Here is a 55819-nt window from a genome sequence, read left to right as displayed (position 1 = left end):
ACCACCACCAGCGAGTGGACGCCCGGAACGATCAGCGCCAGCCAGGTGGGCAGGATGGCGACCAGGTCGATGACGCCGTAGAAGCTCTTGAGGTACTGCCAGGGTCGCTCCAGGCAGTACAGGCGCACCGCCAGCTCGGCGGTGAACAGCAGCGTGAAGCCCCATTCCAGGCGAAGGAACCAGATCCCATGGGTCTCGCGCAGCGGGTCGATGCTCTCCAGCATCACCACCAGCACGCTCGTCAGGATGACCCCGATCAGCGCGATGTCGAAGCCCTTGGCCAGCGGCGTGTCCGACTCGAAGATGATCTGGAAGACGCGTGTCCGGAAGCCTTCCGCGGCGGGCTTGAGATCGTGGTGGTTCACGGGCGTCATCCTTGTGGTGGCCAGGCTCAGTCGAGCGATACCTCGGCGGGGAGTCGCCGCGCCAGGGCCAGGGCGCGCTGGCCGAAGGCCGGGGTCAACCAGGTCGGCGTCGCCAGGGCCTCGGCGAGGCGGCGGGCATCGTCGCTCACCGCATCATCGCCCAGCTCGGCCAGGCGTTGAAAGGCCTGGCGGGCCTGGTGGCGCCAGGCCTCGTCGCCGGTGTCGGCCAGGGCATCCAGGGCCACCACGGCGCGATGCAGCCAGGCGGGCGCCGAGTCGGCCTCGGCCAGCGTCCAGCGACCGGCGAGCAGGGCACCGCCGCGGGCGGCCTTGCTGGTGTCGGAGGGACGCAGCGGCACGTCCTCGGCCAGCGCCTCGGCGAGCGCCACCAGGGCGGCCGGGTCGCCGGCCTTCAGCTCCAGTTCCAGCTCGCGGATCGGCGCCTCGCTCCCGTCGCTGCGGATCTCGCCGAGATCCAGCGCCACCTCGATGGTGGCGGTGTCGTCTTCCAGCCACCAGGTCTCGCGCACGAAGTCGGTGGTGAAGCGAGGAACCAGCTGCCCCAGCACGCCTTCGCCCAGCGCCTGGATGGGCGGCAGGGCGGCCAGCCCCGCGAGGTCGAGGCTCGGCCCCATCACCTCCCATTCCCACTCGCCGCGGCTCGACAGGCCACCGCTGCCGTGGCCGCGGGTCTTCAGTGTCTGCAGCAGTCGGCCGTCGACGTGCCGCAGGCGCAGCGCGGCTCGGGCGGCCTCGAGGTCGCCCGCGGGGGTGTCGAAGTAGGTGTTGCCGAGGCGGGTGGTCCGCGGGACGAGACCGGCCAGGCGGGGGTGGTGGCGCAGGGCCTCGGGCGCGGTGGCGCCCAGGGCCAGCTTGAGTTCGATCTCGTTAGCCATGCAGGTCCGCCTTATAGCATTGTGATGAACAGTTGATGATTTTTTCATGACGGCGCTCGTTCCAGTCACTATACTGGCGCCGCCATTTCCAAGTGTTCAGATGCCCCCATGGTGACATCCAATCCCTTCTCCGCGATGTTCGGCCGCTCGCCATTCCAGCCGCTGCTGGCCCACATCGTCAAGGTCAATGATTGTGCCGAGGCGCTGTTGCCGTTCTTCGAGGCCTCCCTCGAGGGCGACTGGCAGGCCGCCGGCCAGCACCGCGAGACCATCACCCGTCTCGAACACGAGGCCGACGAGCTCAAGACCGAGCTGCGTCTCAACCTTCCCAACACCATGTTCCTGCCGGTCTCGCGCTCCGACCTGCTGGACCTGATCAGCGTCCAGGACAAGATCGCCAACAAGGCCCGCGACATCACCGGCATCATGCTCGGCCGCAAGATGCAGGTGCCCGACGAGCTGGCCCAGCCGATGCGCGACTACATGCGCACCTCGGTGGCCTGCGTGGCTCAGGCCCGCGAGGCCCTGGAGGAGCTCAAGGACCTGCTCGAATCCGGCTTCGGGCGCAACGTCTCCGACGTGATGCAGAAGATGATCCGCGAGCTGCACACCCTGGAGCACCAGGCCGACGATCAGCAGGTGGCGATCCGCCGCCAGCTGTTCGAGCTGGAGGACCGTCTGCCGCCGGTGGAAGTGATGTTCCTCTACAAGATCATCGACTGGGTCGGTGAACTGTCCGACCGCGCCGAACGCGTGGGTAGCCGCCTTCAGATCATGACGGCCAACTGATCGGGCCCGGCTCGATCCACATCCGCCACTTCTGACCGCTAGCAAGGGACACCGTCCTATGTCGATCATCGCGCAATACGGCGACGTCTTCATCTTCCTCGCCTGTGCCTTCGGCCTCTTCATGGCCTGGGGCGTGGGGGCCAATGATGTGGCCAATGCCATGGGCACCTCGGTGGGGTCCAAGGCCATCACCATCAAGCAGGCGATCCTCATCGCCGTGGTCTTCGAGTTCCTCGGCGCCTGGCTGGCCGGCGGCGAGGTCACCGACACCATCCGCAAGGGCATCATCGACCCCGCCCTGCTGAAGGGCGACCCGCAACTGCTGGTCTACGGCATGCTGGCGTCGCTGCTGGCCGCCGCGACCTGGCTGCTGATCGCCTCGATGCGCGGCTGGCCGGTCTCCACCACCCACTCCATCGTCGGGGCCATCGTCGGTTTCGCCATGGCGGGGCTGGGGCTCGAGGCCATCGGCTGGTCCAAGGTCGGCCAGATCGCCGCCAGCTGGGTGGTGTCGCCGCTGATGTCCGGCACCATCGCCTTCATGCTGTTCAAGTCGGTCCAGCACCTGATCTTCGAGAACCGCGATCCCTTCGTCGCGGCCAAGCGCTACGTGCCGATGTACGTCTTCCTGGTCGGCTTCATCGTCGCCATGGTCACCCTGACCAAGGGCCTCAAGCATGTCGGCCTGCAGCTGGGCCTCGGCGAGAGCCTGCTCTACGCCGTGCTGATCGGCCTGGGCGTGATGCTGCTCGGTGGCTTCCTGGAGCGTCGGGTCAGCCGTAACCGCAGCGAGGACGACACCTTCGGCTTCGCCGGCGTCGAGCGCGTCTTCGGCGTGCTGATGCTGTTCACCGCCTGCGCCATGGCCTTCGCCCACGGCTCCAACGACGTGGCCAACGCCGTCGGCCCGCTGGCCGCGGTGATCACCGTGGTGCAGAGCGGTGGCCAGGTGGGTGGCCAGGCCCTGGTGCCCTGGTGGGTGCTGGTGCTGGGTGGCGGCGGCATCGTCATCGGCCTGGTCACCTACGGCCACAAGGTCATCGCCACCGTGGGCACCGGCATCACCGAGCTGACGCCGAGTCGCGGCTTCGCCGCCACCCTGGCCGCCGCCACCACCGTGGTGCTGGCCTCGGGCACCGGCCTGCCGATCTCCACCACCCACACCCTGGTCGGCGCCGTGCTTGGCGTGGGTCTGGCCCGGGGCATGGCGGCGCTCAACCTGCGCGTGATCGGCACCATCGTGATGTCCTGGCTGATCACCCTGCCGGCCGGCGCCGGCCTGGCGATCATGTTCTTCTTCATGTTCAAGGGCATGTTCGGCTAAAGGGCCACGGGCCACGGGCACGGGCCAGATGACGCGGGAGCACGAGGGCTTATCATCCCGCTCGAAGCTCGAAGCTCGAAGCTCGAAGCTCGAAGCTCGAAGCTCGAAGCTCGAAGCTCGAAGCTCGAAGCTCGAAGCTCGAAGCTCGAAGCTCGAAGCTCGAAGCTCGAAATCGCGGCGGCACCCCAGTGGTGCCGCCGTTTTCGTCCGTCTGATATAGTCAACGCTCATCTTTCCCTTTCACCTGCTGCCGGAGCGCGGCCTTGGACACTCGTTTCCCCTTCGTCGACTGGTTCCGTAATTCCTCGCCGTATATCAATGCGCATCGAGGACGAACCTTCGTGATCCTGATCGAGGGCGAAGCCGTGGCACAGGGACGCGGCGAGCAGCTGATCCAGGACCTGGCGCTGTTGCACACCCTGGGCGTGCGTCTGGTGGTGGTGCAGGGGATTCGTCCCCAGGTACACCAGGCCCTCGAGGCGGCGGGCATCACGCCGCGGCGCCACCAGGGCCGCTGGGTGGCCGACGAGGCGGTCATGGCCCGGGTCGAGCGGGTGGCCGCCGAGCAGCGGCTGTGGCTCGAGGCCCGGCTGTCACTCGGGCTGCCCAATACCCCGCTGCACGGGGTCGAGATGACCGTGGTCTCCGGCAACCTGGTCATGGCCAAGCCCCTCGGGGTGCGTGACGGCATCGACTTCGACCGCAGTGGCGAGGTCCGCCGGGTGCGCGACGCGGCGATTCGCGGCCTGCTGGGCCAGGGCTCGCTGGTGCTGCTGCCGCCGCTGGGCTTCTCGAGCACCGGCGAGGTCTTCGACCTGGATGCCGCCGACGTGGCGCGACACACGGCCACGGCCCTCGGTGCCGACAAGCTGATCCTGCTGGGGGAGGCCAGCGGCCTGTTCGACGATGCCGGCCAGCTGCAGCGCCAGCTGACGCCGGCCGAGGCCGCCCCGCTGCTGGCCCGGACCGCCCCGGGCGACGAGCTGTCCCGCCACCTCGGTGCCGCCTGCGCCGCGGCCCGCCATGGCGTGGCTCGCACCCACCTGCTTTCCTGGCAGGACCATGATGCCCTGCTCGGCGAGCTCTTCACCCGGGATGGGGTGGGCACCATGATCACCCAGCATCGCTACGAGCAGCTGCGCCCCGCCGAGATCGCCGACATCGGCGGGCTGCTGGAGCTGCTCGAGCCACTGGAGCGTCGCGGCATGCTGGTACCGCGTTCCCGGGAGCGCCTCGAGTACGAGATCGAGGACTATGTGGTCATCGAGCGGGACGGCATGGTCATCGGCTGTGCCGCCCTGCACAGCTTCGGGGATGCCCGCATGGGCGAGCTCGCCTGCGTGGCCGTGCATGGCGACTACCGGGGCGGGGCTCGCGGCGACCGGCTGCTCGCCGAGGTGGAGCGCCGTGCCCGCCAGCAGGGGTTGGTGGCGCTGTTCGCCCTCACCACGCATACCGCCCACTGGTTCTTCGAGCATGGCTTCCGCCAGGCCGATATCGCCGACCTGCCGCCGCTGCGCCGGGACACCTACAATCACGCCCGCCAGTCCAAGGTGCTCGTCAAGGCCCTCGCCTGACCCCCGCTGTCGCCGCCTGGCGGCACCGCCAATAGCGGTGTCGCCGCATGGAGACGTTTCAGGTTGTTGTTGAAAAAGGCTTTTATCGGCTGCCAGCAATCAATGTCGCCAATCGGCGACGTAAAATCCCGTCGATCGGGCGATTCGGCCGTGCCGGATCGCTTCTTGCCCTTTGCCGCCCCGTTTTGGTCATTTTATCTAATTGATTTTAAAGGTGTGTGTCGGATTTTGGCACGCGATTGGCAATAGGTAGGATGAGCAAGCGGAAACGGTTCAAACGGCTCGAACCGCATTCCGGTCGCCGAGGGGTCGAGATAACACTGCCCTGTGCCTTTTGGCCTCGCGGCGATCAACGTCTGCTCCAGCGATGTGTGACTTTAGGTTGCGATGAGACGGTACCGACAGCGTCAAGGAAGTGTACCGATAGGGCAAGGATGCCCCGGCAAGGATGCCGCCCCCGACGGGGGCCGAATAGCGCGACATCGCCCGGCAGAAGCCCGGGCGGTGACGCCAGACACGAAGCGGGGTGTTCTGCCACCCGCACGAGGATGACTAGCCCCTGGTGGCAAAGGGAGTCCCCGTGGCTTCGCGGGCCTCACGGCCCTGGGAAAGTCGGCCGATGGATGGGCCAGGCCAGCGATCGAGCGGCTTTCTCGACCCTTCAGTTCCCTGCGTATTGGGCCGGCTCTGCCGGCCCTTTTTTTTCATCGATGCGCCTCACGCTTTGCCTGAAGAGTCGGCGAGCGATGGCCAGTCAAGGCAACAATCGGCGAGAAGGCGGAGTTTAGGCGGTGTAACGGAGTCCTTTGAGCCGATTCTTGACGCCGGATCGGCGAGCGCAGGCAGTTTTCAGACACAGCGTAGGCCTCGACGCATGCAAGGTGGGCGGCCGATCTCTGGTATTCTCGGGCTTGAACGATGGACACTTCCTTCACTCTTCTCGGTAGAACGCTGGCCATGACCTCAGCCTTATCCCGTCGTTGGCGGCCGCGCTCGCTATTGCAGCTGGTGTTGCTCGCCTTCCTCATGGTGATGCTGCCGCTTGCCGTGCTGATGCTCCAGGCCGGCCAGGCCCTGTCCGAGCTCTCGCGTCTGGCCGACCAGAGTGCCCGCCAGGCGGTGGAGGAGACGCGGCGTGCCCGCACCCTCGGGGCCCTGGCCCTGGAACTCGAGCGTAGTGCCCGCCAGTATGCCGTGGTCGAGCAGGCGAGCCTGCTGAATATCTACGACGAGCGCCTGGCGGAGTTTCGCCGCCTGCTCGCCCGGCAGCGCGAGCTGCTGCCCGACGATCCGAACGTGAAGGCGCTCTCCGTCGAGCTGGACAGGCTCGCCGAGCTGCCCGGGCTGCCGCTGGAGGAGTTCGAGGACCGGCTCACCGACTTCCTGCCCTTCGCGGAACATACCGAGGCCATGCGCCATGCCACCAACCGACGCATCGACAACCGCCTCGACGTTATCCGAGCCCGGGCCGAGGGCGTGCAGACGCGGCTGTGGTGGCAGACCGCCGCGCTGGTCTCGGCCAGCCTGATACTGATGCTGCTGTTCACCCGGCTGATCATTCGCCCGGTGCACCAGCTCGAACGGCGTATCCTCGGCATCGGCAGCGGCGGCCAGGCGGCCAAGCGGGCCCCGGTCCAGGGCCCCGCCGAGCTGGTCAGCCTCGACGAGCGGCTCGACTGGCTGTCGTCGCGGCTCGAGGAACTGGAGGAACAGAAGCAACAGTTCCTGCGCCACATGTCGCATGAGCTCAAGACCCCGCTGGCCAGCGTGCGCGAGGGGTCGTCGCTGCTCGCCGACGGCGTGGCCGGCGAACTCTCCGACCACCAGCGCGAGATCCTCGAGCTGATCGACGCCAGCGGCAGCGAGCTCCAGCAACTCATCGAGCAACTGCTCGACTACAACCTGCTGCAGCACAACCGTCGCCTGGAGGTCGAGCGGCTGGACCTGGCCACCGTGGTCAAGGAAGTGCTGGCCAAGCATCGCCTGGCCCTGCAGCAGAAGGAGATGCGCGTGGACTGCTTCGATGGCCCCCTGGCCTGGCGGGCCGATCGGACCGCCACGGCGCGCATTCTCGACAACCTGATCTCCAACGCCATCGCCTACGGCGAGGACGCCGGCCAACTGGAGATCCGTGCCCGGGTGGAGCATGAGCGACTGATCGTGGAGGTCGCCAACAGCGGCGAGCCGATTCCCGAGGAGGATCGGCCGCGGCTGTTCGAGGCCTTCTACCAGGGACGGATACGGCGCAAGGGCGCCCTGAAGGGCTCCGGCATCGGTCTCTCGGTGGCCGCCGACTGCGCCCGCCTGCAGGAAGGCACCCTCGAACTGGTGGACGATCCCCGCCTGGCGGTCTGTTTCCGGCTGACCCTGCCGCGCCCGGCGCCGGCCATCGCGCACGATACAACGACACCCGTCCTGTCGGGTGTCCAGGAAAGGAACGATTGAAATGAACCTACGCCCGCTGATCCTCGGCCTGGCCTCGACCTGGCTGGTGGGCTGCCAGGGGTTCCCGGAGAACCTCCAGGGGCCCCGCGACAACCCCGGCTCCCAGACGCAGCTGAGCGCCGGCGCCTGCTTCTCGGAGCAGCCGAGCTTCGCCGATGACGCCTGTCTGCTGCATGACTGGGTGTCGCTGGGCCTGGCCTCCCAGCGGGGAAGTCGCGCCTGGCGCGAGGGCATGCTGCTGACCCTCGAGGGCGAAGGCGCCGAGCAGCGCCTGGGTCGTGCCGTGCTGCTGGCCTGGGGCGACGAGGCCCAGTGGGACGAGGCCTCCGAGCTGCTCAAGGCCGACCTGCATGCGGCGCCCGCCCGGCTGCAGCCGCTGCTGCGCTACTGGCTCAACGAGGTGGAGGGCCGGCGCAACCTGAGCCGCCGACTGGTCGAGGAACGCATGGAACGGGAGGCCCTGGCGGCGGAGAACGAGGCCCTAAGCGAGAAGCTGGATGCCCTCACCGCCATCGAGCGGAACATCAATTCGCGACAGCAGACCGAGTAACTCGGGAGAGACGACATGACCCCAACCGGACGCCCCAATGCCAATGGTGATCAAGGCGCTCACATCCTGCTGGTGGACGACGACCCCAGTCTGCTCAAGCTGCTGGGCATGCGGCTGCAGAGCCGTGGTTTTCGCGTGACCACCGCGGAGAACGGGCGCGAGGCCCTCAAGCGCCTCGAGGCCGCCCGGCCGGACCTGGTGCTTTCCGACATGCGCATGGACGAGATGGACGGCCTGGCGCTGTTCCAGGAGATCCAGCGCCGCTCGCCGGGCCTGCCGGTGATCATCCTCACCGCCCATGGCTCGATTCCCGATGCCGTCAGCGCCACCCGGCAGGGCGTGTTCGGCTTCTTGACCAAGCCGGTCGACCGTGACGAGCTGTTCGTCACCATCGACGAGGCCCTGGCCCAGACCACCACCGCCAACGGCGAGGGCGATGATGCCTGGCGCTCGGCCATCATCACCCGCAGCCCCGAGATGGAACGTATCCTCGAGCAGGCCCGCATGGTGGCGAGCTCGGACGTCAGCGTGCTGGTCACCGGCCCCTCGGGGTCCGGCAAGGAGTTGCTGGCCGGCGCCATCCACAAGGCCAGCAGCCGCGCCGACAAGCCGTTCGTCGCCATCAACTGCGGCGCGCTGCCGGAGCAGCTGCTCGAGAGCGAGCTGTTCGGCCACTCCAGGGGGGCCTTCACCGGCGCGGTGAGCGAACACCGAGGGCTCTTCCAGGCCGCCGACGGCGGCACCCTGTTCCTCGACGAGATCGGCGACATGCCGCTGCCGCTGCAGGTCAAGCTGCTGCGGGCGCTGCAGGAGCGCCAGATCCGCCCGCTGGGCTCGACCGTCTCGGTGCCCATCGACGTGCGGCTGATCTCGGCCACCCATCGCGACCTGGGCCAGGCCATGCACGATGGCGATTTCCGCGAGGACCTCTTCTACCGGCTCAACGTGGTCAACCTGAAGCTGCCGCCGCTCAAGGAGCGCGCCGAGGACGTGCCGCTGCTGGCCAAGTACCTGGTGGTACAGGCGGCGGCCCGCCACAAGCCCTTCGTCAAGGGCTTCTCCCGGGAGGCCCTGAACCTGCTGGCCTCCAGCTCCTGGCCGGGCAACGTGCGCCAGCTGGTCAACGTGGTGGAGCAGTGCGTGGCGCTGACCAGCTCGGCGATGATTCCCGAGGCGCTGGTGGCCCAGGCCCTGGTGGCCGAGGAGAACGCCCTGCCGACCTTCAACGACGCCCGGGCCGGCTTCGAGCGCAGCTACCTGGTCAAGGTGCTCAAGATCACCGAGGGCAACGTGACCCAGGCGGCGCGCATCGCCGGGCGCAACCGCACCGACTTCTACAAGCTGCTGGCCCGCCACGAGCTCGAGCCCTCGTCCTTCAAGCCCGGAGCGGCCCACAGCGAGGCGTCATGAGGTGAGCGGGCGCCGTCAGTCGGCGGCGTCCTCCCCGGGCAACACCTCCAGGGCCAGCCGGCCCTCGCCGAGGCGCGCCTCCAGGCGCTCCCCGGGCGCGGTGTCCGCCGCCCGGCGGATCACCCGTCCCGCATCGTTCTCGAGGATCGCATAGCCCCGGCCGAGCACCGCCAGGGGGCTGACCGCCTGCAGCTCCCGGGCCAGGGCGGTCAGCCGCTCGCGGTGGCGGGAAAGCTCCCGGGGCATGGCCTGGTGCAGTCGCTGGTGGGCCAGCGCCAGGCGCCGCTCGGCCTGGGCCACCAGGGCCGTCGGCGAGCGCAGCGCCAGTCGCTGGCGCAGCTGGTGCTCGCGCTGCCGGGCCGTCTCGAGCCGGGCGCCCATGGCCCGCGCCAGGCGGCCCTCCAGCTGCTCCAGCTGGCGTCGCCGATAGCCCAGCACCTCGCCGGGATGGCGCAGCCGTGCCCGCAGGTGATCCAGCCGCTGGGCCTCGGTGTCGAGCCGCGCCCGCGCGGCGCGCACCAGGCGCGCCTCCAGCATGCGCAGCCGGGCGAGCAACTCGGCGCGGTCCGGCACCAGCTGCTCCGCCGCCGCCGAGGGCGTGGGGGCCCGCCGGTCGGCGGCGAAGTCGGCCAGGGTGACATCCACCTCGTGACCCACCGCCGACATCACCGGCAGCCGCGAGTGGAAGAGCGCCCGCGCCAGGTGCTCGTCGTTGAAGGCCCACAGGTCCTCCAGGCTCCCCCCGCCGCGCGTGATCAGGATGGCATCGCGCTCCGGATCCAGCGCCGCCTGGCGATTGAGCAGGCCCAGCGCCGCGATCATCGCCGGCGCCGCCTCGCGGCCCTGCACCGGCACCGGGATCAGCGTAACCTGGGCCAGCGGCCAGCGCGCCGCCAGCACCGCCAGCACGTCGCGGATCGCCGCCCCGCTGGGCGAGGTGAGCACCAGCAGGTGGCGCGGGGGGTAGGGCAGCGGCCGGGCGTTGGCGAACACCCCCTCGGCGTCGAGCTTGGCCTTGAGCCGCTCGAAGGCTGCCAGCAGCTCGCCTTCGCCCACCGCCTGCACCGCCTCGGCGATCAGCTGGTAGTCGCCGCGCGGCTCGAACAGCGACACCCGGCCGCGCACCTTGACGTGATCGCCGTCGCGCATCGGCGCGGCGATGAAGCGCGCGCGATTGCGGAACAGCGCGCAGCGCAGCTGGGCCCGCTCGTCCTTGAGGGTGAAGTAGACATGGCCCGACGCCGGCCGCGAGACCCCGGACAGCTCGCCCTCCACCCAGACGTCGCCGACGTCCTGCTCCAGCGCCTGGCGGGCGCGGCGGTTGAGCTCGCTGACGGAAAGGGCGGGGCTGTCGTCGGTCAGCATGGGGAGTCCTAGTCTGGGCTGTGCGGCGCCTCGTACTGTAGCGGACCCTCGTGCGTGAGACTACGCCGGTCGAGGTGCGGCATCATCAGGTAGTTCTATCAGGGCCCATGGCAACTACGGTTGGCTGTCTCCCGAATCATCGCCTTCAACGCCGAGGTGGCCGCCGACAGCGGGTCGCGTCGGCGCATCACTATGCCCAGCTCGCGCCGTATGGTCGGTGCGACCAGTGGCCGCTGTTCGATTCCATCGGTGGCGATCTGGCGGAAACTCAGCGAGGGCAGCACGCCGATGCCCAGCCCCGCCGCCACCATCCGACCCACCGTGGCGATCTGATTGACGTCGCAGAGGATGTCCAGCGGCTGGCCGACCTCCTCCATGATCCGATCTATGTCCTGGCGTACGCTGGACAGCCGGTTGAGCCCGATAAAGGGAAAGCCGGCCAACTGCTCCCACCTCACGCTGGGCTGCCCGAGCATGGGATGCTCCAGCGGGCAGATCATCACGTAGCGGTCGACCACCAGGGGCTCGAACACCAGGTCTTCCGATGCTAGCGGCGGCACCGAGAATCCCAGGTCGGCCCGCCCCTCACGGACCTGCTGGTTGACTTCGTCGGCTAGAACATCATGCAGGCTCAGGTTGATCCGTGGGTAGCGTTCGCGAAAGTCGGCGATGATGCCGGGCAGTAGTCCCGCCGCCAAGGTAGGCAGGGCGGCCAGGGTGATCTTGCCGCGCTGCTTGGAGAACAGCTCGTTGAGGTCCGCGAACGCTTCCTCCCAGTCGTTCAGCAAGCGCAGCGCCACCGGCAGGAAGGCCTCACCTTCCGGCGTCAGCGATAGCTGGCGAGTAGTTCGTGCGAACAGCGGCCCGCCTACCGTCTCCTCAAGCTTGCGAATAGCGATGGACAGCGCTGGCTGCGACAGGTGCACACGCTCGCTGGCTTCGGCCAGGCTTCGTGACCGTGCCACGGCGACGAAGGCCTTGAGTTGCTTGATGCTGGGATTCATTTAAAAAGTTTAAGAGAGATTAAAAACATTTCAATATACAAAATAAAAGAGCGGAGTGAAGCTGCCAAGTGAGGGGGCATCCTCGGGTACCCACCCACAATTCACAACAACAATGGCCCGCCATGCGGGCCATGGAGCCGCTACCATGCACAAGTCGTTCATCTCTGCCCTGGCCGCGGGTATCACCCTGCTCGGCACCGTCGCGACCAGCCATGCCGAAGAGCGTCTGTTGATCGGCTCGACCTCGAGCTCCTCGAGCCATTACAGCTATTTCGTTGCCGTCAACCAGATCATCAACAACCAGGTCGAGGATGTCAGCTCTTCGGTCGCCGAGACCGGAGCCACGGTGGACAACCTGCGCCGACTTAGACGCGATCAGATCGATCTGGGGCTGGTGACTACCAATACCGGCTATCACGCCTATCAGGGCCTCAACGATTTCGATGGTCGTCCCGTCGACAGTCGGTTGCTGTGGGTCTATACGGTGGCACCGCAGAACGTGGTGATGCGCGCCGACGCGGGTGTGACATCGCTGGACGCGCTCGAGGGCGTACGCCTCAATCCCGGCATCACCGGCTCGGCCACCGAGAGCACCACCGAAGCGGTCATGCAGACCCTGGGCATCGCGCCGGACTATGTACGTGGCTCCACCACCGATGTGGTCGATTCGATCAAGGACGGACGCATTGCCGGCTATGTCAAATCCGGCGTCGGCGAGCGTCTGGATGGCTCGACCATGGACATCGCCACCTTCACCCCGATCGAGATCCTGTCGCTCAGCGAGCAGCAGGCGGCAACGCTGCAGGAAAGAATGCCGGATGTCGCCGTCGTCGAGATTCCCGAAGGGGCCGCAGAGGGTGCTCCCGCCTACCGCACTTGGGCCTTTGGCGTCGCCGTGCACGCCAAGCCCGGCCTCGACGAGGAGACCGCCTACCAGATCGTCAAGGCCATCATGGAAACTCCCGAGCCTCAGGCCAATGCCTTCTCTGCGGTGAAAGGGGCTGACATGGCCAAGATGACCCTCGAGGTGGGCAGTGTCCCGCTGCATGCCGGGGCGGCGCGCTATTTCGGGGAGCAGGGTTACGAGATTCCCGAGGCCTTGCAGCCGGCCCAGTAACGCACGCCGAGAGGAGAAACGCATGCGTGAACATCTGACCAAGGGGCTGGCCCTGGCGTTGGGAGGCTTGATCCTCTATACGTCGGCCACCGGGCCCTTCGAGAGCTTAGTCCAGCGCGGGATCTTCCTCGCCCTGGTTCTGCTGCTGGGGCTGACGGTCTATCCCCTGGCGGCCGGCACTCGCTGGCGGCCGCTGGGCCTGGCCGTGGATCTGTGCCTGGCCGTGGGGGCGATCGCGGCTTGCGGCTATGTGGTGTTGAACCATCAGCGCATCCTCGTCGAGCTGCCCTGGGCCACACCTCGGGACATGCTGATGACCGGTGTCCTGCTGGTGGCGATCCTGGAACTGTCACGGCGTGCCATCGGCGCCATCTTTCCGCTGCTGGTCATTGCCGGCCTGGCCTATGCCTACTTCGGGGCTCTGATCCCCGGCAGCCTGGGGCACCGCGGCTTCGACCTGGCCTTCATCACCGAGACGATCTATCTCGGTGACCTGGGAGTGTGGGGCATGCTGGTCGGGGTGGCCGCCACCACCATTGCCGCCTTCGTGATGTTCGGCTGCCTGTTGCTGCACACCGGTGGGGGACAGACCTTCATGGACCTGGCGCTGCGCATCAGCGGGCGCTCGCCGGGCGGTGCCGCCAAGGTGGCCACCGTGGCCTCGGGCCTGTTCGGCATGGTCAGCGGCAGCGCCGTGGCCAATGTCGCCACCACCGGCAACTTCACCATTCCCATGATGAAGCGTCTGGACTATCCGCGCCCCTTCGCTGCCGGCGTCGAGGCAGTGGCGTCCACTGGTGGACAGGTCGCGCCGCCGATCCTCGGTGCGGCGGCCTTCATCATGGCCGAGATCCTCGGCGAGAGTTATGTACGCATCGCCCTGGCAGCCTTGTTGCCGGCCATCCTCTTCTATCTGGGCGTGTTCGTGACGATCCAGCTGGTGGCCCGGCGTCGCGGCCTGCGCGTTGTGCCGGACGACGAGCTGCCTGTATGGCGTGACATCCTGCGTGCCGAGCGCCTGGTGCCGATCCTGGCCGCCCTCGGCGGGCTCTTCTATGGCGTACTCAGCGGCCGGTCGATCCAGACCTCGGCCTTCTTCGGCATCCTGATGACCTTCCTCTCCTTCACCCTGTTCGCCGTGCTGGCCGGGAAAGCGTGGCGCGATATCCTCGCCAAGCTGCTCGCCGGCCTGATGGATGCCGGCAAGGGCATGGTCATCATCGGTGTGCTGCTGGCCGGCGCCCAGATCCTGGTGGCGATGATCGGCATGACCGGCATCGGCGTGACGCTTGCCAGCCTGATCGTCGATCTCGGCGGCCAGTCGTTGTTCCTGGTGGCGGCGATCGTCGGAGGCGTGTGTCTGATCCTGGGCATGGGCATTCCCACCACGGCGGCCTATGTCCTGGTGGCCTCGGTGTTGGCGCCAGCGTTGACCGACATCGGTGTCGAGCCGCTGATCGCCCACCTGTTCGTGTTCTATTTCGCCACCCTGTCGGTGATCACGCCACCGGTGTGCGTGGCGGTGTTCGTCGCCTCGGGGATCGCCCAGACCAACTGGTTGCCGGCGGCGGGTGAGGCCGTGCGGCTTGCTGCGGTGATCTATGTGATCCCCTTCCTGTTGCTGATCTATCCGTCGCTGGCGGGCTTCGGCAGCTGGCTCGACATCGCCCTGGCCGCCTGTCAGGGAGTGGCGTTCGTTCTGGCGTTCGCCGCCTTGATGTCACGGGCGTCCATCACCGGGAGGCGAATCCTGGACGCCGCCGGCTTGCTGTTGGTTGTCGGCCTGGCCTTGACACCGGGATGGCTGACGACCTTCTCCGCCCTGCTGTTCCTGGGAGGGCTGTATGGCCGGCGCCTGATGCTGTCCCGGCGAGACACCGCCGGCGATGGCCTCGTCTCGAATCACGTGTCAGCCGAGGAGAGTCGCTCATGACCTTTCTGATAGGCAGCGGGGCCGGTTTCTCCGGTGACCGCACCGATGCGGCGATCCCGGTGGTCGCCGAACTGATCCGTCGCGGACAGCCCTCCGCCCTGGTCTTCGAGACACTGGGTGAGCGAACCCTCGCCGCGGCGCATCGTGTCATGCGCGACGATCCGGATGCCGGCTATGAGCCGCTGTTGGGCGAGTTATTGTCGCCCGTGCTGCGGGATTGTCTCGACCACGGCATCGCCATCCTCGGCAACTTCGGCGCCGCCAATCCGGCGGGGGCCTGTGACGTGGTCGCGCGACTCGCCGAGCAGGCGGGATATCCTGCGGCGCGGGTCGGCCGGGTGCATGGTGATGATATCCGCGCTCGTCTCGATGGTCTCGATCTCTCCCCCTGGGAGGCCGAGACGCGCGCGTTGCCCCGTGACCAGGCGCTGATTTCGGCCAACGTCTATCTGGGGGCCTCTCCCATGGTACAGGCCCTGGAGCTCGGTGCAGAGGTGGTGGTGACGGGACGGGTCGCCGATCCCGCCCTGTTCCTGGCGCCGTTGATGCATCACTTCGGCTGGGCCTGGAATGACTGGGACCGCCTGGCCGCCGGCATGATGGCAGGCCACCTTGGGGAGTGCGGTGCCCAGGTCTGTGGCGGCTATTTCGCCGATCCCGGCGTCAAGGCGGTGCCCGGTCTGGCGACGCTGGGCTATCCGATCATCGAAGTGGAAGCCGATGGTCGCCTGGTGGTGACCAAGCCACCGGGGACCGGCGGTTGCGTGACCGAACAGACAGTCAAGGAGCAGTTGCTCTATGAGGTACATGATCCGGCCAATTACCTGACACCCGACGTGGTGGTGGACCTCAGCCACGTCAGCGTGCGGCTCCTCGGGACCGATCGTGTCGAGATCAGCGGCATTCGGGGCAAGCCAGCGCCTGAGCGACTCAAGACCACTGTGTGCTACGAAGGGGGCTGGCAGGGCGAGGCCGAGATCTCGTACGCCGGGCCCAACGCCCTGGCGCGGGCTCACCTGGCGGCGGATGTTCTGCGTGAACGCCTGGCGTTTCGTGCCCCACCCGAGCTGCGCAAGCGCCTGGACATCGTGGGCCATGCCAGCGTGTTCGATGATGACGATGGCGAGATGCAACGCCGGCTGCCGGCGGCTGCCGACGGCGACTACCGTCTGAGGCTCGCCGTCGAGCACGCCGAGCGCGCGTGGGTCGAGCGGGCTGCCCAGGAGTTGCTTGCCCTCTATTGTGCCGGCCCTGCCGGCGGTGGCGGGGTACGCCGCCAGTTCCAGCGCCGCGTGTGTACGGCGTCCTATCTGGTCAAGCGCACCGACGTCGAGGCCTTCGCCACCCTGCTTGAGGAAAGCCACCATGCACCACTCGCCAGTTGATCATCCCGTCGATTCCCAAGTCGTCCCGCTGCACCGCCTGGCCCACGCCCGGGCCGGCGACAAGGGGGACCGGCTCAACCTGGCGTTGTTCGCCTATGAGCCACATCACTACGAGACGCTCCTGGCGCAAGTGACCGAAGAGCGGGTGCTGGCCCTGTTCGCCCATCGTGGTGCCAGTCGTGTGCGCCGTTATCCTATGCCTCGCTTGGGGGGCATGAACCTGGTGATCGATGATGTGCTGCAGGGGGGCGTCAACGGCGCCCTGAACCTGGACGGTCATGGCAAGACGCTGTCCTTTCTGCTGTTGGGCATGGAGGTGGCGGTCGGCATTAACGACAGTGAAGTGTCGTAGGATGTGAGGACTCGGTCTGGAGACTGTACAGAAAGGGCGTCTGTTCCTGCTCGAGCTGAGCAAGCCCTTACAGGGAATCCCTATGCCCTCAGGCGCCGGCAGGCGCCCAGCAGCACCGGCATCAGCAGGATCAGCACCGTGATGCGCAGCAGGTGGTGCGAGGTGACGAAGGCCGGGTCGATGCCCAGCGACAGCGCGACCAGGCTCAGCTCGGGCGCCCCGCCCGGCATGTAGGCGAGCAGCGCCGCCGGCAGCGACACCCCCGTCGCGGCGTGGATGGCCCAGGCGGCGAGGATGGCGATCGCCAGCAGGCCCAGCGCCTGGAGCCCGGCCATCACCAGGGTATGGCCGACCCGGGCCAGCGAGGTCCCCGTGAAGCGCACCCCCACCGAGACGCCGATGATCACCTGGGCCAGGGCGATCAGCGTCGGCGGGATGGCGGCGTGGGTCAGCCCGGTCAGGTGCAGCCCCGCCGAGACCAGCGCCGGGCCGAACAGCAGGGCGTTGGGCAGGCGCAGCCGGCGCCCCAGCCAGGCGCCCAGCACGCCGGCGCCGGCCAGCCAGGCCGCATCCCCCGGCGCGGGCAGCCACAGCCACTGGGCCAGGTCCATGCCGCTGGGCTGCAGGCTGACGTGGCCGATGCCGTCGAGCACCGGCGGGATGGCCACCAGCAGCACCAGGATGCGCACCGCATGGGTCATGCCGACCACCCGCAGGTCCGCTCCCGAGTCCAGCGCCATGCCGGTGACCGCCGACACGCCGCCGGGCACCCCGGCATAGAGGGCGGTATCCAGCGAGTGGCCGGCGACCCGCCGCGAGAACCATACCGAGAAGGCCATCATCAGTGCCGTGGTCAGCAGCATCGCGCTCAGGCTGGCGGCCCACAGCGGCAGGTCGCCGGACATCTCCGGGGTGAAGGCCGCGCCGAGCATCACGCCGATCACCACCAGCACGCCCTTGCGGCCCCGACCCGGCGAACGCAGCCGGGCGCCGGCGAGGCTCGCCAGGGTGGTGGCGAACATGGCCCCGAGCAGCCAGGGCAGCGGCACGTCGAGCCAGTAGGCGAGGCCCCCGCCGGCCAGCCCCAGGGTCAGGGTCGGCAGGAAGTGGCCCAGGGCGGCGAGGCGGGCGGTCAGGGTGGCGTGCACGCGGTCGTGACCTCCTGTCGGGTGACCGGGCCGGCGCAGAGGCGGCAGGCCCGGGGAAGGGGCTCAGTGGTGCCCGGTATTCTCGCGCGGCGTGCGGCGCGATAACAGTCTCGGCAGCAGCCAGGGCAGCACCAGCAGCGCGGCGGCGGCAATCCACAGCCCCAGCGAGATGCCGGACTGCCAGAGGATGCCGACGTCGCCGCCGCTGATCGACAGCGCCCGGCGCAGATTCTGCTCCATCAGCCCGCCCAGCACGTAGCCGAGGATCACCGGGGCCAGCGAGAAGCCCAGCTTGCGCAGCAGGTAGCCGAATACGCCGATGATCAGCATCAGGTAGATGGCGGTCAGGTCGGAGTGCAGCTGGTAGACGCCGACGAAGGCCAGGATGGCGATGGCCGGCACCAGCACCCAGCGCGGAATCGTCAGCACCCGGGCGAACACGCCGGCCAGCGGCAGGTTCAAGGCCAGCAGCACGATATTACCGATATACAGCGAGGCGATCAGCCCGCCGGCCACCTCGGGGCGCTCGGTGAACATCATCGGACCCGGGGTGATGTTGTAGAGCATCAGCGCGCCGAGCAGCACGGCGGTGGTGCCGGAGCCGGGAATGCCCAGCGTCAGCATCGGCACGAAGGAGCCCGCCGCCGAGGCATTGTTGGCCGCCTCCGGGGCCGCCAGGCCGCGCATGTCGCCCTTGCCGAAGGTGCCTTCCTTGTCGGAGAGGCGCTTCTCGGTGGTGTAGGACACCGCGCCGGCCACCGAGGCGCCGGTGCCCGGCAGCACGCCGATGATGAAGCCGAGCAGCCCCGAGCGGCCCATGGCGCCCTTGCAGTACATCACTTCCTTGAGGCTGACGAATACGCGACCCAGGGGCGGCATCTCGTCGTTGGCGTCGCGACGGTGGGCGTGCTCGAGCATCAGCAGGATCTCGCTGATCGCGAACAGGCCGATGATCATCACCACGAAGTCGACGCCGTCATAGAGCTCCGGCATGCCGAAGGTGAAGCGCATCACGCCGGTGCCGGAGTCGACGCCCACGGTGGCGATCAGCACGCCCAGCACCGCGCCGATGGCGGTCTTGATCGGGTCCTTGCCCATCATCACCGACATCGACGAGAAGGCGAACACCATCAGCGCGAAGAACTCGGCGGGGCCGAACATCACCGCCACCTCGGCGAGCAGCGGCGCGAACAGCGTCAGGCCGAGGATGGCGATGGTGGCGCCGACGAACGAGCTCACCGCGGAGAGGCCCAGCGCCGGGCCGGCCAGGCCCTTCTTGGCCAGCGGATGGCCGTCCAGGGTGGTCATCACCGCGCCGGCGTCGCCGGGCACGTTGAGCAGGATGCTCGACATCCGGCCGCCGTACTCGGCGCCGGTATAGATGCCGGCCAGCAGGATCAGCGCCGACTCGGCGGGCAGGCCCAGGGTGTAGGCCAGCGGCATCAGGATGGCGATGCCGTTGATCGGCCCGATGCCCGGCAGCGCCCCGAACAGCGTGCCGAGCAGGGCGCCGAGGAAGGCCAGCCCCAGGTTCAGCGGGCTCAGCGCGACGCCGAAGCCCTCGATCAGGAAATCAAACATGGTGGCGCTCCTCTAGATGACGTCGGCCAGCCAGGTGCCGGTGGGCAGGGCGATGCCCAGCGCCTCGGTGAACAGGAAATAGCTGCCCGTGGCCATCAGCGCACCGGTGAGCAGTGCCTTGGGCCAGCTGGCGTCGAACAGCCGGGCCAGGGTTGCCACCACCAGGAAGGAGGCCGGCACGAAGCCCAGGCGAGTGAAGAGCAGCGCATAGGCCAGCAGCAGGCCGAGCACCACTAGCAGCCTCAGCGCCAGGGCGGGGTGCGGCCAGTGGCCGTCCTCGCCGGGCTTGAAGACCAGCACCAGTGCCAGGCCGGCGAGCAGGGCCGCCAGTCCCAGCGGGAAGGCTTTCGGCCCCACGGGCTCGTAGCTGAAAGGGACTTCCAGTTGAAGGGACTGGACGGCGATGAACGCCGCCAGACCGATCAGGGCAAGCCCCAGCAGTCGGTCGGCGGCGATCCTCATTTCAGACCCACTTCTTCGGCCAGTGACTTGAAGTCGGCGACCTGATCCTTCACGTAGGCGTCGAAGTCGTCACCGAAGCGCGACATGGCGAACAGGCCGCGGGCCTCGCGCAGCTCGGCGAACTCGGGGTCCTCGGCGAGGGCCTGCATGCGCTCCACCCAGGCGTCGTAGGCCGCGTCACTGACCGCCGGGCCCATGTAGTAGCCGCGCCAGATCGGCCACTGGACGTCGTAGCCCTGCTCGGCGGCGGTGGGGATCTCGGCGTAGGGCCCGCCCATGCGCTCCTCGGAGAGGGCGGCCAGCACGCGGATCTTGCCGCTCTCCAGCTGGGACTTGAGCTCGGAGAGGTCGCCGGTGAACACCTGGATATGGTCGCCGAGCAGCGCGGCCAGCGCCTCGCCGCCGCCCTCGAAGGCCACGTAGCGCAGCCGGCGCGGGTCGATGTCGCCGGCCTTGGCGGTCAGCGCGGCCTTCATCCAGTCCTGGCTGCCCACCGTGCCGCCGGCGCCGAAGGCGATCTCGCCGGGGGCGTCCTTCAGGTCGGCCATCAGCTCGTCGAGGGTCTGCCAGGGGGCGTCGGCGCTGACCACGATGGCGCCGTAGTCGACGCCCAGGGCGCCCAGCCAGCGCACCTCGTCGGCGTCGTACTGGCCGAACTTGCCGAGCGCCAGGTTGACCGCCGCGCCGGTGCTGGCGGCGACGATCAGGTTCTCGTCGTCGCTGCGCACGCCGTTGACGTGGTTGTAGGCCACGGCGCCGATGCCGCCGGGCATGTAGGTCACCATCATCGGCGCGTCGATGCGCCCGGTCTCCTGCAGGCCGTTGGCCGCCAGGCGGCAGGTCAGGTCGTAGCCGCCGCCGGGCTTGGCGGGGGCGATGCACTCGGTGTCGCCGGCGGCCTGGGCCTGGCCGGCGAACAGGGCGCCGCCGAGCAGGGCGATGCCGGAGGCGTGGCGGATGGCCGTGTTGATCTTCATGACGAACTCCTGTTCTCTTGTTATGTGGGGCGGGCAAGGGCCACGCCCGCCATCGCGTGATGGCCAGGGCGATGCTAGGGCCGCCACCTGTCATCAACCTGTCACCTTCCCGGTCACTCCCTGAGACATTGGTCGTATGCGCCTGCTGGTCATCGAGGACGATGCGCTGATCGCCCGCTCCCTGGAGCAGGCGCTGTCCCCGCTGGGCAATACCGTCGAGGTGTTCACCACCCATGGCGAGGGCGCGGCCGCGCTGCGCCACGACCGCTTCGACCTGGTGCTGCTCGACCTCGGGCTGCCCGATGGCGATGGCCTCGAGCTGCTGGCCGCGCTGCGCGACCGCGGCGACACCACCCCGGTGCTGATCCTCACCGCCCGGGACGCCGTCGACGACCGGGTCAGCGGCCTCGACCACGGCGCCGACGACTACCTGGCCAAGCCGTTCTCACTCGCCGAGCTGGAGGCCCGGGTGCGGGCCCTGCTGCGGCGCAGCCAGCAGCGCAGCGACAACCGCCTGCGCTACGGGCGACTGGCCTTCGACCCGGCGACGGGCACCGCGAGCCTGGACGACACCCCGCTGGCGCTGCCGCGCCGCGAGCTGCTGCTGCTCGAGGGTCTGCTGCTGCACGCCGGCAGCATCGCCCCGCGGGAGGTCCTCGAGCGGCGCCTGTTCGGCTTCGACGAGGTGGGCTCCAATGCCCTGGAGGTCTATGTCAGCCGGCTGCGCAAGCGGCTGTCGGGCACGGGCCTGCAGATCCGCACCTTCCGCGGGCTGGGCTACCGGCTGGAGGACGCCGCCGCGTGATCGAGGTGACCGGCTCGCTCAAGCGCCGCCTGGCGGTGTGGCTGCTGGTCACCGTGACCGGGCTGGGGGCGCTGCTGATGGTCGAGGCCTGGATGAGCACCCGCCGGGCCGCCGAGCGGGCCTTCGACAGCCAGCTCGAGGCCGCCGCCCTGACCATCGCCGAGGCCGTGCAGTGGCAGCAGGGCGAGCCGCTGGTGGAGGTGCCGGCGGCGGCGCTGCAGATCCTCGCCACCCGGCACCAGGAGCGGGTCTTCTACGCCGTGCTCGACGCCGACGGCGAGGCGGTGTCCACCAACCTGCCCTTCGTCATCGAGCCGGCCTGGCGCGAGCGGGTAGCCAGCGCGCCCATGGCGCTCACCGCCCGCCTCGACGGCGCCGCCTGGCGGCTCTACGGCCGCGAGTACGACTCGGCGGGCTGGGTCTCCCAGGAGCCGGTGCAGGTCTGGGTGGGCCATACCCGGGGCGGGCGGGTGGCGCTGGCCGACGAGCTCTTCGAGCGCACCCTGAGCCGCTTCCTGGCCATGGTGCTGCTGGCCGGGGTGCTGATGGCCATGGCCCTGCGCGTGGCCCTGGGCCCGATGCGCCGGCTGCGCCGCCAGCTGCGCCACCGCGACGCCGACGACATGCGCCCGCTGGATGCCCGGGTGCCCGAGGAGATGCGCGAGCTGGCCCAGACCCTCGACCACCTGTTCGCCCGCCAGCGCCAGAGCCGCGAGGCGCTGCTGCGCTTCACCGCCGACGCCAGCCACCAGCTCAAGACGCCGCTGGCCGGGCTGCAGAGCACCAGCGAGCTGGCGTTGCAGAGCGAGGACCCGGCGGACTGGCAGGCGGCCCTGACGGCGGTGCACGAGGGGGCCGGGCGCACCAGCCGCCTGGCCGGCCAGCTGCTGAGCCTGGCCCGCCTGCGCCATATCGGCGAGGCCGGCGAGGTCGACCCCGTGGATCTCGTCGCCGTGCTGCGCGAGACCGCGCTCGACTGGGCCGGGCGCGAGGTGGCGCGCCACCACGACCTGGGCCTCGCCGAGCTGCCCGCCGGCCCGCTGTGGGTGCGCGCCGAGGGCTGGGCGATCCGCGAACTGCTCGGCAACCTGATCGACAACGCCCTGCGCTACACGCCGCCGGGCAGCGTGATCACCCTGGGCGTGGCGGCCCACGGCGATGCGGCGGTGCTGTTCGTCGAGGACGACGGCCCGGGCGTGCCCGCCGCGGCCCGCGAGCGGCTGATGCAGCCCTTCGAGCGCGGCGGGCGCCAGGACACCGACGGCTCCGGGCTGGGGCTGGCGATCGTCGACTCGATCGCCCGGCGGCTCGGCGGGCGGCTGGTGCTGGGCGGGCGCGAGCCCCATGGCCTGGTGGTGACGCTGCACCTGGCCCTGTGCGAGGGGAGGGACGCGCCATGATCGCCGCCCGAGCCTGTCTCGCCCGCCGCCTGGCGGGGCTGGTGGCCCTGGGGCTGGCGCTGGCGATGGTCCCGGGCGGCCCGGCCCGCGCCCAGACGACGCCGCTGGTGGTGGAGGCGGCGCTGGACCGCGAGGTGGTGGCGCCGCTGCTGGCCGCCTTCCGCGCCGCCCATCCCGAGATCGAGCTGGACTTCCGCGACCGCTCGACCCTGGAGGTCGATGCCCGCGTCGCCGCCGGCGAACCGGCCCCGGACGTGGTGATCAGCTCGGCGATGCCCTGGCAGATGGCCCGGGTCAACGAGGGCTACGCGCGGCGCCTGGACACCCCGGCGGCGCGGCGCTGGCCGGCCTGGGCCAAGTGGCGCGACGAGGTATTCGGCTTCACCTTCGAGCCCATCGTCATGGCCTACCGGCTCGACCTGTCGCGGCACATGGTGCCGCCCCAGACCCACGCCGACCTGCACCGCTTGCTGACCACCGAGCCGGCGCGGCTGGCGGGGCGGGTGACCACCTACTCACCGCTGGAGAGCGGCGTCGGCTACACCCTGTTCCAGCAGGACGCCCGCTACACGCCGCGCTTCTGGGACCTGGTGGCCGGCATGGGCCGGGTCGACGCCCGCCTCGAGGGCAGCACCCGGGCCATGCTCGAGGGGCTGAGCGAGGGCCGCTACTGGCTCGGCTACAACCTGCTGGGCTCCTACGCCATGGTCTGGGCCCAGGACCACCCCGAGGTGATCGTGCAGGTGCCCCAGGACTACTCGCTGGTGATGATGCGCATGGCGTTCATCCACCGCGACGCGCCGCATCCCCAGGCCGCCGAGGCCTTCGTCGACTTCCTGCTCGGCCGCGAGGGCCAGCGGGTGCTGGCCGGCGAGACCCCGCTGTTCAGCGTGCGCCCGGATATCGTCGGGCCCTACACGGCGGCGCGGCTGCGCGACCAGGTGGGCGAGCGGCTCTACCCGATTCCGCTCAATGCCTCGCTGCTGGCCTTCGTCGATCCCCAGCGCCGCGAGGCCTTCCTGGCCCGCTGGCGCCGCGAGTTCCGCCGCGACGACTGAGCGCGGCGAGGGCCGCCATGGTTGTCGTCGGCGCCACGCCGCGCGGCGCCCCGCCCCTCGTCACGCCGGCTCCGCTCCCCGGTCGCCCGGTCTCGGCACGGCCCGAGGTGAGGCGTCACGTCGCGGCGCCACCGTGACGCCTGCGGTAATGGCGCTCGACCCGCGCCCGGTTGCCACACACCTCGGTGCGGCACCAGCGGCGTCGACGGGCCTTGGACTGGTCGAGGAACAGCCAGCTGCAGCGAGCGCATTCCTTGAGCCGCGAGAGGCGGCCGTCGTGAAGCAGTGACAGGGCGGCGAGGGCGAGTCGCTCGGGCAGCCGCGGGGCGGCCAGCGCCAGCGTGTCCGGCGCGGCGAGCCGGCTGACGGCGAGGGCCGCGGCCAGGTCGCCGCGTACCGCCTCCCAGGCCAGGGCGTCGGCCTCCCCCCGGGCGATCGAGGCGAAGAGGGCATGCAGGCGCTCGCGCAAGGCGAGCGCCGCCGCCAGTTCCCGGGCGGTACTGGCCGGTGCCCCGTGCGAGGAGATCAGGCCCCGGGCCAGGGCCCAGTCGTCCAGCGCCCGGGCATCCACCAGCCGCTCCTGGGTGCGCGTCTTGCCGCTATCCCCGACGGTGTTGAGGAAGTCGAGGCAGGGATCGCCGGCGATGAAGTCGTGGTCGGTCCAGGGGTGTCGGTCCATGAGCGTGCGGTGCCGGGTGAGGAGATGTCTCGACAGCATAATGCATGAAGTGCTCTTTACAAGTTAGCCTGCCGGGTCTTTACTGGCTAATGCCTGAAATTGATCAAGGGGGTTAGTCGGATGGCGGCATCACGCTCGGGGTTCCAGTTCGAGGGGCAGTTCGTGCATACCGAGGTGGTGGGCGAGGGCCCGCCGCTGGTGGCGATCCATGGCACGCCATTCTCGTCGCGGGTGTGGCGGCACCTGGTACCGCATCTCCGGCATCGACGGCGGGTCCACCTCTTCGACCTGCTGGGCTACGGACGCTCGGCGAAGCGGGCCGGGCAGGACGTCTCGCTGGGCGTGCAGAACCGCCTGTTGGCGGCGCTGTTCGCGCACTGGCGGCTCGAGGCGCCGGACGTGCTGGCCCATGACTTCGGGGGCACCACGGCGTTGCGCGCCCACTTGCTCGATGGCCTGGACTATCGCCGCCTGACCCTGGTGGACCCGGTCGTGCTGTCGCCCTGGGGCTCGCCCTTCGTCCAGCATGTCCGTCGCCACGAGGAGGCCTTCCGCGGCCTGCCGGCCTATCTCCACGAGGCGTTGCTGCGCGCCTACCTGCAGGACGCCGCCTGGCGGCCGCTGTCCGAGGAGGCCCTGGAGACCTATTGCGCCCCCTGGCGGGGCGAGGTGGGGCAGGCGGGGTTCTACCGCCAGATCGCCCAGATGGACCAGCGCTACACCGATGAGATCGCGCCCCTGCTGGCCCGGGTGCGGTGCCCGGTGCAGCTGCTGTGGGGCGAGCGGGACCGCTGGGTGCCCATCGGCCGAGGACGCGAGCTGCAGACCAAGTTGCCCGGCGCGACCCTCACGCCGGTGGCCGAGGCCGGGCACCTGATCCAGGAGGATGCCCCAGAGGCCATCGTCGCCGCGCTGGAGCAGGTGTTGCGTTGATGGGAGGTCGGGGGGAGCGTTATAATGGTGGATTAACTTCACTCCCCCTCCCACCAGCGCACTGGGTGTTGCCGATTATGCTACGTATGGCCCAAGAAGCTCTTACGTTCGATGACGTATTACTCGTACCCGGCTATTCCGAGGTTCTGCCCAAGGACGTCAGCCTCCGGACACGCCTGACCCGCGACCTCTACCTGAACATTCCGCTCGTCTCCGCCGCCATGGATACCGTCACCGAAGCCCGCCTGGCCATCGCCATGGCGCAGGAGGGGGGCATCGGCATCATCCACAAGAACATGACCATCGCGCAGCAGGCCGGTGAGGTGCGCAAGGTCAAGAAGCACGAGAGCGTGATCGTCAAGGACCCGGTCACCGTCGGGCCCAAGGCCAAGCTGGCCGACCTGCTGGCGATGGCCAAGGAATACGGCTTCTCGGGCTTCCCGGTGGTGGAAGGGGAGGCCCTGGTGGGCCTGGTGACCGAGCGCGACATGCGCTTCCAGCCGAACCACGGCGACAGCGTGGCCGACATCATGACGCCCCGCGAGAAGCTGGTCACCGTGACGGTGGGCACGCCGCTGGATGTGATCAAGGGCAAGATGCAGGAGCACCGCGTCGAGAAGATGCTGGTGGTGGACGACGAGTTCCAGCTGCGTGGCCTGGTCACCTTCCAGGACATCGAGAAGGCGCGCACCTTCCCCCACGCCGCCAAGGACGCCGACGGCCGCCTGCTGGCCGGCGCCGCCGTGGGCACCGGCCCGGAGACCCCGGACCGCATCGCCGCCCTGGCCGAGGCCGGCGTCGATGCGATCATCGTCGACACCGCCCATGGCCACTCCAAGGGCGTGATCGACCGCGTGGCCTGGGTGAAGGAGCACTTCCCGCAGATCCAGGTGATCGGCGGCAACATCGCCACCGCCGAGGCGGCCAAGGCCCTCGCGGAAGCGGGCGCCGACGGCGTCAAGGTGGGCATCGGCCCCGGCTCCATCTGCACCACCCGCGTGGTGGCCGGCGTCGGCGTGCCGCAGATCACCGCCGTCTCCAACGTCGCCGAGGCGCTCGCGCCCTACGACATCCCGCTGATCGCCGACGGCGGCATCCGCTACTCCGGCGACCTGGCCAAGGCCGTGGCGGCCGGCGCCAGCGCGGTGATGGTCGGCGGCCTGCTGGCCGGCACCGAGGAGGCCCCGGGCGAGATCGAGCTCTACCAGGGCCGCACCTACAAGGCCTATCGCGGCATGGGCTCGATGGGCGCCATGGCCCAGAACCAGGGCTCCAGCGACCGCTACTTCCAGGACAAGAACGCCGGCGTCGAGAAGCTGGTGCCGGAAGGCATCGAAGGCCGCGTGCCCTACAAGGGCGTGATGGGCGCCATCGTCCATCAGCTGATGGGCGGCCTGCGCGCCTCCATGGGCTATACCGGCTGCCGCGACGTCGAGGAGATGCGCACCCGGCCGGAGTTCGTGAAGATCACCGGGGCGGGCTTCAACGAGTCCCACGTCCACGACGTGCAGATCACCAAGGAAGCCCCCAACTACCGCGCGGGTTAACTCAAGCTTGACGCCGGAAGCTTGAAGCTGGAAGTGGCCGCGCCGCTTCCAGCTTTCGCGTTTTCGGCCCTGTTGCTTCCCAAAGGAAAGGCCAGATGACCGACATTCACGCCCACAAGATCCTGATCCTCGACTTCGGCTCCCAGTACACCCAGCTCATCGCCCGCCGCGTGCGCGAGATCGGCGTCTACTCCGAGATCCGCGCCTTCGACATCACCGAGGAGGAGATCCGCGAGTACCGGCCCAATGGCATCATCCTCGCCGGCGGCCCGGAATCCGTCACCGAGCTGGACTCGCCCCGCGCTCCGCAGTGCGTGTTCGAGCTGGGCCTGCCGGTGCTGGGCATCTGCTACGGCATGCAGACCATGGCCGAGCAGCTCGGCGGTGCCGTGGAGGGCTCCCACAAGCGCGAGTTCGGCTACGCCCAGGTGCGCATCGACGAGGAGACGGCGCTGTTCAAGGACATCGCCGACCACATCGACCCCGAGACCGGCAAGAGCCTGCTCGACGTGTGGATGAGCCACGGCGACAAGGTGGCCCGGGTGCCCGACGCCTTCACCGTGACCGCCTCCACCCCGAGCTGCCCGATCGCCGCCATGGCCTGGGAAGACAAGCGCTTCTACGGAGTGCAGTTCCACCCCGAGGTGACCCACACCCTGCAGGGCCAGCGCATCCTCGAGCACTTCGTGCTCGACGTCTGCGGCAGCGAGCGCAACTGGACCCCGGCGCAGATCATCGAGGACCAGATCAATCGGGTGCGCGAGCAGGTGGGCGACCGCCACGTGCTGCTCGGCCTCTCCGGCGGCGTCGACTCCTCGGTGGTGGCGGCGCTGCTGCACAAGGCCATCGGCGAGCAGCTGACCTGCGTGTTCGTCGACAACGGCCTGCTGCGCAAGGCCGAGGGCGACCAGGTGATGGAGACCTTCGCCAAGCACATGGGCGTGCGGGTGATCCGCGTGGACGCCGAGGACCTGTTCCTCGACAAGCTCGAGGGCGAGGCCGACCCCGAGGCCAAGCGCAAGATCATCGGCAACACCTTCATCGACGTGTTCGACAGCGAGGCCGCCAAGATCGAGGGCGTGGACTTCCTGGCCCAGGGCACCATCTACCCGGACGTGATCGAGTCCGCCGCCGCCAAGACCGGCAAGGCGCACGTCATCAAGTCCCACCACAACGTCGGCGGGCTGCCCGAGACCATGAAGCTCAAGCTGGTCGAGCCGCTGCGCGAGCTGTTCAAGGACGAGGTGCGCAAGCTCGGCGTCGAGCTCGGCCTGCCCTACGACATGGTCTACCGCCACCCCTTCCCGGGGCCGGGCCTCGGCGTGCGCATCCTCGGCGAGGTGAAGAAGGAATACGCCGACATCCTGCGCGAGGCCGACGCCATCTTCATCGAGGAGCTGCACAACGCCGGCTGGTATCACAAGACCAGCCAGGCCTTCGCCGTCTTCCTGCCGGTCAAGTCGGTGGGCGTGGTCGGCGACGGCCGCCGCTACGAGTGGGTGATCGCCTTGCGCGCCGTGGAGACCATCGACTTCATGACCGCGCGCTGGGCGCACCTGCCCTACGAGCTGCTGGAGACCGTCTCCAACCGCATCATCAACGAGATCAGCGGCGTCTCGCGGGTGACCTACGACGTCTCCTCCAAGCCGCCCGCGACCATCGAGTGGGAGTGAGCGACGCGCTGCCGGCCATTAGCCGGTAGGCTTCGAGAGGCCACTCGAGAAATCGGGTGGCCTTTTCCTTGGTTCGTCCTATGCCGCTTGATGCGGGGGAAGAGATGGTCAGCGACGCAGAGATCATGGCCGAGGCGTTGGCCTTTGCCAGGCGGAACAGGCAGCGAATCGCCCGGGAGCGGACGGATCGGGAGCGTTTTTCACCTGAAGAGCATCCCGTATCGATCTTCATGGCGGGGTCGCCCGGAGCGGGCAAGACAGAGATATCCAAGGAGTATGTTGCCGCCCTCGATGAGCTTAGGGAAGAAGGCGTGGATGGCCTGGGCAACATACTGCGCATCGATCCCGACGACCTGCGGGAGGAGCTGCCGGGGTACACCGGCGACAACTCCTGGCTGTTCCAGCGGGCCGTGTCGATCCTGGTGGAGAGAATCCATGACCTGATGCTGAAGCAGCGTCAGTCGTTCATTCTCGATGGGACGCTGGCCAGCCTCGACGTGGCTCGAAAGAACATCGAACGTTCGCTGAATAAAGACAGGGATGTGCAGATATTCTTTGTCTATCAGCATCCTAGCCTCGCGTGGCAGTTTGTCCGCGGCCGTGAAGAGGTCGAGGGCAGGAATATTCCCCTCGATACCTTCATCCGCCAGTTTCTGGACGTTCAGGACGTTGTGCGACGAATCAAGCAGGAATACGGTGATCGTGTGATACTGGACATGATTGTCAAGAACAACGATGGTACGAGCCAGCTCTGGGAGACGGATATCGACTCGATTGATGCCTATCTGCCCGAGCGCTACACTCGTGAGCAGTTGGATAGCCTGCTCGTAGGTGAGGATGGAGCATGAAAGAACACGTCGCCAAGTCGACCCCCTTGACCCATTTTGCGCGTAATGCGTCTGCGGAACAGAAGCAGGCGGTGCGTAAAAAGGTGATCAACAACGCCATCGCTCGCCAGAAGCGCGTCCTCGAACAGGCCAAGGAACAGCGCTGACGGTGACCATTGCGCTGGTCTCAACATGAGATGAGTCCACAGGAACCCGCCACACGGCGGGTTTTTTGCGTCTTCAGAGGCCTCCCAGCTACCTTGCTTGCTCAGATCTCGCCGCGACCCTGCCCAGACGCCCCATGCCGCCCATCACGCGCTCCTCGCGACGGTGATCGCCCTGCGCGCCGTGGAGACCATCGACTTCATGACCGCCCGCTGGGCGCACCTGCCCTACTGGCTGCTGGAGACCCTCTCCAACCGCATCATCAACGAGATCAGCGGCGTCTCGCGGGTGACCTACGACGTCTCCTCCAAGCCGCCCGCGACCATCGAGTGGGAGTGAGCGAGAGAGCAGGGCGAATGAGAGGCGCCTAGCTCGTCGGTATCACTCGTGTCAGACGAAAGCCTGCCTTTACCGGCAGGCTTTTTTGTTGCTATACGTTACTAGGCAAAGGTTAACTATGCTGAAGGCTCTAAGGCAGTGGCCGATAGAAAGTAGAAGCAGAGAACAATGCGTAGGGCGTCGCAGGGAGAGGATGTTATCCCCGGACGGTAGTGTGACTGGATGCGTAAACCCATCAGTTGTTCACGGGAATCGTTTTTCTTGGGATTTTCCGCAGAGCTTAATGTGTCTGTTTGCTGACAGTTGATATTTTTATTTCGAAAACAAAAAGCTGAAAAATGTCCGCTTTCGACCCAAAGCGGTAATTAGCCGTTCAAAATAAAGGACCTGATTTTTTATTCATTATGGTGTTTATTTGATAGATTCCAGTGACAAGGGGAGTGATAGTCAAGAAGTACATAAACTCTACCAGGGAGTTGGTTTTCATCAAAGATGGATTTGTGATAGGTTTCGAATATCCACTTTATGATGCGCTTCCAAGGAATGCTATCCTTAACTTTAAATCCAGGGAAGGTTGGTCATGAAAATAAGAAAGATTCTTGAAATTAAAAGCGTAGGAATATATAGGAATTTTGAATGGCATGATGGCCTTCCAAGCTTTTCAGACTTTAATCTGATATATGGCTGGAATTATAGCGGAAAAACCACTCTGTCACGGATTTTTGATGCTCTGGGTAAGCCTCAAAAAAATCCCTCACTGCGTGGTTTTTTTAAAGTTGAAGATGAAGATGGGGTTGTTTATAGCTCTAATGCTACTGAATCTCCATATAACTGCAAAGTTTTTAACCGTGACTTCATTGATAGGAACTTTCAGCAAGAGCATAATGCGCCTGCTGTATTTGTCGTTGGCGATGATGCAAATAGGCTGCATAAAAAAATACTTCGTCTTGAAGAGCATAAATCTCATGTTGGGCGTATTGCATCAGACTTGGAAAGAAAGAAGGTTGACTGGGAAAGGCGTGTTAACGAAGGGTTGAAGCGGAACGAGGCACGCTCCATCGGAGAACTGGTTTCAGACAGGAATTTTAACAGACGAAGTTTGGATGATTTGCTTTTTCAGGTCAAGGGCTCATTGGATGAGTATATCCTGGAGGATTCTGAATTTGATGCCTGCAAGGCTACAGCAAACAGTAATGATCAGTTCGTTGAACAAAAGAATTTTTCTATTCCAAATGTAAGCATCGATAGGATGGCTGAAGAAGTCGAAGAACTGATTGGACAAACTGCCTCCAATAATGCGATCGAACGCTTACAGAAGGATCCAAAACTAGAAGCTTGGGTCAGGAGTGGGCGTGAGCTCCATTCTGAAGGCGATGAATGTGGTTTTTGCGGTAATAAGATTGATGCCAGACGTTTTGATTTGCTGAAGGGTCATTTTTCAACAGAGTACGAAGCACTGGTTAATGAAATTGAAAGAAAGATAGATTCTTTTCGTAGGTTGGAAATAAAGGTCACTCTTCCTGAGAGTGCTCATTTGATTCCCTCGGTTCGAGAAGAGTGCTCCAAGGTTAAAGAAAGAATTATTCCTTATGCTGAATGCTGTGGAAAGATCATCCCAATGCTAGTTGAGTTGTTAGAAAGAAAAATCTCTAGCATCGAAACCTCGCAGGCACTTCCTCAGATAATTGTAGATACTCTAAATGAGGTCGAGCCATATTCTCATTCAGATCTATCCCAAGAAGTCAGAAATGTACTTCAGATGCATAATAGCCAGATCAGCGACATGGAAGAAACCAAAGCGCAGGCTAGAGATAGGCTAAAAAAGCACTCAGCAGCTAGATTCTGTAGAGATAGCGATATTCTTTATGAAGAGAGTTTGTACAAGGAAATCAAAGAAAATCAGAAAAAATCCGAAGTGTTGAATTACAAGATACAAGGAAAAATCAATGACCTGGAAAAGGAGGTTAAAAGGTATTCTGTTGCAGTTGCAAAGTTGAACGAATTGATTGGTGTGATCCTTTATGGTAGAAATATCAGTGCAGTGCAACTGAGCGAAAGTGAATTTGAATTCCAGAGGGGGACTGAAAAAGCAGTAAATCTTAGTGATGGGGAGCGTACGGCTATAGCCTTTTCTTACTTCCTTCTGACTATTGAGGAGGGGGGGAATGATCCGGACGGAACAATTATATTTGTTGATGACCCGATTTCAAGTTTAGATTCTAACCATATTTATTCGATTTTTTCATTGATTACTAATCGGTTGAAAGGGAAATGCAAACAGCTTTTCGTCTCGACTCACAATTATGAATTTCTTAACTTTCTTAAAGATGAGTCTCTTAATGGTAAGAGGAATTTCAAGGCTGGGTGTTCAGGATACCTTGCTCAAAGGGCTCATGATGAACAGGGCGAACCGTTTGCTAAGTTGACTGAAATGCCCATTGAGCTTAGAAGATTTAAGTCTGAATATCAATTTTTATTTTCATTACTCTACAATTTTTCTTCTTCTGAGGACGCTACGCTTCACGAAGCGTATACCTCTCCAACAATACTCCGAAAATTTTTAGAAACTTATTTGGGGTTCAGGAATCCAGCCGCCGGAAGGTGGTCGGACAAACTAAATATTCTTTTTGAAAATGAAGTGGAGCGCAAAGAGATTGCCAAGTTTGCCGACGATGCTTCACACTTGCAGAGTCTAAAACAAGCTGTAGAGCACGGCGAGTATATTTCATCAGCGCAAAGCATAGTGCACAAAGTTTTTAATGCTCTAGAACAGAGAGACAATGCTCATTTTTTGGGGCTAACGAATCTCATGGAGAGGTGAACACCTTTTGTTGATCTATGCATGTATAAGAATTAAGGTAGAGCGCCATCTATGTTGATAATTTTCACGGTAGGTGCGTAGGCTATGAAGAAGCGGGAAGACAAAAAGGATTTCTACGATCTAGTGCACAAGGAATATGTGTTGATGCATCAGTTCGGGAGTCCGCGACGATTGAGAGATATGTTTAGGAAGGCGAGAGACTCTTATGAGCAAAATTATATTTATTCGCTTTTATGTAATGACAGCTATGGTGTTTGCAGATACATAAAAACAAAAGATCTTTTTTCTGTTGATAAAAATAAGCTTGACCCAGGAATCGAGAATAATATAGAGCTGCTATCAAAATCATTTAATCATTACAAGTACGTACCTAAGGGTTTGGATTTGTCTCATGGCGGGAAGTTTGGATATATTTATATCTTGAAGAATAAGTCAATGCCGGGGCTCTTGAAGATAGGTTATACTTGTGGCTCTGCATTTGAACGAGCAAGCCAACTGTCTAATACGTCTGTTGCCTATCGTTTCGAAGTCTGCTATTTAGCTAGGGTTAGAAAGCCCGATATGGTTGAAAAAGAAGTGCATCAGGTGCTAGACATATATAGAGTGCGTGGGGATAGAGAGTTTTTTGAGGTTAGCCTTGAAAAGGCAGTTGATGTTATTGAGTCATGCGCGCCTTACTTAAAAAAGCAAGACTCAAGTCAGAAGTTTTTTTAATAAAAGTGCGTAGGGATGGATGTTTTACGCATGGGTTAAAGAGAGTGTAGTTTTTCTATTCTTACATGTGCCACGATATAAGTAAAACACTTGCTTCATGTCTGCTTTTGGCCGATTCCTGACTTTCAGGCAACCATGAAAAGCATGCGCAGTGCCTCTATTATGCTATGCATCCAGTGCGCTTTCGAAAGCGGAGGAGACGATGGCCTTCCACAATCCAGATCCGAAAATTCGGGCAGTGGAGCAGCGCAATGCCCGATTGCGGGCCGATCTGTTTGCCAGGCTGTTTGGCGGTGCGTGGCGTAGACTTCGCAAGGGCGCCCTACGACTGTCGAGGGTGCGATACCGCCGACGTCGCCATCGGCCTCGGTCCTGACCAACGGCCTGGCCTCTGCAGTGCTGTTTGCGGGAGAAAGGCGCCACAATGGGGCAAGGGATAATTGGGGATAGCCCCCATTTTCTCCTGGAGCGAAAAAGGCAGATGAGCGAGAAAGACGTGCAATTCTGGGACAAGGCGGCACAGAAGTATGCGGCCTCCCCGATAGGCGATGAGGCCGGCTTCGAGAGGTCACTGGCGCGCACGCGCGCGCTTATCGCTCCGGGTGCGCAGGTGCTGGAACTGGGCTGCGGCACAGGCACAGCGGCCCTGCGCCTTTCAGATGTTGCGGCGAACTACCTCGCCACCGACTTTTCTGCACACATGATCACCCTGGCGCAGGAAAAGCTTGAAAGTGCTCGCCAGAACGGCCTCAACGGGCAACTGAGCTTCCGACAGGCCACCGTCGACACACTGGCGCGCGATAGCGCCAGGTATGATGCCGTTCTCGGCTTCAACTATCTGCACCTTGCCGGCGACCTGTCCGCCGCGCTCAGCCACATCCGCACTTTGCTTGTGCCGGGCGGCCTCTTCATCTCCAAGACGCCCTGCGTCGGTGACCTGAATCCGCTCATCCGCCTCGCCATCCCGCTCATGCGCCTTGTAGGCAAGGCACCTCACGTAACCACCTTTGCCACCGCTTCACTCGAAGAAGCAATCCGCATGGCCGGTTTCGAGATTCTGGAAAACGAACGTCACGGCTCCAGGAAAAGTGATACCCGTCCCTTCATCGCAGCCCGCGCTACATGAAGATATTTGGGGTCAACCTCCAAGAATGGCGTTGTCAAACTTCGGCACCTCGGCTCGCCCCTCAAGCACAGCATTACATGAGTGGATTCTGAAAGTCCGCTTCCGTTAGCTGACCGACCCATATGTGGCCACCCTATGGAGCGGAGCCTTCGTCGCGAGTCACGTGAGCCGTCACCAGAACCCGCCGATCGGCGGGTTTTTTTGTGCCTGCGAATCACTCGTGTTTTCGGGAAACACCTCACCAGTACCGGGTGAGCCATCGGGCGTTGGGCCGCGCCGCCCTCATTGCAGTATCTCGAGCCGGCGCAGGCGCGGCGCGGCGAAGTCGATGAAGGCGCGGACCTTCGCCGCGGCCCGGCGGCCTTCGACATGCACGAAGTGGATCGGCAGGGGGGCGGGCTCATGGTCCTCCAGCACGGTCTGGAGACGACCGGTCTCGAGATCAGGCCCGACCTGGTAGGAGAGCACGCGGCACAGGCCCCAGCCCTGCCTCGCGATATCGATGGCCGCCGCCACGCTGCTGACCCTGAGCCGCGAATGGACCCTGGCCGCCTGCGCGCCCTCCGGGCCGAAGCGCCACTCGCCGGAGGGATTGCCGGCAGCGAGCGAGACAACGCGATGCGAGGCGAGGTCGGCCGGCGCTTGCGGGCGGCCCCAGGTGGCGAAATAGTCCGGCGAGCCGCAGATGACGCGGCGTACCCGACCGAGGCGCACGGCGGTGAGCTCGGAGGAGGGCAGGTGGCCGATGCGCGCGGCGATATCGAAGCCTTCCTCGACCAGGTTGACGATGCGATCGACCATCAGCACGTCGGCGCTTACCTGGGGATAGCGGTCGAGGAATTCGGTGAGCAGGGGCGTGACATGGATTCGCCCGAACTCCTGCGGGCAGGTGATGCGCAGTTGCCCGACGGGCGTGTTGGCCGCCCCCGAGGCCGTGTCGTCGGCGGCCTGAAGCAGGGCGAGGATCTCTCGCACCTCCGCGAGGTACGCCTGCCCGACCTCGGTGAGCCGGACCCGCCGCGTCGAGCGGGTGAATAGCCGGGCGCCGAGCGCGGTCTCGAGGGTGCCGATGGCTCGGGTGGCGGAGGGCGAGCTGAGCCCCGTGGCGCGGGCGCCCCCGGCGAAACTCTGCGCCTCGGCGACGGCGACGAACACTCTCAGGGCCTGAAGGCGATCCATGGCGACTCGATAATTTCAGAATTCAAAGTAGTGCCTTTCATAGTAGATATATTCTTCCATGAATCGTCGAGGAATATATTGGCCTGCATGGACACCCCCTCTCCCGTCACTGTAAGGAGCCTTGTCATGTCGAACGCCAATGCCCTCGAGAATGCCCCGGTGAAGCTGTATCGCAATCCGAAATCGGGCCACTGCCATCGCGTCGAGCTGATGCTCGCGCTGCTGGCGATTCCCTACCAGACCGTCGATCTGGACATGGCGCACGGTGCCCATCGCGCGCCCGACTACCTCGCGATCAGCCCGCTGGGCCAGGTGCCGGCCATCGAGGACAATGGCCTCACGCTGGCGGACTCCAACGCCATCCTCATCTACCTGGCCGAGCGCTACGGCGACCCCGCCACCTGGATCGGCAGCGATCCGGTGGAGAAGGCCGGGGTGCAGCGCTGGCTTTCCATCGCGGCCGGCGAGATCGCCTCCGGCCCCTGCGCCGCGCGCCTCGTCAGCGTGTTCGGCGCGCCCCTCGATCACCAGGCGGCGAAGGCCAAGGCGCACGCGCTGTTCGCGGTGATGGACGCCCACCTCGAGGGTCGCCAGTGGCTCGCCGCCGACAGGCCGACGCTCGCCGACATCGCGGGCTACAGCTATGTCGCCCACGCCCCGGAGGGCGGCGTGAGCCTCGCCGCCTATCCGCAGGTGCGGGCCTGGCTCTCGCGCATCGAGGCGCTGCCTCGCTTCATCGGCATGGCGCGATCGCCGGCACTCGCCTGAGGTATCGGCATTCGAGCGGAGGCTGCTCATGAGATCCACGACCCCCTTTCACGAGGGCGAACTCGGCGCCCAGCGCCGCGCCGGCGTGGAGGACATCGCCACCTCGGCCGGCCGCTTCATTCGTGACCATATGCCCGAGCAGCACCGCGCCTTCTTCGCCATGCTGCCCTTCGTGGTCATCGCGGGCGGCGACGAGAAGGGCCGCCCCTGGGTCACGCTGCTGGCGGGAGAAGACGGCTTCATCGAGTCGCCGGATTCGCGCACGCTAACGGTCGCGGCGCGCCTCGATGCGCGAGACCCGTTGGCCTCGGCGCTCGGTTGCGCCGCCGACATCGGCCTGCTCGGCATCGAACTGGCGACGCGGCGGCGCAACCGGGCCAATGGGGTGATCCGCCCCGCTGGCGACGCCTTCGTCATCGATGTGCGGCAGAGCTTCGGCAACTGCCCGCAATACATCCGCGAGCGCGAGTGGCGGCGCGTCGCGCCCTCGCCGGGGGCCGACGCGGTGGTGTCGGATCGCCTCGATGCCGCCCAGCGTGCACGGATCCTGGCGGCCGATACCTTCTTCATCGGTTCCGGCTTCGGTTCTAACTCAGACCACGTTACGGGCGGGGAAAGCCCGTCCCGAGGCTACGACGCCTCGCACCGGGGCGGCGAGCCCGGCTTCGTACGCGTCGACGCGGAGGGGACGCTGCATATTCCCGATTACGCGGGCAACAACTTCTTCAACACGATCGGCAACCTGCTCCGCGATCCGCGGGTGGGATTGCTGTTCGTCGACTTCGCGACGGGCGGCATGCTGCAGATCACCGGTCGTGCCCGGATCGACTGGGCACCGGCAGGCAGCCACGACCCGAACGCCAAGCGCATGATCGAGGTGGCGGTGGAGCGGGTCGTTGACCGCCCGGCGGCGCTGGCGCTGCGCTGGCATCGGGAAGACGAGCCACCGCGGCGGCTCAGGGTCATCGACAAGGTGGCCGAAAGCGAGCGGATCACCTCCTTCCTCCTGGCCGATGCCGAGAGCGCTGCGCTCGACCCCTTCGAGGCCGGCCAGCATCTGGCCATCGAGCTGGAGGTCCCCCAGCGACCGGGGCGGGTGGGCCGCAGCTACTCGCTCTCCGGGACGCCATTCGCCGAGACCTACCGACTCAGCGTCAAGCGCGAGCAAGATGGCACCGCCTCGCGCTTCTTGCACGACCGGGTCGCTGTCGGCGATCACATCGAGGCGCGGCGGCCCTCGGGCGACTTCGTCCTGCCGCGCCGGCGGTGTCCGCTGGTGCTGGTCAGCGCCGGCGTCGGCATCACGCCGGTGCTCTCGATGCTGCACGCGGTGGTGGCCGAAAACGCCGGCCGGCCCGTCTGGTTCGTGCATGGCACGCGCGATGGCGGGACCCACGCCTTCAGGGCCGAGGTCGAGGCCTTGGTGGCCGGGTCCGACGGCGTGGTGCGCCGCACGTTCTACAGCGCGCCACGCGCCAGCGACACGGCCGGTGTCGACTACGACACGAAGGGGCGGATCACGGCCGGCGACCTCCTGGCGCTCGAGGCCGGCCCCGAGGCCTGCTACCTGCTCTGTGGCCCGGCCGGGTTCCTCGCCGATCTCAGCGCCGGCCTCGAGGCGGGAGGCGTTTCCCCGGGCCGCATCGACTTCGAGACGTTCGGCCCCAGGGGGTGACGGGCCCGCGCTGCGACGGTCGCGATCCTTCACGGCATCCACATGGGTTTCCCGGCGGCACCGATAGCCGGCCTCGCGGCGGGCGAGGTGTTCCGCCGAAGCGACTCGATCTGGCCCTCGGTAGCCGTGCACGTTGTCGTCAACCCGCCTCGAGCGAGCGTCATGCCATGCGCCATGGCATGCGCGTGCCTGTCACGGCGCTTCCAGTGCCGAGATCTCCCCGCCAGCCTGCTCGAAGCGTTCGAAATAGCGCTGCGAATCGAGTAGCTGATACGGAAAATAGAGCCCGGCTGGGGGCGTCGGGTCGCCGTCGAGCCCGGTGAGTCGTTCGAGCAGCAGCGCGACGCCGAGGCCTGTCGGCGGCATTTGCCCTTCGGGATGGGTGACCGCATGACGGGTGCGCAGCGGCTGGCCCGCGGGGTCCTCGCCGGCGAGTTCGATAAGGATCTCGGTGGACATCGGTTCGCCGCGACGGCGGCTGGAGCTCTCGCCGATGGCCAGGTTGAACGCGACGTTCGGCGCGCCGGTCACGGTCGCGAGGCCGACGATGTCGTGCGGCGATAGCGCGGTGGCTGCCATCGGGGTGCCGTCGGCGGCGTGGAACTCGGCCTTGGCGTCGTCGCCGGTGCGCCAGCACCAGGCGCCGTCGCGACGCGCCAGCACGGCAGGAACGGCCTGCGTCTGCCGTTCGAGGTCGGCGAAGGCGGCCGGGCCCCCTTCGTCCTGCTCGTCGAGCAGGGCGCCGAGGCGAATATCGTCGATGCGGCCGAACGCCTTGGCGAACGTGAGCGTCGGTATCGTCGTGGCGCCCACGAGCCATTCGGTACCGAGAATCACCGGCGCGGCATCCGGCGTGTGCATGTATGCCGCGACGTCGGGGCCGGTCTCGTGGATGGCCGGAGAAATGCTGATATACGGTACGCCGCGCGCCTGGGCGAAACGCAGCGCGGCGGTCGTCGTGTCGGTGAAAAAGATCGCGATGGCGCTGACCCGGCGTTCACCCAGCCCGAGGTCGGCGGCGGCCAGGTCGATCTTCACGGCCTCCGCATTGCCGATCTCCGCAGCGGCTTCCTCCGCCCTGGCGAGATCGCGGCCGCCGATCAATAGCGCGGCGTCGGGATGCGTGGCGCGCAGAAAGCGCGCGGTCCAGCGGCCGACGATGCCGGAGCCGCCGATAAGCAGAATGGGATCCTGTAACATGACTGAGCCTCCGTTTCGTCAAAACCTACCATTGGTAGGTTTAACCTACTCTTGGTAGGTTATGCAAGCGGACGCGATAACATGACGAGCGACATGAGACGAACGGTATGAAGGGAAAAGCCGTGGAACCCACGGGCCGCCGGCTTTCGAGGGAAGGGCGGCGGCGTCAGCTGCTCGATACGGCGCTGCGGATCGTCCGCGAGCAGGGGGCGGATCGCCTGACCCTGGGGCATCTGGCGGCATGCGCCGGCGTTTCCAAGCCGGTCGCCTACGATCATTTCGGCACGCGCTCAACGCTGTTGATCGAACTCTACAAGCTGATCGACTCGCAGCAGTCGAACGCGCTTCGCGAAGCACTGACCAGCGGTGAGCGGAGTCTCGAGGAAACCGCTGACATGCTCGCCGCCGCTCACGTTCACTGCTATGCCGATACCAGCGGCGAGTGGCATGCCATCGGCGCCGCACTGGCAGGGAGTGAGGAGAAGGAGAGCGTCTATCAGGAACTGCTCGACGGCTACGTCCAACTGTTCGCCGCGGTGTTGACGCCGTACTGCGAGTTGGCCGATGACGAGCTCGAACGACGCTGCGTCGGCTTGATCGGCGCGGGAGATGCCCTCTCGGGGGCGATGGTGCGCGGTAATTGCAGCGAGGCCGAGGCTGCCAGGGCGTTCGCCTCGCTGATCCACGGTGGGGTGCAAGCGCACTCTCGGTGACGCCGTTGCCTTGGCGCTTGCATGTCGCCCGATAGGCACCGTCCCGCCGCTGGCCTTGCGACATGAGCGAGACGTGGCAGAAAGGACACGGCTATCGAACACAGGGTTGAGTCTGGCGGTGCCATGGGCGCTAAGCTGTGCCCCGACATGGGCCTGGCCAGGCATGCATGGATGTCCCACCGAATCGGGTAAGGCGCGTATGAAGAAGAATGGCTTGTGGCGACGGTGGCTGGCGGCGGCGCTGGCGCTGGCGTTTTCCTGCCTGGCGGTGGCGCAGACGCCGGGCGACGGCAGCGAGGAGACGCGCTGGTTCCCCGTCGAATCGCTGAACGCGGGACTGGACGAGCCCCCCGAGTCGGTGAAGCGAATGACGCCACGGCAGGCGATCCGCAGCTTTCAGGCCTTGACCGAAGAGGAGGACTTCGCGGCGGCGGCCCACCTGCTCGACCTTTCCGAGCTGACCCCGGCGGAGCAACGACAGCGAGGGGCCGAGTTGGCCAGGCAACTGGCCGAGGTCCTCAAGCGTGGCGAGTGGCTCAAGGTGTCCGACCTCTCCGGACGCCAGGATGCCGCCATCGAGGACCCGTCGGGTCAGCACCCCCAGGCAGGGAAGCCGCGTCGGAACCTCAAGCTGGCATCGCTCACGGTCGAAGGCGATGCCTACGACATTCGCCTGGGCCGATATCGGGTGGGCAACGAGGCGCCGGTGTGGATGGTCATGCCGGATAGTGTGTCGTCGGTCCCTCTGCTGTATGAACGATACGGCCCCTCCTGGCTGGAGGAATATATCCCGCGGCGCTTCAAGGCCTCGTTCGGGGTGCTCAAGATCTGGGAATGGATCGCCATACCGGTTTTCCTGCTGTCGGTGGGCCTGGTGGGCTGGGGGACCTACAGCCTGGTCGGGGTGGCGACACGCTGGCTGCCGGCCGGTGCCCCCAGCATCTTCGCCGGCCGCATCCGGGGACCCGCGGCGCTCATCGTCGTGTCGCTGGCCACCCAAATACTGCTCGACTACGTGGTCTCCTTCTCGGCCGTGGCCACCACGTCTTTTCGGGTACTGCTGATCGCCATTCTGGCCTGGGGGGCCGGTACGATCGCGCTTCGCCTCGTCGATACCCTCATGCTGAGAATGATGCAGCGCCTGATGGGGCAGATCGATGACACCAAGCCCAAGGACGAGCGTCGATTACTGACGACACTTTACGCCCTGCGTCGGCTCATCATCCTGGTCACGGTGACCGCCGTCTCGATCTATGTGCTGAGCCAGATCCAGCTCTTCGAGACGCTGGGGTTGTCCCTGCTGGCATCGGCCAGTGTCCTGGCGGTGCTGGTGGGTATCGCCGGCCAGGCCATACTCGGCAATATCCTCTCGTCGTTTCAGTTGTCGCTGGCGAAGTCCATACGCATCGGCGACCTGGTGATGTTCGACGGGCAATGGTGCTATGTGGAAGGCATCTTCTATACGTTCATCCGCTTGAGGGCCTGGAATGAGCGGCGCCTGATCGTGCCGGTCACCTACTTCGTCTCCAAGCCCTTCGAGAACCTCTCGGTCAAGAGCACGAAGGAGTACAGAAGCCTGGAGCTGACCCTTCACCTGAGCGCCGATATCGGCTGCCTGAGAGACAAGTTCCTGGCGTATGCGAAGGAAGAAGACAGCGTCATCGAGCACCACAAGCTGTGCTGTTATGTGACCGGACAGACCGAGACGGCCCAGACGATCGTGTGCTATCTCATGACCTCGGACCCCTTCGCCGGCTGGATCGCTGAAATGAATGTGCGAGAGCGACTGATGGCCTTCATTCGGGACCACCATCCCGAGTGGTGGCCCAGAGGGGTGATGGTCATCAGCCATGACGATATCGCTCGCGGCGAGGGACCCGAACAGCCCCCCGGCAACGACGCCGGATCGCCCCGCTGACGGCGGCCGGGCACGAGCGAATGGCACGCAGCGACGGTCGCCGGGTAAGATGGAAAGGCATCAGGGCCCGCCAATCGGCGGGTTCTTCGTGTCCGGCCGGGCATGCCGCCAGGCTCGAGCGCGCCGGCAGGGGCGCGGGGGCGAGGCATCCATCATCAGGCGACGAGGCGAGACATGAACACCACCCCCTTTCAGGCCCTGGCCTGTCCCCTGGACGGTGACCCGCTGGAGCGGCGCGACGGCGCCTGGCGCTGCGCCACCGGCCACGGCTTCGATATCGCCAGGCAGGGCTATGTGCACCTGCTGCCGGTGCAGCACAAGCGCTCCCGCGACCCCGGCGACGGCAAGGAAATGGTGGCGGCGCGCCGGCGCTTCCTCGAGGCCGGCCACTATCGACCGATCGTCGAGGCGGTCAGCCGGGCCGTGCTGGCCGAGGCGCCCGCCGGGGGCACGCTTCACTGCCTGGATGCCGGCTGCGGCGAGGGCTACTACCTGCGCGAGCTGGCCGCGACCGAGACTGAGGCTGAGAAAGCGCAGGGCGAGGCGCCGACGCTTTCCCTGCTGGGCGTGGATATCTCCAAGTGGGCGGTGCTCGCCGCCGCCAAGCGGCAGAAAAACGCCACCTGGGCCGTGGGCACCAACGCCCATCTGCCGGTGCAGGCGAACAGCCTGGACCGGGTGCTGTGCCTGTTCGGCTTCCCCGTCTACCCGGAGTTCGCCCGGGTGCTGAAGCCCGGCGGCGAGCTGCTGCTAGTTGAAGCTGGCCCCGACCACCTTCGCGAACTGCGCGAGATCATCTATCCCACCCTCAAGCCCCCGCGCGCCGGTGACCATGCGGTGCCGGCAGGCTTTACTCGCCTTGTCGGCGAGACGCTGCGCTACTCCATCGACCTCGACGGCGCCGAGCCCATCGCCGACCTGCTGGCCATGACCCCGCACCTCCATCGCGCCAGCGCCGAGGGGAGAGAGAAGGCGGCGGCGCTGGAGTCGCTGAGCGTTACCGTTGAGGTGCGGCTGACGCGCTTGGCTCGAGATGGCTGATCCCGATGGGCCGGTGCGCTGTAGGGCTCGTCGGCTTCATGGTCGACTATCGGAGATGACGATTTCCGTCTGCAGCTTGTACTATCCATCGCCTGGGCGGTCATGGAGGATACGACGCATGCCTGACTGGACGAGCTTGATCGGCTTTTCCCTCGTTGCGCTGGGGATGGTGCTGACACCAGGGCCCAACATGATCTACCTGATATCTCGCTCGATCTGCCAGGGCCGAATGGCGGGGTTGATCTCGTTGAGCGGTGTGGCGCTGGGGTTCGTCTTCTACATGCTGTGCGCGGCATTCGGCATTACCGCGATCGTGCTGGCGATTCCCTATGCGTATGATGCATTGCGGATCGGTGGTGCCTTGTATCTGTTGTGGCTGGCATGGCAGGCGGTCAGGCCCGGTGGGGGGTCACCTTTCCAGGTCAGGCAATTGCCGAAGGACAGCCACGCCAGGTTATTCTGCATGGGGTTCGTGACCAATCTGCTGAACCCCAAGATCGCCATCATGTATCTTGCCTTGCTACCGCAGTTCATCGAGCCGCAATATGGCAGTGTACTGGCTCAGTCGCTGATGCTAGGAACATTTCAGATCGTTATCAGTGTCGGCGTGAATGCCCTGATCGTGGTCATCGCAGGCGCCATCGCGAGCTTTCTCGCCGGGCGGCCTGTGTGGATTGCGGCCCAGCGCTGGGTAATGGCAGGCCTGCTGACGAGTCTGGCGTACCGTATGGCTACCGAAGCAAGACGCTGACCTCGGGGACGGAACGCGATTCCCGATACGGGGACGGACCCCGATTCCCTATTCCTTATTTCAGGCACCAGCGGGTCGAGCCGGCATACAACGAATCAGGGCCCGCTAAGCGGGCCCTGATCAGCGAACCGGTGAGGTTCGAGAGCGCTCGTGATCCCTGAGATCAGGCGAGCGTCTTGATATTCGAGGCCTGGAGGCCTTTCTTGCCCTGAGTCACGTCGAAAGAGACGCTTTGACCTTCCTGCAGGGACTTGAAGCCTTCCGTCTGGATTTCGGAGAAATGGGCGAACACGTCATCACTGCCATCGGCAGGAGAAATGAAGCCGAAACCCTTGGAATCGTTGAACCACTTGACGGTACCAGTCGTCATGAAAAATCCTCTCGCGCTTAGCGCCTTGCAAAGTTCCTGGCGTCACCCAGATGAGTAGCGGGTAAGACAAGGAATACAATTACAGGCGATCGAAAGGATTCGACTGCTGCTGAAACCATGCTGCTTGCTAACCAACTGGCACCACGGTGTCACGCCCGTCAGCGTGGGTCAAAGACTTTCGTGTTATTTATTTCTCGACACCGCCCTGACGCTGCCCTTCACCGGCATGCTGCCACGGGCATCCGTCGGCAAGCCCATCCCGGGAATGTCGGATGCCCCGGTGCCTCGCGCCGTCACTCCCCGCCGGCGCCGGCGCTCTGGAAGCCGCGCACCAGGTAGTCGAACAGCAGGCCGTAGGCGATGCCCAGGGGGATCGCCACCACCGTGGTGGCGGCCATCAGCGATGGCCAGAAGTAGACGTCGCCGCGGATCAGTTCGGTGGGTACCCCGGCGCTGATGTTGCGCGCCGCCGATTCGCTGACGAAGGTCACCGCGTAGATGTAGTTGGACAGCGAGAGCGAGAAGGCGAACACGATGCAGGCGCCGATGCCGGGCAGGGCCTGGGGCAGCACCACCTTCCAGAATGCCTGGAGGCGGGTGCAGCCATCCAGCAGCGCGGCCTCGTCGAGTTGCGGCGGCACCGAGCGGAAGAACCCCAGCAGCAGCCAGGTGCAGAAGGGGATGGTGATGGTCGGCAGCACCAGCACCAGCGACCAGATGGTGTTGGCCAGCCCCAGCGCCACCACGATGCGGAACAGCGGGATGAACAGCAGGGTGGGGGGAATCAGGTAGACCAGGAAGATCGCCATGCCGGAGCGTTCACCCCAGTGGCCGGTCAGCCGCGCCAGGGCATAGGCCGCCGGCACGGCCAGCGCCACGGTGATGGCCACTACCAGCAGCCCGATGATCAGGGAGTTCATGGCGAAGGTGGGGAAGGCGGTGTCGGTGAACAGGTAGATCAGGTGGTCCAGGGTCGGCGAGGTCTCGTAGAGGAAGGGGTTGGAGCCGAAGCGGTAGAGCTCGCTCTCGCGCTTGAAGATGGTGATCACCGCATAGAGCACCGGCAGGGTGGTGAACAGCACCAGCAGGGTGATGGCGGCGTAGAACAGTGGCTGGCGGGCGGCGGTTCGCATGATCTTTCCCCTCAGTCCTTGCCGGCGCGATAGGCGAAGCGCAGCGCCACGACCGCCGCCGCCAGCAGCACCGGGAACAGGAACAGCGCGATGGCCGCGCCCTGGCCCAGGTCGCCGCTGTTGATGCCCTTGAGGTAGGCCCAGAGCGGCAGGATCTGGGTGCTGTGGCCGGGGCCGCCGCGGGTCAGCAGGGCGATGGTCGACATCTCGCCGATCACCAGCAGGGCGGTGAACAGGATCGCCACGGTCAGCACCGGGGCCAGCGCGGGGATGATGATGCGAAACAGGATGCGGAAGAAGCCGGCGCCGTCGAGCTGCGCCTGTTCGAGGCGCTCGCGGGGAATCGACAGGCGCCCGGCCAGCACGATGATGGTCGCCAGCGGCAGCGTCCGCCACACGTCGACCAGCACGATCGAGGCGATCGCCAGGCCCTCCCGGCCCAGGTAGAAGAGGTTCCAGGAGGGGCCGAAGGTGCCGCCCGGGCCGAGCAGGCCGATCTGCACCAGCACCCAGTCGATGGGGCTGTACTGGGAGTCCAGCACCCACAGCCAGGTGATCGCCGACAGCGACACCGGCATCGCCCAGGGGATCATGAACAGCACCTGGACCAGCCGCTTGCCGCGGAAGTCGCGGGCCAGCAGCTCGACGGCGGTGGTCGCCAGCACCAGCAGGATCAGCACCGTCAATGTGGTGATCAGCAGGCTGTTGCGCAGCGCCAGGCGAAAGCCCGACTGGTCGAGCACGGCGAGGAAGTTGTCCAGGCCGACGAAGGTGTCGATCTGCGGGCTGCCGACCGTGGCATCGCTCACGCTCAGGGCGATGGCGATGAAGAACGGCACGGCCACGAAGGCCACCACATAGAGCACCGCCGGGGCGAGCAGCAGCGCGCCCAGCACCCGGGGGCGCTCGAGGGCCAGCGCCAGGCGGGCCAGGGCGCCATCGGGCGGCTCCGGACCGCGCGCGGCCGGCCCGGCCCGGTCGGAACCGTCGGGTCCGGCGCTCATGTCACCGCCACCCTGGCCTGCGAGAGTCGCTGGCCCGTCGCGGGGTCGAAGAAGCAGGCATCGCGGCGGGTCACCACGAAGTGATGGGTCTCGCCGGTGGCAAGCGTCGGCATGGCGGCCTGGCGCAGGCGGCCGATGACCCGCGGCGGGCGCCGCTGCTCGGTCACCCCGCGGCGCACCACGCCGTAGACCAGCCATTCCGCCCCCAGGAACTCGAGGTGCTCGACCTCGATGTCGAGTTCCAGGACGATCTCGTCGTTCGGCGCCTCGGCGGCGAGATGGAAGTGCTCCGGGCGCACGCCGATGATGCGCCCGTCGAGGGGCAGCAGGTTCATCGGCGGGTCGCCGATGAAGCCGGCGACGAAGGTGTCGGCGGGGTCGTAGTAGAGCTGCTGGGGGGTGCCGATCTGGTGGACGGTGCCCTTCTCCATGACCATGATGCGATCGGCCAGCCCCAGGGCCTCGGTCTGGTCGTGGGTCACGTAGAGGGTGGTGATACCGGTGCGGTCATGGAGCTCGCGCAGCTCGCCGCGGGCCTGGCTGCGGATCTGCGCATCCAGTGAACTCAGCGGCTCGTCGAACAGGAAGAGGTCGGGGGTGCGCACCATGGCGCGGGCCAGCGCCACGCGCTGGCTCTGGCCGCCCGACAGCCGGGTGGGGCGGCGGTCGAGCAGGTCGGTGATCTCGAGGATGCCGGCCACCCAGTCCAGCTGGCGGCGCTGCTCGTCCGGCGGCGCCTTGCGCGCGCGCAGCGGGAAGAGGATGTTGTCGCGCACCGTCATGTTGGGGTAGAGCGCGTAGTTCTGGAACACCATGGCGATGTTGCGGCTGCGCGGGGGGACGCCGACGATGGAGCGCCCGTCGATGAACAGCTCGCCGGCGCTGGGCTCCTCGAGGCCGGCGACCATGCGCATCAGGGTGGTCTTGCCCGACCCGGAGGGGCCGAGCACGGCGAGCAGCTCGCCGTCATGGGTCTCCATGTCGACCCCGTCCACGGCGATGATGCGGCCGTAGTGCTTCTTGAGTGCCCGCGTGGTCAGTATCGCCATAAGGGTTCGTCGTCAGGGGCTGACGCGGCCGGCCCGGGAGGGGCCGGCCGGCGGTCGTCAGTCACTGCCGCTGCCGATCATCCCGCGTTCTCGCCACTTGGCGAAGATCTCCTCGATCTCGGCGTTGGTGTCGGCGATCGCCTGTTCCGGCGTCTTCTGGCCGCGGGTGACGTCGGCCATCATGCTGGAGAGCAGGTGGGACTCGTACACCTCGCTGATCGCCGGGTTGGCATAGCCGGGATAGCCGAGCCAGGCGGTCCACTCCTCGGCGGTGCGCAGCAGGCCCAGCTTGTCCGGCGGCTCGGCGTTCCAGGGGTCGTCGCTCAGCCAGCCGTCCTCGGCGAACAGCCGCTCGCTGCGCGACGGGAAGGCCGGGAAGTTGTAGAACTTCGAGTAGTAGGAGGCGCTGGCGTAGTTGTTCTCCAGGTCGAGCATGAACTTCTTGGCCGCGGCCAGCTCGTCGGGGTCCGTCACGTAGTCGGGGATCACGTCGATGAACCACACGTGGGAGGGCATCTTCACCTCGCCGCCGGGCCCCTTGAGACCCGGGCGGAAGCCGGTGTCCGCGGCGACCTCCGGGGCCGACTCCTGGGCGCTGCGATAGAAGGAGATGGAGTTCTGGATATAGGAGGCGCGGCCGCCGATGAAGGTCTGGTTGTTGGAGGCCGCGTTCCAGGAAAAGACCTCCGGCGTCATGGCGCTGTCGAACAGTTCCTTCTGGAAGCGCACCGCCTCGAGCACCTCGGGCGAGTCGAAGGTGACGTTGCCGTCCTCGTCCTGGATCGAGCCGCCGTGGGACCAGATCAGCGCGCGGGCATAGAACTCGGAGTCGATCTCCGGCGACATGCCCAGCGCCACCGGGAGGCCGGTGTCCTCGAAGATCCTGGCGCCGCCCTCGAGCAGGTCCTGGTAGGTCTCGGGCCCCTCGGGGAAGCCGGCGTCGGCCCACAGCGAGCGTCGATAGTCACCGGGGTCCGGCACCCAGCCGTGGCAGAAACCGTACCAGGTGTCGGTGGCGGGCAGGTAGCTGGAGCGCTCGCAGGTGCCGGTGCGCTCGCCGAAGGCCGCCGCCGCGGCCTGGTTGACGTCCGCCAGCGACTGCAGGCCGTCGATGAAGGCGGTGGGCGGGGCCACCATCTCGAACACCGTGGCGCCCTCCTCGGCGGCGATGGAGGCCGACAGGGTCGAGGTCAGGTCGGCGATGTTGATCATGTTCACCGTGACCTCGACGTTGTGCGCCTCGCCCCATTGCTGCGCATACTCCCGGAACCACTCGTCGTAGCGCGGCACGAAGTGGCTCCATTGGGTGAGGCTGATGGCGGTGCCGTCGGGGAACTGCTCGGGGAAGGTCATGTCACCGTAACTGGTGAGGAATTCGGGGGCGGTCGGCTCGTCCTGCGCCAGGGCGGCAGGCGCCAGGGGGACCAGGGCAAGGAGCATTGCGCTCAGGAGGAAACCGGTGCCCTGCAGGCCGACGAGGCGGTCGCGTATGCTGTAATGCAACATACTGATACCTCTCGATTGTTTGTCATTGATTTCAGTCTAGGTGGTGGCGGGAGGCTGTCAAAACGCCGCGCGGCCGCGCCTCCCTCGCCGGGTGTCGTGCCAGGGGGCGCCGTTGGGGGGCTGCCGGTGCATCGTGTTGGTGAAGAGGCGAGGTCTGCGCCATGAAGATGCTGATCAATATCGACGTGCCCGAGCTCGCACCGGCCATCGCGTTCTACTGCGCTGCCTTTGGCCTGGAACTCGATCGCCTGCTCGATGATGACGTTGCCGAGCTCACGGGGGGCGAATCGACGATCTATCTGCTCGAGAACGCGAGTGGCTCGAGGTGCGTGAAGGGGCCCGTGAGGCATCGGGACTATTCGCGGCATTGGACGCCCGTGCATCTCGACGTCGTCGTCGAGGACATCGAGCAGGCCGCCGCGCGCGTGCTCGAGTGTGGCGCGGTTCGGGAAAGCGACTGCATCGCATGGCGAGGTTCGAGATGCATCACGTTCTCCGACCCCTTCGGCCATGGGTTCTGTCTGATCGAGTTCATCGGCGACGGCTACGGCTCCTAGCCGCGGCGCCGTGCCTTGTCGGCGGACGGTCGGAGGCCTGGCCGCCTGGTCGACCATGCTGCGGGGCGAAGAGGAAACCAGGACAGGCGATCGCCTGACGCCAGGGATGGGGGGCGGGACGCCCCCCGAGGCCATGGGCTGGCGCCTCGCTCTCCGGGCCACGTCACTCGGAGAGGCGCGCTTCGAGAATCAGGTTGAACGGCGTCTCGGCGGCGCGCCGGAAGTGGCCGAAGCCCGCCTGGCGGAACACCTCGGCGAGGCGTTCCTCGCCGGCCTGGGCGCCGAGCACCAGCGCGCCGCCCTCCGAGATCGCATGCGCGCAGCAGATGGTGGTGGACGCCGCATAGTAGATCCGCGAGACGCTCGACAGGTTGTGCTCGACCCGGTCCTGGGCGAACGGCTCGACCAGCATCACCGTGCCACCGGGCGCCAGCACCCGGGCGGCGTAGCGGGCCGCGGCGACCGGGTCGCCCATGTCGTGCAGGCAGTCGAAGAAGCAGATCAGGCCGTACTGCCGGTCGGGGTAGTCCGTCGCCCGGGCCAGGTCGAAAGTCACGCGCTCGCTGACCCCCGCCGTGGCGGCGTTGTGCCGGGAGGCGTCGATCGAGGCGGCGTGGCCATCGATGCCATGGAAGCGCGAGCGCGGGAAGGCCTGCGCCATCAGCACGGTCGAGTGGCCGTGGCCGCAGCCCACGTCGGCGACCTCGATGCCGGCCTCGAGCTTGTCGACCACGCCCTCGAGGGCGGGCAGCCACTCCGGCACCAGGCTGGCGCGATAGCCGTTGCGGTAGAACGCCGCCACCCCGCACTGCAGGCGCGCGTCGTGCTCGCCCCAGGCCACGCCCTCGCCGCTACGGAAGGCCGCGAGGGTGCGCTCCTCGTCGAACCACATCGAGGCCGGCACCTGCCAGGCGTGGGGGATGAACACCGGGCTGTCCTCGTCGGCCAGCACCAGTGCCTGCTCGGGGGACAGTTCGTAGCGGTCGCTGACGGCGTGGTAGCCCACATAGCCGCCGGCGGCCTGGGCGTTCAGCCACTCGCGGACGTAGCGCTCGGCGCAGCCGGTGCGGGTGGCGAGTTCCGCGGCGCCGAGTGGGCCGGCGCCCGCCATGGCCTTGTACAGGCCGAGCTTGCTGCCGAGGCTGACCATCACCCCGCCGTAGGCGGCGGACAGGTCATCGACGGCGCGGGTCACGAAGGATTCGAGTGTCGTCTGGTCGATCAGGGGGGCGTTCATGGAGGTGCTCCTTGTGTGACGGGTCGGGTGGTGTCAACTGCCTCTCCATCATCGTCGCGCCCCCCGATCGGCAGAAGAGCGGGAATCGCCGTAACCGGTCCGTTCGTGCCAAACTGAATATCTCCCGCCACGAGATTCCCCGCGCCATGAGCGGACACCCCCCGTCAGTCGGCGCGAGCCCCCGGCACGTCAGCCTGGTGGCGTTGCCCGAGGCCGCGATCTCCACGCTTGCCGGCATCTTCGACGTGATGAACAGCGTGGCGCCCACGGGCATGGTCGCTGCCCCCGAAGCGTTTCACATCGAGATCGTCGGCGAGGCCGTGGGCCCGCTGGAGCTGGCGAGCGGCATCCCGATCACCGTGCAGCGGGCGATCGACACCATCGAGACCAGCGACATCGTGATCGTCCCCGCGGTGCTGCTGCGCCCGCCGGTCTGGGTGCAGGGCCGCTATCCCGGCCTGGTCGCCTGGCTGCGCCGCATGCACGAGCGCGGCGCCGTGCTCTGTTCGGCCTGCTCGGGGGTCTTCCTGCTCGCCGAGACCGGGTTGTTCGACGGCCAGGACGCCACGGTGCATTTCGGCTATGCGGCGATGTTCGCGGCCAGCTATCCCGCCGTGCCGGTCCATCCGGAGCGCGTGCTGGTGATCGGCGGGCGACACGAGGAACTGGTGAGCTCGGGGGCCTCGATGAGTTGGCACGACCTGGTGCTCTATCTCATCGCGCGCTACGCCGGGGCGATCACGGCCCAGGAGGTCGCGCGGATGTTCGCGCTGCAGTGGCATCAGGAGGGCCTCACGCCCTATCTGGTGTTCGAGGGCCGCACGGATCACGGCGACGCGGAAATCCTGGGGGCGCAGCAGTGGTTGGGCGAGCACTTCGCGCTCGCCCATCCGGTGGAGGAGATGATCAGACGCTCGGCGCTCGCCGAGCGCTCCTTCAAGCGGCGCTTCGTGGCCGCCACCGGCCTCACGCCGATCGCCTATGTCCTGCGCCTGCGCATCGAGGACGCCAAGCGTCGCCTCGAGCGGTCCGATGCCTCGGTCGACGAGATCAGCTGGCGGGTCGGCTACGAGGATGCGGCCTTCTTCCGGCGCCTGTTCAAGCGCACCACCGGCCTCACCCCGAGCGCCTATCGCCGGCGCTTCCGCCTCCCGGATTTCGCGCGGCCGCCTCGGCCATGATGGTGCCGTTGCGGTGTCAGGCGCCGCACCGTTCCGGCAGGGCATAGGCGGTGGCCCGCCGCCGGAAGTCCCGCTTGATGAGGCGGTGCGGCTTGAGCGCCAGGCGCTCGTGGGCCAGGCCATTTGCCAGCTCACGATGCCCGCCGCCCAGGGTGGCCTCGGTCGGCGTGCCCCCGACGATCACACCGGCGTAGGTGCGGCCGAGGCGGGTGGCAAGCCGCAGGGCGATGCGCTGGCCCAGGCCCGTATGGCGTATGGCGATGCCCAGCACGATCCCGCCGAAGAACAGCCAGAAGGTCGAGGAGTGGAAGCCGGAGAAGACCGTCTGGGCCGGTGCCAACGGCCACAGGGTGGCGATCAGGAAGAACGCCAGTGCCGGCCAGTACTCCGGCACGGCCGCCGTCGCCATCGGCAGGACTGAGGGCGTGACCATGCCGCACCCCGCGCGCTTCACCTAAGATGGGGTAGGCCTCGAGACAAGGACCGCCGATGACCGCCCGACAAGGCTTCACCCTGACGCGCGCCGCCGCCCGCCGGCTGCTGGTGCGCTATCACTTCCGGCCGGCGCCGCTGGCGACCGTCATCCGTCGCCTGGGGACCATCCAGTTCGACCCCCTGGCGCCGGTCGGCACCAACCCGGACCTGGTCCTGCAGGCCCGGGTGCCCGGCTACCGGCGGGGGGACTGGCTGGAGGCGGCCTATGGGCAGCGCTGGCTGGTCGATGGCTGGGACAAGCAGGCCAGCCTGATCCAGCCCGGGGAGTGGTGGGCCCAGGCGCCGTTCCATCGCTGGTTCGCCCGGCGCTGGCGGCAACGGGGCGTGGACGTCGATGCTTCGGAGGCCCGCGCCCTGGTCGGGCAGGTCGAGCGCCATGGCCCCGCCACCAGCCTCGAGCTCGGCGATCAGCGGGCCGATCCCGCCTTGCGCGGCAGCTGGTACGGGCCCAAGCGCTCGCGCCATCTGCTCAAGGCGCTATGGGACGCCGGGCGCCTGATGACGCACCATCGCGTGGGCGGTCGCCATGCCTACGACCTGCCCGAGCGCGTGCTGCCCCAGGGCGCGAGCGAGCCTGAGGCCACGGACGCCGAGGCCCTGCAACGGCTGGTGGTGCGGCGCGTGCAGGCCGCCGGCTTGCTGCGTCCCAGTGCCGATGACGCCGTCTGGTCGCTGCCTTGCCCGCGCGCGGAGCGGGATCGCATCGCCGCCCGGGCCATCGCCCGGGGCGCGCTGATCGAGCTCGACGTGGAAGGCAGCGCCTACTGGACCACGCCCGAGGCCCTCTCGATGCTTGAGCCCGACCCGGTCCCCTCCATGGAGCGGGGAGTGCGCTTTCTCGCCCCGCTGGATCCGCTGATATGGGACCGCGGCGGCGTCGCCCGGCTGTTCGGCTTCGATTACGTCTGGGAGGTCTACAAGCCCCAGGCCCAGCGTCGTTGGGGGTACTATGTATTGCCGGTGCTGTGGGGCGAGCGTTTCGTGGCCCGCTTCGACGCCAGGTGCCAGCAGGGCACCCTGACCCTGCTCGCCTGGCACTGGGAGCCCGATATCCTGCCGGCCAGGCTGCCCGACGGCCTGGCCGAGGCGCTCGAACGGGCCGCCGGCGAGTTTCTCGATTACCTCGGTGCCTCTCGACTCGTCCTTCCCAGGGGCCTCGGTCGCGAGGCGCGCCGCGCCTGGCAGCGGGCCGCCCGATAGAGGCCCCGGTAAGCGGATCGGCTCTCCCTAGAAGCTGCGCCATGGGCTAGCCAGCCATGGGTGACGTTCACGCCTCACCGCTGACCCGTCGACCATACCTTCTGCGCCCCCTTCGGCCATGGGTTCTGTCTGATCGAGTTCATCGGAGACGGCTATCGCGAGGGCGTCGCGGAGAAGGTCGGCTTCGGCGATTTCCGCGTGCTGGAATACCACGCCCGTCCGCTGCGCCGGTATCGGATGACGCGCGAGGCGTGGTGCCGGAGGAGGCGGGTTGCGGAGTGGCTGGCGGGGAAACAGGCGGCCAATAGCTTGGCGCTAACGGGTTGATAGGGTGCTAATTTGTCGCCACATGCTAGGGTGAGCGAGATTACTCGCCATCGAGGAGCCCTCATGAGCCAAGGCAACGACTACACCCCGCCGAAGGTCTGGACCTGGGAGAAGGCCAGCGGCGGCACCTTCTCCAGCATCAACCGCCCCGTCGCCGGGCCCACCCACGAGCAGGCGCTGCCGGTCGGGAAGCATCCCTTCCAGCTCTACTCCATGGGCACGCCCAACGGCGTGAAGGCCACGGTGATGTTCGAGGAGCTGCTGGAGCTGGGTTACCAGGACGCCGAGTACGACGCCTGGCTGATCCGCATCGGCGAGGGTGACCAGTTCGGCAGCGGCTTCGTGGAAGCCAACCCCAACTCGAAGATCCCGGCGCTGGTCGATCACGGCCCCGCCGAGCCGATCCGGGTCTTCGAGTCCGGCTCGATCCTGCTCTACCTGGCCGAGCGCTTCGAGGAGTTCCTGCCGGGCAGCCTCACCGGGCGCACCGAGACCCTCAACTGGCTGTTCTGGCAGATGGGCAGCGCGCCCTTCCTGGGCGGCGGCTTCGGCCACTTCTACGCCTACGCGCCGGAAACGCTGGAGTACCCCATCGACCGCTACGCCATGGAGGCCAAGCGCCAGCTCGACGTGCTGGACCGCCGCCTGGCCGAGACGCGCTATCTCGCCGGCGACACCTACACCATCGCCGACATCGCCGCCTGGCCCTGGTACGGCCAGCTGGTGCTGGGCCGGCTGTACGACGCCGCCGAGTTCCTGCAGGTGCACCAGTACCAGCACGTGCTGCGCTGGGCCAGGGAGATCGACGCCCGCCCGGCGGTGCAGCGCGGGCGCATGGTCAACCGCACCTTCGGCGACCCGGCCATGCAGCTCCACGAGCGCCATGACGCCAGCGACTTCACCCACAAGACCCAGGACGTACTGACGTCCTGAGAGAGGTGACTCGCGCGATCCACGCTGCGGCCCCTGGGGTCGCGGCGTTGGTATTTTCGAGGACAACGACATGCCAGCTTTGCCGATGATCCTGTGGCGCGGCGATCGCGATGCCTCGCCGATCCTGCGGGTGAGCCTCGCCCTGGTGCTGGGCGTGGCGGTCGGCCTGGCGGTCGCGAGCCTGCTGTTGCCGGGGGAGGGCATGGCACTGGAGGGCGAGCGCATCGCCGAGCCGGGCCGTGTGGACGCGGCAGCGGCCGCCGGGGGCTCCCGCGCATGAGCGGCCCGACCCAGCCGCTGAGGCGCATCATCTCGGGCGGGCAGAGCGGCGTGGACCGCGCCGCCCTGGATGCCGCCCTGGCGGCGGGCCTTCCCTGCGGCGGCTGGTGCCCGCCGGGGCGCCGCGCCGAGGACGGCCCCATTCCCGAGCGCTACCCGCTCACCCCACTCGAGCAGGGCGGTTACCGCCAGCGTACCCTGCGTAACCTGATGGAGGCCGACGGCACCCTGATCGTCTACGCCGGGCGGCCCTCGGCGGGCACCGAGATGACGCTGGTGGAATGCGTGAAGCGGCATCGCCCCTACCAGTTGATCGACGCCGAGGGCGTGCCGCTCGCCCGCGCGGTCACGCTGCTCAGCCGCTTCATTGATGCGTGCGAGATCGCCACGCTCAACGTCGCCGGGCCCAGCGCCCACAAGGCGCCGGCCCTGCCCGAGTACGTGCGAGCGCTTGTGGGGGGCTACCTGCGCCGCCTGGGGGGATAGCCCGTCAGTGGCGGCCGCCGTCGGCAGCACGGCGAACATCACTCCCGCCC

General features: G+C 66.5%; 53 protein-coding genes and 1 pseudogene (1 of these 54 cut by a window edge). 36 read left to right on the top strand and 18 right to left on the bottom strand.

What is annotated here, in order from left to right:
- Nucleotides 1–365: the 5' portion of an ion transporter gene (locus tag QWY76_RS16260; RefSeq protein ID WP_290312371.1), read on the bottom strand. It extends 505 nt beyond the left edge of the window; only the first 365 of its 870 coding nucleotides appear in the window; its start codon is at nucleotides 363–365; its stop codon lies off the left edge, out of view.
- 26 nt (nucleotides 366–391) lie between these two features.
- The gene (locus tag QWY76_RS16255; protein WP_290312369.1) at nucleotides 392–1261 is read right to left on the bottom strand and encodes a CYTH domain-containing protein; all 870 of its coding nucleotides are present in this window, start codon (nucleotides 1259–1261) and stop codon (nucleotides 392–394) included.
- A gap of 108 nt (nucleotides 1262–1369) precedes the next feature.
- On the opposite strand from QWY76_RS16255, the gene QWY76_RS16250 reads away from it, so the two are divergent.
- The 7 genes from QWY76_RS16250 to glrR all read left to right on the top strand — a co-directional run bounded on the left by QWY76_RS16250 (nucleotide 1370) and on the right by glrR (nucleotide 9356).
- Nucleotides 1370–2050, top strand: a complete 681-nt coding sequence (locus QWY76_RS16250) for a TIGR00153 family protein (protein ID WP_290312367.1) — start codon at nucleotides 1370–1372, stop codon at nucleotides 2048–2050.
- 58 nt (nucleotides 2051–2108) lie between these two features.
- The gene (locus QWY76_RS16245; RefSeq protein ID WP_290312366.1) at nucleotides 2109–3374 is read left to right on the top strand and encodes an inorganic phosphate transporter; all 1266 of its coding nucleotides are present in this window, start codon (nucleotides 2109–2111) and stop codon (nucleotides 3372–3374) included.
- A 263-nt stretch (nucleotides 3375–3637) separates the two neighbouring features.
- The gene (gene argA, locus QWY76_RS16240; protein ID WP_290312365.1) at nucleotides 3638–4951 is read left to right on the top strand and encodes an amino-acid N-acetyltransferase; all 1314 of its coding nucleotides are present in this window, start codon (nucleotides 3638–3640) and stop codon (nucleotides 4949–4951) included.
- Nucleotides 4952–4998: 47 nt separating this feature from the next.
- Nucleotides 4999–5157 carry a hypothetical protein gene (locus QWY76_RS16235; protein ID WP_290312364.1) on the top strand — a complete coding sequence of 53 codons (159 nt, stop codon included), beginning with the start codon at nucleotides 4999–5001 and terminating at the stop codon, nucleotides 5155–5157.
- Between the two features lie 751 nt (nucleotides 5158–5908).
- Complete coding sequence (locus QWY76_RS16230) at nucleotides 5909–7396, top strand: HAMP domain-containing sensor histidine kinase (protein ID WP_290312363.1); 1488 nt, start codon at nucleotides 5909–5911, stop codon at nucleotides 7394–7396.
- 1 nt (nucleotide 7397) lies between these two features.
- Complete coding sequence (locus QWY76_RS16225) at nucleotides 7398–7946, top strand: hypothetical protein (RefSeq protein WP_290312362.1); 549 nt, start codon at nucleotides 7398–7400, stop codon at nucleotides 7944–7946.
- Between the two features lie 15 nt (nucleotides 7947–7961).
- Entirely contained in the window at nucleotides 7962–9356 is a 1395-nt protein-coding gene (glrR, locus tag QWY76_RS16220; RefSeq protein ID WP_290312361.1) for a two-component system response regulator GlrR, read from the top strand.
- A gap of 15 nt (nucleotides 9357–9371) precedes the next feature.
- Here glrR and xseA read toward each other — a convergent pair whose 3' ends face one another.
- Both xseA and QWY76_RS16210 read right to left on the bottom strand, forming a co-directional pair.
- Nucleotides 9372–10721, bottom strand: coding sequence for an exodeoxyribonuclease VII large subunit (gene xseA / locus QWY76_RS16215; RefSeq protein WP_290312360.1), 1350 nt, complete (start codon nucleotides 10719–10721; stop codon nucleotides 9372–9374).
- Between the two features lie 98 nt (nucleotides 10722–10819).
- Entirely contained in the window at nucleotides 10820–11725 is a 906-nt protein-coding gene (locus QWY76_RS16210; protein ID WP_290312359.1) for a LysR family transcriptional regulator, read from the bottom strand.
- 145 nt (nucleotides 11726–11870) lie between these two features.
- Between QWY76_RS16210 and QWY76_RS16205 the strand changes: the two genes are divergently transcribed.
- From QWY76_RS16205 to QWY76_RS16190, 4 genes are read left to right on the top strand one after another with little or no spacing between them, the layout of a single operon-like run.
- A complete protein-coding gene (locus QWY76_RS16205; RefSeq protein WP_290312358.1) occupies nucleotides 11871–12842 on the top strand; it encodes a TAXI family TRAP transporter solute-binding subunit in 972 nt (323 codons plus the stop codon).
- A gap of 22 nt (nucleotides 12843–12864) precedes the next feature.
- Nucleotides 12865–14775, top strand: a complete 1911-nt coding sequence (locus QWY76_RS16200) for a TRAP transporter permease (protein ID WP_290312356.1) — start codon at nucleotides 12865–12867, stop codon at nucleotides 14773–14775.
- Entirely contained in the window at nucleotides 14772–16160 is a 1389-nt protein-coding gene (locus QWY76_RS16195) for an acyclic terpene utilization AtuA family protein (protein ID WP_290312355.1), read from the top strand. Before QWY76_RS16200 ends, QWY76_RS16195 begins: the two co-directional genes overlap by 4 nt.
- Complete coding sequence (locus QWY76_RS16190; protein WP_290312354.1) at nucleotides 16141–16512, top strand: AtuA-related protein; 372 nt, start codon at nucleotides 16141–16143, stop codon at nucleotides 16510–16512. Before QWY76_RS16195 ends, QWY76_RS16190 begins: the two co-directional genes overlap by 20 nt.
- An 80-nt stretch (nucleotides 16513–16592) precedes the next feature.
- On the opposite strand, the gene QWY76_RS16185 is transcribed toward QWY76_RS16190, so the two are convergent.
- The 4 genes from QWY76_RS16185 to QWY76_RS16170 all read right to left on the bottom strand — a co-directional run bounded on the left by QWY76_RS16185 (nucleotide 16593) and on the right by QWY76_RS16170 (nucleotide 20680).
- A complete protein-coding gene (locus QWY76_RS16185; RefSeq protein WP_290312353.1) occupies nucleotides 16593–17660 on the bottom strand; it encodes an AbrB family transcriptional regulator in 1068 nt (355 codons plus the stop codon).
- Between the two features lie 63 nt (nucleotides 17661–17723).
- Nucleotides 17724–19241 carry a tripartite tricarboxylate transporter permease gene (locus tag QWY76_RS16180; RefSeq protein ID WP_290312352.1) on the bottom strand — a complete coding sequence of 506 codons (1518 nt, stop codon included), beginning with the start codon at nucleotides 19239–19241 and terminating at the stop codon, nucleotides 17724–17726.
- A 12-nt stretch (nucleotides 19242–19253) separates the two neighbouring features.
- A complete protein-coding gene (locus tag QWY76_RS16175) occupies nucleotides 19254–19703 on the bottom strand; it encodes a tripartite tricarboxylate transporter TctB family protein (protein WP_290312351.1) in 450 nt (149 codons plus the stop codon).
- Nucleotides 19700–20680, bottom strand: a complete 981-nt coding sequence (locus QWY76_RS16170; protein WP_290312350.1) for a Bug family tripartite tricarboxylate transporter substrate binding protein — start codon at nucleotides 20678–20680, stop codon at nucleotides 19700–19702. The genes QWY76_RS16175 and QWY76_RS16170 overlap by 4 nt, the downstream gene beginning before the upstream one ends.
- A gap of 136 nt (nucleotides 20681–20816) precedes the next feature.
- Between QWY76_RS16170 and QWY76_RS16165 the strand changes: the two genes are divergently transcribed.
- From QWY76_RS16165 to QWY76_RS16155, 3 genes are read left to right on the top strand one after another with little or no spacing between them, the layout of a single operon-like run.
- Nucleotides 20817–21485 carry a response regulator gene (locus tag QWY76_RS16165; protein ID WP_290312349.1) on the top strand — a complete coding sequence of 223 codons (669 nt, stop codon included), beginning with the start codon at nucleotides 20817–20819 and terminating at the stop codon, nucleotides 21483–21485.
- Nucleotides 21482–22885 (top strand): sensor histidine kinase, encoded by a 1404-nt coding sequence (locus tag QWY76_RS16160; protein WP_290312348.1) that lies wholly within the window; start codon nucleotides 21482–21484, stop codon nucleotides 22883–22885. The genes QWY76_RS16165 and QWY76_RS16160 overlap by 4 nt, the downstream gene beginning before the upstream one ends.
- Nucleotides 22882–23943: an ABC transporter substrate-binding protein gene (locus QWY76_RS16155; protein WP_290312347.1), complete on the top strand. Its 1062-nt coding sequence runs from the start codon at nucleotides 22882–22884 to the stop codon at nucleotides 23941–23943. Before QWY76_RS16160 ends, QWY76_RS16155 begins: the two co-directional genes overlap by 4 nt.
- A gap of 115 nt (nucleotides 23944–24058) precedes the next feature.
- Here the strand turns inward: QWY76_RS16155 and QWY76_RS16150 are convergent, their stop codons facing one another.
- On the bottom strand, nucleotides 24059–24622 hold the full coding sequence (locus QWY76_RS16150; RefSeq protein ID WP_290312346.1) for a CGNR zinc finger domain-containing protein: 564 nt from the start codon (nucleotides 24620–24622) through the stop codon (nucleotides 24059–24061).
- Nucleotides 24623–24742: 120 nt separating this feature from the next.
- Between QWY76_RS16150 and QWY76_RS16145 the strand changes: the two genes are divergently transcribed.
- The 9 genes and pseudogenes from QWY76_RS16145 (at nucleotide 24743) to QWY76_RS16105 (ending at nucleotide 34767) form a co-directional block, all read left to right on the top strand.
- Nucleotides 24743–25555, top strand: coding sequence for an alpha/beta fold hydrolase (locus QWY76_RS16145; RefSeq protein ID WP_290312345.1), 813 nt, complete (start codon nucleotides 24743–24745; stop codon nucleotides 25553–25555).
- A gap of 77 nt (nucleotides 25556–25632) precedes the next feature.
- Nucleotides 25633–27102 carry an IMP dehydrogenase gene (guaB, locus tag QWY76_RS16140; protein ID WP_290312344.1) on the top strand — a complete coding sequence of 490 codons (1470 nt, stop codon included), beginning with the start codon at nucleotides 25633–25635 and terminating at the stop codon, nucleotides 27100–27102.
- Between the two features lie 95 nt (nucleotides 27103–27197).
- Nucleotides 27198–28775, top strand: a complete 1578-nt coding sequence (gene guaA, locus QWY76_RS16135; RefSeq protein WP_290312343.1) for a glutamine-hydrolyzing GMP synthase — start codon at nucleotides 27198–27200, stop codon at nucleotides 28773–28775.
- A 56-nt stretch (nucleotides 28776–28831) separates the two neighbouring features.
- A complete protein-coding gene (locus QWY76_RS16130) occupies nucleotides 28832–29623 on the top strand; it encodes a zeta toxin family protein (protein ID WP_290312342.1) in 792 nt (263 codons plus the stop codon).
- Entirely contained in the window at nucleotides 29620–29769 is a 150-nt protein-coding gene (locus tag QWY76_RS16125; RefSeq protein ID WP_290312341.1) for a hypothetical protein, read from the top strand. Before QWY76_RS16130 ends, QWY76_RS16125 begins: the two co-directional genes overlap by 4 nt.
- Before the next feature lie 163 nt (nucleotides 29770–29932).
- A pseudogene (locus QWY76_RS16120) lies at nucleotides 29933–30106 on the top strand (GMP synthase (glutamine-hydrolyzing)); the annotation flags it as partial.
- A 580-nt stretch (nucleotides 30107–30686) separates the two neighbouring features.
- On the top strand, nucleotides 30687–32927 hold the full coding sequence (locus tag QWY76_RS16115; RefSeq protein ID WP_290312340.1) for an AAA family ATPase: 2241 nt from the start codon (nucleotides 30687–30689) through the stop codon (nucleotides 32925–32927).
- 84 nt (nucleotides 32928–33011) lie between these two features.
- Entirely contained in the window at nucleotides 33012–33641 is a 630-nt protein-coding gene (locus tag QWY76_RS16110; protein WP_290312339.1) for a GIY-YIG nuclease family protein, read from the top strand.
- 481 nt (nucleotides 33642–34122) lie between these two features.
- A complete protein-coding gene (locus QWY76_RS16105) occupies nucleotides 34123–34767 on the top strand; it encodes a class I SAM-dependent methyltransferase (protein ID WP_290312336.1) in 645 nt (214 codons plus the stop codon).
- A gap of 282 nt (nucleotides 34768–35049) precedes the next feature.
- On the opposite strand, the gene QWY76_RS16100 is transcribed toward QWY76_RS16105, so the two are convergent.
- Nucleotides 35050–35946, bottom strand: coding sequence for a LysR family transcriptional regulator (locus tag QWY76_RS16100; RefSeq protein WP_290312335.1), 897 nt, complete (start codon nucleotides 35944–35946; stop codon nucleotides 35050–35052).
- A 126-nt stretch (nucleotides 35947–36072) separates the two neighbouring features.
- Here QWY76_RS16100 and QWY76_RS16095 point away from each other — a divergent pair, with 126 nt between their 5' ends.
- The 3 genes from QWY76_RS16095 (at nucleotide 36073) to QWY76_RS20135 (ending at nucleotide 38656) form a co-directional block, all read left to right on the top strand.
- On the top strand, nucleotides 36073–36714 hold the full coding sequence (locus tag QWY76_RS16095) for a glutathione S-transferase family protein (RefSeq protein ID WP_290312334.1): 642 nt from the start codon (nucleotides 36073–36075) through the stop codon (nucleotides 36712–36714).
- An 85-nt stretch (nucleotides 36715–36799) separates the two neighbouring features.
- Nucleotides 36800–38389: an FAD-binding oxidoreductase gene (locus QWY76_RS16090; protein ID WP_290312332.1), complete on the top strand. Its 1590-nt coding sequence runs from the start codon at nucleotides 36800–36802 to the stop codon at nucleotides 38387–38389.
- 24 nt (nucleotides 38390–38413) lie between these two features.
- A complete protein-coding gene (locus QWY76_RS20135) occupies nucleotides 38414–38656 on the top strand; it encodes a CPBP family intramembrane glutamic endopeptidase (RefSeq protein WP_353960414.1) in 243 nt (80 codons plus the stop codon).
- On the opposite strand, the gene QWY76_RS16085 is transcribed toward QWY76_RS20135, so the two are convergent.
- Nucleotides 38582–39589 (bottom strand): NAD(P)-dependent oxidoreductase, encoded by a 1008-nt coding sequence (locus tag QWY76_RS16085; protein WP_290312331.1) that lies wholly within the window; start codon nucleotides 39587–39589, stop codon nucleotides 38582–38584. The two genes, QWY76_RS20135 and QWY76_RS16085, sit on opposite strands and share 75 nt — an antisense overlap.
- 107 nt (nucleotides 39590–39696) lie before the next feature.
- On the opposite strand from QWY76_RS16085, the gene QWY76_RS16080 reads away from it, so the two are divergent.
- The 4 genes from QWY76_RS16080 (at nucleotide 39697) to QWY76_RS16065 (ending at nucleotide 44012) form a co-directional block, all read left to right on the top strand.
- Nucleotides 39697–40302 carry a TetR/AcrR family transcriptional regulator gene (locus tag QWY76_RS16080; protein ID WP_290312330.1) on the top strand — a complete coding sequence of 202 codons (606 nt, stop codon included), beginning with the start codon at nucleotides 39697–39699 and terminating at the stop codon, nucleotides 40300–40302.
- Between the two features lie 199 nt (nucleotides 40303–40501).
- Entirely contained in the window at nucleotides 40502–42220 is a 1719-nt protein-coding gene (locus QWY76_RS16075) for a mechanosensitive ion channel family protein (protein WP_290312523.1), read from the top strand.
- A gap of 174 nt (nucleotides 42221–42394) precedes the next feature.
- The gene (locus QWY76_RS16070; RefSeq protein ID WP_290312329.1) at nucleotides 42395–43261 is read left to right on the top strand and encodes a putative RNA methyltransferase; all 867 of its coding nucleotides are present in this window, start codon (nucleotides 42395–42397) and stop codon (nucleotides 43259–43261) included.
- A 118-nt stretch (nucleotides 43262–43379) separates the two neighbouring features.
- Nucleotides 43380–44012 (top strand): LysE family translocator, encoded by a 633-nt coding sequence (locus QWY76_RS16065; RefSeq protein WP_290312328.1) that lies wholly within the window; start codon nucleotides 43380–43382, stop codon nucleotides 44010–44012.
- Nucleotides 44013–44175: 163 nt separating this feature from the next.
- Here QWY76_RS16065 and QWY76_RS16060 read toward each other — a convergent pair whose 3' ends face one another.
- The 5 genes from QWY76_RS16060 to QWY76_RS16040 all read right to left on the bottom strand — a co-directional run bounded on the left by QWY76_RS16060 (nucleotide 44176) and on the right by QWY76_RS16040 (nucleotide 49074).
- Nucleotides 44176–44382 (bottom strand): cold-shock protein, encoded by a 207-nt coding sequence (locus QWY76_RS16060; protein ID WP_290312327.1) that lies wholly within the window; start codon nucleotides 44380–44382, stop codon nucleotides 44176–44178.
- Between the two features lie 293 nt (nucleotides 44383–44675).
- Nucleotides 44676–45515, bottom strand: coding sequence for a carbohydrate ABC transporter permease (locus QWY76_RS16055; protein ID WP_290312326.1), 840 nt, complete (start codon nucleotides 45513–45515; stop codon nucleotides 44676–44678).
- 11 nt (nucleotides 45516–45526) lie between these two features.
- Nucleotides 45527–46519 (bottom strand): carbohydrate ABC transporter permease, encoded by a 993-nt coding sequence (locus QWY76_RS16050; protein ID WP_290312324.1) that lies wholly within the window; start codon nucleotides 46517–46519, stop codon nucleotides 45527–45529.
- Complete coding sequence (locus QWY76_RS16045) at nucleotides 46516–47568, bottom strand: ABC transporter ATP-binding protein (RefSeq protein WP_290312323.1); 1053 nt, start codon at nucleotides 47566–47568, stop codon at nucleotides 46516–46518. The genes QWY76_RS16050 and QWY76_RS16045 overlap by 4 nt, the downstream gene beginning before the upstream one ends.
- Before the next feature lie 57 nt (nucleotides 47569–47625).
- Complete coding sequence (locus QWY76_RS16040) at nucleotides 47626–49074, bottom strand: ABC transporter substrate-binding protein (RefSeq protein WP_290312322.1); 1449 nt, start codon at nucleotides 49072–49074, stop codon at nucleotides 47626–47628.
- A gap of 161 nt (nucleotides 49075–49235) precedes the next feature.
- On the opposite strand from QWY76_RS16040, the gene QWY76_RS16035 reads away from it, so the two are divergent.
- Entirely contained in the window at nucleotides 49236–49631 is a 396-nt protein-coding gene (locus tag QWY76_RS16035; protein WP_290312321.1) for a VOC family protein, read from the top strand.
- Nucleotides 49632–49794: 163 nt separating this feature from the next.
- Here the strand turns inward: QWY76_RS16035 and QWY76_RS16030 are convergent, their stop codons facing one another.
- The gene (locus QWY76_RS16030) at nucleotides 49795–50868 is read right to left on the bottom strand and encodes a class I SAM-dependent methyltransferase (protein ID WP_290312320.1); all 1074 of its coding nucleotides are present in this window, start codon (nucleotides 50866–50868) and stop codon (nucleotides 49795–49797) included.
- 146 nt (nucleotides 50869–51014) lie between these two features.
- On the opposite strand from QWY76_RS16030, the gene QWY76_RS16025 reads away from it, so the two are divergent.
- Nucleotides 51015–52049, top strand: coding sequence for a GlxA family transcriptional regulator (locus tag QWY76_RS16025; RefSeq protein WP_290312319.1), 1035 nt, complete (start codon nucleotides 51015–51017; stop codon nucleotides 52047–52049).
- 16 nt (nucleotides 52050–52065) lie between these two features.
- On the opposite strand, the gene QWY76_RS16020 is transcribed toward QWY76_RS16025, so the two are convergent.
- Nucleotides 52066–52482, bottom strand: a complete 417-nt coding sequence (locus tag QWY76_RS16020) for an anion permease (RefSeq protein ID WP_290312318.1) — start codon at nucleotides 52480–52482, stop codon at nucleotides 52066–52068.
- A 56-nt stretch (nucleotides 52483–52538) separates the two neighbouring features.
- On the opposite strand from QWY76_RS16020, the gene QWY76_RS16015 reads away from it, so the two are divergent.
- From QWY76_RS16015 to QWY76_RS16000, 4 genes are all read left to right on the top strand, one after another.
- Nucleotides 52539–53744 carry a DNA glycosylase AlkZ-like family protein gene (locus QWY76_RS16015; RefSeq protein ID WP_290312317.1) on the top strand — a complete coding sequence of 402 codons (1206 nt, stop codon included), beginning with the start codon at nucleotides 52539–52541 and terminating at the stop codon, nucleotides 53742–53744.
- A 390-nt stretch (nucleotides 53745–54134) separates the two neighbouring features.
- Nucleotides 54135–55004 carry a glutathione-dependent disulfide-bond oxidoreductase gene (gene yghU / locus QWY76_RS16010; protein ID WP_290312315.1) on the top strand — a complete coding sequence of 290 codons (870 nt, stop codon included), beginning with the start codon at nucleotides 54135–54137 and terminating at the stop codon, nucleotides 55002–55004.
- 70 nt (nucleotides 55005–55074) lie between these two features.
- Complete coding sequence (locus QWY76_RS16005) at nucleotides 55075–55284, top strand: hypothetical protein (RefSeq protein ID WP_290312314.1); 210 nt, start codon at nucleotides 55075–55077, stop codon at nucleotides 55282–55284.
- Nucleotides 55281–55769, top strand: a complete 489-nt coding sequence (locus QWY76_RS16000; protein WP_290312312.1) for a YpsA SLOG family protein — start codon at nucleotides 55281–55283, stop codon at nucleotides 55767–55769. The genes QWY76_RS16005 and QWY76_RS16000 overlap by 4 nt, the downstream gene beginning before the upstream one ends.
- Nucleotides 55770–55819 lie beyond the last annotated feature (50 nt).

Origin of the sequence: Halomonas maura (genome assembly GCF_030409305.1) — a bacterium.
Taxonomy (GTDB): domain Bacteria; phylum Pseudomonadota; class Gammaproteobacteria; order Pseudomonadales; family Halomonadaceae; genus Halomonas; species Halomonas maura.
The sequence above is the reverse complement of the archived record's forward strand: the minus strand, read 5'-3'. Positions and strand labels throughout refer to the sequence as shown.

Bases quoted from the DNA above. Each gene is read 5' to 3' on its own strand.
- QWY76_RS16170 (WP_290312350.1), bottom strand. From the start codon at position 20,680: ATGAAGATCAACACGGCCATCCGCCACGCCTCCGGCATCGCCCTGCTC.
- QWY76_RS16190 (WP_290312354.1), top strand. From the start codon at position 16,141: ATGCACCACTCGCCAGTTGATCATCCCGTCGATTCCCAAGTCGTCCCG.
- QWY76_RS16235 (WP_290312364.1), top strand. From the start codon at position 4,999: ATGGAGACGTTTCAGGTTGTTGTTGAAAAAGGCTTTTATCGGCTGCCA.
- QWY76_RS16105 (WP_290312336.1), top strand. From the start codon at position 34,123: ATGAGCGAGAAAGACGTGCAATTCTGGGACAAGGCGGCACAGAAGTAT.
- guaB (WP_290312344.1), top strand. From the start codon at position 25,633: ATGCTACGTATGGCCCAAGAAGCTCTTACGTTCGATGACGTATTACTC.
- xseA (WP_290312360.1), bottom strand. From the start codon at position 10,721: ATGCTGACCGACGACAGCCCCGCCCTTTCCGTCAGCGAGCTCAACCGC.
- QWY76_RS16225 (WP_290312362.1), top strand. From the start codon at position 7,398: ATGAACCTACGCCCGCTGATCCTCGGCCTGGCCTCGACCTGGCTGGTG.
- QWY76_RS16030 (WP_290312320.1), bottom strand. From the start codon at position 50,868: ATGAACGCCCCCCTGATCGACCAGACGACACTCGAATCCTTCGTGACC.
- QWY76_RS16005 (WP_290312314.1), top strand. From the start codon at position 55,075: ATGCCAGCTTTGCCGATGATCCTGTGGCGCGGCGATCGCGATGCCTCG.
- QWY76_RS16045 (WP_290312323.1), bottom strand. From the start codon at position 47,568: ATGGCGATACTGACCACGCGGGCACTCAAGAAGCACTACGGCCGCATC.
- QWY76_RS16245 (WP_290312366.1), top strand. From the start codon at position 2,109: ATGTCGATCATCGCGCAATACGGCGACGTCTTCATCTTCCTCGCCTGT.
- QWY76_RS16165 (WP_290312349.1), top strand. From the start codon at position 20,817: ATGCGCCTGCTGGTCATCGAGGACGATGCGCTGATCGCCCGCTCCCTG.
- QWY76_RS16020 (WP_290312318.1), bottom strand. From the start codon at position 52,482: ATGGTCACGCCCTCAGTCCTGCCGATGGCGACGGCGGCCGTGCCGGAG.
- QWY76_RS16035 (WP_290312321.1), top strand. From the start codon at position 49,236: ATGAAGATGCTGATCAATATCGACGTGCCCGAGCTCGCACCGGCCATC.
- QWY76_RS16230 (WP_290312363.1), top strand. From the start codon at position 5,909: ATGACCTCAGCCTTATCCCGTCGTTGGCGGCCGCGCTCGCTATTGCAG.
- QWY76_RS16025 (WP_290312319.1), top strand. From the start codon at position 51,015: ATGAGCGGACACCCCCCGTCAGTCGGCGCGAGCCCCCGGCACGTCAGC.
- QWY76_RS16200 (WP_290312356.1), top strand. From the start codon at position 12,865: ATGCGTGAACATCTGACCAAGGGGCTGGCCCTGGCGTTGGGAGGCTTG.
- QWY76_RS16075 (WP_290312523.1), top strand. From the start codon at position 40,502: ATGAAGAAGAATGGCTTGTGGCGACGGTGGCTGGCGGCGGCGCTGGCG.
- guaA (WP_290312343.1), top strand. From the start codon at position 27,198: ATGACCGACATTCACGCCCACAAGATCCTGATCCTCGACTTCGGCTCC.
- QWY76_RS16050 (WP_290312324.1), bottom strand. From the start codon at position 46,519: ATGAGCGCCGGACCCGACGGTTCCGACCGGGCCGGGCCGGCCGCGCGC.
- QWY76_RS16155 (WP_290312347.1), top strand. From the start codon at position 22,882: ATGATCGCCGCCCGAGCCTGTCTCGCCCGCCGCCTGGCGGGGCTGGTG.
- QWY76_RS16055 (WP_290312326.1), bottom strand. From the start codon at position 45,515: ATGCGAACCGCCGCCCGCCAGCCACTGTTCTACGCCGCCATCACCCTG.
- QWY76_RS16080 (WP_290312330.1), top strand. From the start codon at position 39,697: ATGAAGGGAAAAGCCGTGGAACCCACGGGCCGCCGGCTTTCGAGGGAA.
- QWY76_RS16110 (WP_290312339.1), top strand. From the start codon at position 33,012: ATGAAGAAGCGGGAAGACAAAAAGGATTTCTACGATCTAGTGCACAAG.
- QWY76_RS16040 (WP_290312322.1), bottom strand. From the start codon at position 49,074: ATGTTGCATTACAGCATACGCGACCGCCTCGTCGGCCTGCAGGGCACC.
- QWY76_RS16095 (WP_290312334.1), top strand. From the start codon at position 36,073: ATGTCGAACGCCAATGCCCTCGAGAATGCCCCGGTGAAGCTGTATCGC.
- QWY76_RS16180 (WP_290312352.1), bottom strand. From the start codon at position 19,241: ATGTTTGATTTCCTGATCGAGGGCTTCGGCGTCGCGCTGAGCCCGCTG.
- QWY76_RS16210 (WP_290312359.1), bottom strand. From the start codon at position 11,725: ATGAATCCCAGCATCAAGCAACTCAAGGCCTTCGTCGCCGTGGCACGG.
- QWY76_RS16070 (WP_290312329.1), top strand. From the start codon at position 42,395: ATGAACACCACCCCCTTTCAGGCCCTGGCCTGTCCCCTGGACGGTGAC.
- QWY76_RS16065 (WP_290312328.1), top strand. From the start codon at position 43,380: ATGCCTGACTGGACGAGCTTGATCGGCTTTTCCCTCGTTGCGCTGGGG.
- glrR (WP_290312361.1), top strand. From the start codon at position 7,962: ATGACCCCAACCGGACGCCCCAATGCCAATGGTGATCAAGGCGCTCAC.
- QWY76_RS16195 (WP_290312355.1), top strand. From the start codon at position 14,772: ATGACCTTTCTGATAGGCAGCGGGGCCGGTTTCTCCGGTGACCGCACC.
- QWY76_RS16100 (WP_290312335.1), bottom strand. From the start codon at position 35,946: ATGGATCGCCTTCAGGCCCTGAGAGTGTTCGTCGCCGTCGCCGAGGCG.
- QWY76_RS16015 (WP_290312317.1), top strand. From the start codon at position 52,539: ATGACCGCCCGACAAGGCTTCACCCTGACGCGCGCCGCCGCCCGCCGG.
- QWY76_RS16085 (WP_290312331.1), bottom strand. From the start codon at position 39,589: ATGTTACAGGATCCCATTCTGCTTATCGGCGGCTCCGGCATCGTCGGC.
- QWY76_RS16205 (WP_290312358.1), top strand. From the start codon at position 11,871: ATGCACAAGTCGTTCATCTCTGCCCTGGCCGCGGGTATCACCCTGCTC.
- QWY76_RS16125 (WP_290312341.1), top strand. From the start codon at position 29,620: ATGAAAGAACACGTCGCCAAGTCGACCCCCTTGACCCATTTTGCGCGT.
- QWY76_RS16255 (WP_290312369.1), bottom strand. From the start codon at position 1,261: ATGGCTAACGAGATCGAACTCAAGCTGGCCCTGGGCGCCACCGCGCCC.
- QWY76_RS16250 (WP_290312367.1), top strand. From the start codon at position 1,370: ATGGTGACATCCAATCCCTTCTCCGCGATGTTCGGCCGCTCGCCATTC.
- QWY76_RS16115 (WP_290312340.1), top strand. From the start codon at position 30,687: ATGAAAATAAGAAAGATTCTTGAAATTAAAAGCGTAGGAATATATAGG.
- QWY76_RS16060 (WP_290312327.1), bottom strand. From the start codon at position 44,382: ATGACGACTGGTACCGTCAAGTGGTTCAACGATTCCAAGGGTTTCGGC.
- QWY76_RS16000 (WP_290312312.1), top strand. From the start codon at position 55,281: ATGAGCGGCCCGACCCAGCCGCTGAGGCGCATCATCTCGGGCGGGCAG.
- QWY76_RS16150 (WP_290312346.1), bottom strand. From the start codon at position 24,622: ATGGACCGACACCCCTGGACCGACCACGACTTCATCGCCGGCGATCCC.
- QWY76_RS16145 (WP_290312345.1), top strand. From the start codon at position 24,743: ATGGCGGCATCACGCTCGGGGTTCCAGTTCGAGGGGCAGTTCGTGCAT.
- yghU (WP_290312315.1), top strand. From the start codon at position 54,135: ATGAGCCAAGGCAACGACTACACCCCGCCGAAGGTCTGGACCTGGGAG.
- QWY76_RS16175 (WP_290312351.1), bottom strand. From the start codon at position 19,703: ATGAGGATCGCCGCCGACCGACTGCTGGGGCTTGCCCTGATCGGTCTG.